The organism is Actinoplanes utahensis (genome assembly GCF_016862455.1).
In the GTDB taxonomy this organism is placed as follows: Bacteria; Actinomycetota; Actinomycetes; order Mycobacteriales; family Micromonosporaceae; genus Actinoplanes; species Actinoplanes utahensis.
Map to the genome: position 1 here is coordinate 114509 of NZ_BOMZ01000051.1, position 57671 is coordinate 172179.

Consider the following 57671-nt stretch of genomic DNA (forward strand, 5'->3'; position numbering starts at 1 on the left):
CCCGCAGGATGTGCGCGCGCTCCTCGGCCTTGCGCAGCCGGTACGCGGTCCGCAGCTGGATGACCTCGATCTGGTGCTCGACGTAGTAGCGGATGAACTGCGCCAGGTTGAGCGTGCGCGGCACCCCGTCGACGAGCGCCAGCATGTTGGCGCCGAACGTCTCCTGCAGCTGGGTGTGCTTGTAGAGGTTGTTCAGCACCACCTTGGCGACCGCGTCGCGCTTGAGCACGAGGATCAGGCGCATGCCGGTACGTCCGGAGGACTCGTCACGGATGTCCGCGATGCCGGTGAGCTTGCCCTCCTTGACCAGCTCGGCGATCCGCTCGGCGAGGTTGTCCGGGTTCACCTGGTACGGCAGCTCGGTCACCACGAGGCACGGCCGGCCCCGGGTGTCCTCCTCGACCTCGACGACCGCGCGCATCCGGATCGATCCACGGCCGGTGCGGTACGCGTCGTTGATCGCCGACTGCCCGACGATCAGGCCCTTGGTCGGGAAGTCCGGGCCCTTCACGAGCTCGAGCATCGCCTCGAGCGCGGTCGCCTCGTCCGACTCGGGATGGTCGAGCTGCCACTGGACGGCGGCGGCGATCTCCCGCAGGTTGTGCGGCGGGATCTTGGTGGCCATGCCGACCGCGATGCCCTCGGAGCCGTTGACCAGCAGGTTCGGGAACCGCGCCGGCAGGATCGTCGGCTCTTTGGTCCGCCCGTCGTAGTTGTCCTGCATGTCGACGGTGTCCTCGTCGATGTCCCGCAGCATCTCCATCGCCAGCGGGGACAGTTTCGACTCGGTGTACCGCATGGCGGCCGGCGGGTCGTTACCCGGCGAACCGAAGTTGCCGTTGCCGTCGATCAGCGGGTACCGCAGGGACCAGATCTGGCCCATCCGGACGAGCGCGTCGTAGATCGACGAGTCGCCGTGCGGGTGGTAGTTGCCCATCACGTCGCCGACGACGCGGGCGCACTTGACGTAACCGCGGTCCGGCCGGAAGCCGGCGTCGTACATCGCGTAGAGGATCTTGCGGTGCACCGGCTTGAGGCCGTCGCGGACGTCGGGCAGCGCTCGGCCGACGATGACGCTCATCGCATAGTCGAGGTACGAGCGCTGCATCTCGACCTCGAGACCGACCGGCTCGACGCGTTGGGTCACACCGCCACCGGCGTCCGCGATGGTCTCGTCGCCGTCCGGGGGTTCGGGAGTGTCAGTCACTTTTAACCCTTACTCAAGGTGATGCCAGGCATATGCTGCCAGAACGGGCATAACGCTGTGGATAACGTTGTGGAAAGTGGATGCACGCTGTGGATACTCAGATATCCAGGAAGCGCACGTCCTTGGCGTTGCGCTGGATGAACGACCGCCGCGCCTCCACGTCCTCACCCATCAGCACGCTGAACAGCTCGTCCGCCACGGCGGCGTCGTCGAGCGTCACCTGGCGCAGGGTGCGGGTGTCCGGGTTCATCGTGGTGTCCCACAGTTCATGGAAGTTCATCTCGCCGAGACCCTTGAACCGCTGGATGTCATCCGGCTTCGCGTTCGGCTTCTTCTGCTGGCGCAGGGCGATCAGGCCGTCGCGCTCCCGGTCGGAGTAGGCGTACTGCGCGTCGTCGCCGCGCTTGTTCCACTTGAGCTTGTAGAGCGGCGGGGACGCCAGATAGACGTGGCCCTGCTCGACGAGCGGCCGCATGAAGCGGAACAGCAGGGTGAGCAGCAGCGTCTGGATGTGCTGGCCGTCGACGTCGGCGTCAGCCATGAGGATGATCTTGTGGTACCGCAGCTTCGAGATGTCGAATTCGTCGTGGATACCGGTGCCCATGGCCGTGATCAGCGCCTGGACCTCGTTGTTCTTCAGCACCCGGTCGATCCGGGCCTTCTCCACGTTAAGGATCTTGCCGCGGATCGGGAGGATCGCCTGGATCCGGCTCTCCCGGCCGGACTTGGCCGAACCACCGGCCGAGTCACCCTCGACGATGAACAGCTCGGTCTCGCGCGGGTCGGTCGACTGGCAGTCGGCCAGCTTGCCGGGCATCGAGCCGGACTCCAGCAGCGACTTGCGGCGGGCCAGCTTGCGGGCCTGCTGGGCGGCGATCCGGGCGCGAGCCGCCTGGTCGGCCTTCGTGATGATCAGCTTGGCGTCCGCCGGGTTCCGGTCGAACCAGTCGGCGAGCTGCTCGTTGCAGACCTTCTGCACGAAGCCTTTCATGTCGGTGTTGCCGAGCTTGGTCTTGGTCTGGCCCTCGAACTGCGGGTTGGCCAGGGTCACCGAGATGATCGCGGCGAGACCCTCACGGATGTCCTCGCCGGAGAGTTTCTGGTCACCCTTGAGGAACTTCTTCTCCACGCCGTAGCGGTTGACGATGCTGGTCAGCGCGGCGCGGAAACCCTCCTCGTGGGTGCCGCCCTCGTGGGTGTTGATGCGGTTGGCGAAGGTGTAGACCGACTCGCCGTACGACTCGTTCCACTGCATCGCGATCTCGACGGCCATGCCCTCCTCGGGGGCCTCGGCCTCGAACTGGATCACGGTCTTGTGGATGGCGCTCTTGGTCGCGTTCAGGTGCCGCACGAAGTCGGCGATGCCGTCCTCGTACATGAACGTGACCTTGCGCGGCTCACCGTTCTCATCGACCTGGTCCGGCCGCTGGTCGGTGTAGTTGATGGTCAGCGCCCGGTTGAGGAACGCCATCTCCTGCAACCGGCGGTAGATCGTCTGGTAGTCGAAGTCGACCGTCTCGAAGATCTCCGGGTCCGGCCAGAACTGCACGGTCGAGCCGGCCTGGTCGGTCGGCTCGCCCTTCACCAGCTCACCGGGAACGGAGTAGTCGTACTTCTGACGCCAGAAGAAGCCGTCCTTCTGGATCTCGACGGCCATCCTCGTCGAGAGCGCGTTCACCACGGAGACGCCGACGCCGTGCAGACCACCGGAGACCTTGTAGGCTTGGCCGTCGAACTTGCCACCGGCGTGCAGCACGGTCAGCGCCACCTCGACGCCGGGCTTCTTCAGCTGGGGGTGCAGGTCGACCGGGAAGCCACGGCCGTTGTCGGTGACCGAGACACCTCCGTCGGGCAGCAACACGACGTCGATGGTGTCGCAGTAGCCGGCCAGCGCCTCGTCGACGGCGTTGTCCACGACCTCCCAGACCAGGTGGTGCAGACCGCGCTCACCGGTGGAACCGATGTACATACCGGGACGCTTGCGGACCGCTTCAAGGCCTTCGAGCACGGTGATGGAGCCGGCACCGTACTCCTGCTGATTCTCTGACACCCTCGGCCACTTTCTCGCGCCGGACCGTGAGGCCCCGCAACGGGGTTGGCGGGCCCTCGGCAGCGGCCAGGAGCACACGGGGAGCCAGAGATGACACCGCGGGAAAGAAGCGGACCACCGGTGGAACCGTGCACGCCGGTCGCCGCGGACGGCCCGCGGATCGTGATCGGCTGGAAAAACCGCATAGCGTGACGATGGTGCTGGCAAGCCGCCCAGAACACCTGGCCAACTGTCCAGAACGCACCGGCAACCACAGTTTTCCCGGTCGCTGTCGATTCTACTCCGCCGGAGCGAATCGGCGAGGGTCCGGCACCCCTTCAGGGTGCCTGAGAGTGCCGTAGCGCGATTTGAGGCGCTACCCAGGTAATCCCCTACACGGCACCGCCACTGTGCGCAATGGCAAACGCTGCGGCAGTTTCCGCCCTCGGGCGCGCCTGCATCGCGCTGTCCACACTCACTGCGACACTGCTCGACAGCGTCCCGGGCCTGTGTCGTAACCTCGCCCGCGCGGGCCGCGGATGGCCGGACGGTCGCAGGGCAGGTCGAGGAGGGGTGGCCCCGGATGGCGCACGACAAGGGCCTGGACAACGTCGCGGTGCACTGGCCGCGGACGAATCAGTACTACGACCCGGTGGCTCCCGCCGAGTTCGTCGACTTCGGAGCGATCGCCGACCGGCCCGAGATCGCCGCGCCCACCGGTGCGCTGGCGCTGCACATAGCCAAGACCGGAACGGTACGCGCGACCGCGTACACCGAGCTCGTCGATCTCCTGCTGGGCCTCGAGGGTGTGCTGTACGCCACCGACGCCGCGGCCGAGGACGAGGACCCGGTGATCGACCCGGACGGCTGCGCATGGATCGCCGGCGGCCTGGAGCGTTTCGTCGAGGGTCACGACAAGTTCGGTGACCTGGTCACCTTCGACACCGTCACCGAGGTGCTGCGGACCGCGATCTCGGCCGGCCGGCTCGCCGATCAGCAGTTGCGCTGGCTGGACCACCGACTCGCGGCTCTGCGCGACGACAATGGGAACTCGCCGCACTGGAGCTTCGCGCGGACCGAGCTGGCCGTCCTGGCCGGTTTCTACCGGCGCTGCGCCGAGCGCGGTTTCGCGATCTTCGCCGACTACTGAGACCGGCCGCCGAAAGCAGCCCGGCTGCTTTCGGCGGCCCGGCCTACGGAAGCCGGTTGCGGGCCGGATGGCGGACCAGCCGGGTCAGCCCACCGGTCACGGCGAGCACGACAAGACCGGAGAAACCCCAGAAGATCCGGGTACGGTCCTCGACCTCGCGCCGCATCGCCGCCGGCAGCTCGCTCGGCGCACAGGCCGGTGTCCCGTCGTCCACCACATATCCACAGGACGTGTCCGGAGTCACGGCCGGAACCAGCGGCGCGACGGCGAACGCCAGCAGGACGAGGGCACTGCGGAAGAACGCGATCATGCAGGTTCAGACGCACGACCCGACGGATCGGTTTCAGCCGTACGTGTCCCGGGGCCCACGCCCTTCGACCCGGCGCGGCCCCCGGCTCCAGGACGGCGCCGCCGGCCCGTGGATGTTGAGCCGGGTCACCACGTTGTGGCCGACCTCACCGGCGATCTTGCGCAGCAGGGTCGCCGCCAGCAGCCGCAACTGGGTCGCCCAGGCGGTCGACTCCGCCTCGACGGTCAGCACCCCGCCCTCCAGCCGCATCGGCCGGCTGTGCGCGGCGATGTCCGGCCCGACGACCTTCTCCCAGGTGCCGAAAACGGTCGCCTCGGCTTTCGGTTTCTCCCAGCCGCGTGCTTTCACGAGGCGTTCCAGCATCGCCCCGAACAGCTGTGGATCGCGCGGGTCCGGTCCCGGCCCGGAATAGCCCCGCAGCCGTTTGCCCCGGCCCTGGCCCGTTCCGGGGCGGCGGGGGGCACGGGCGGCCTCCCGGCGCCGGGAGAGCGCGGCGTCCAGCACCGCGCGGGCGAGCTCGGGCCCGGCCAGATCACCGCCGTCGTCCACCGGCTGTGGGTCCGGGCGTTTCTCCTCGGGGGCACGACCGACTCGCTCAGTGGCTCCAGAAGACCCGCGAAGCTCCCGAGCCTCATCCACCCCCGCCCAAAGGTCCCCGAGAGCCTCCGTGAGCCGCTGAGGCGGGTTCTCCGCCCCACGCGGCCGGTCGCCACCCGGCCGATCGCGATCAGAGTCAGGAAACACGGGTCACCGATCCCGTCATCACGTCGTAGCGCGCGCCGCGCAGACTCGCCGGCACGTCCTCCGGCACCGCACATGTCACCAGCAACTGTCCCGCGTCGGAGACCAGCGCGGCCAGCCGGTCCCGCCGCTCGGCGTCGAGCGAGGCGAAGACGTCGTCGAGGACCAGGATCGGCTCGATGCCGTCGGAGCGCAGCAGGTCATAGGCGGCCAGTCGCAGGGCGACCGAGAAGGACCAGGTCTCGCCCTGGCTCGCGTACCCCTTGACCGGCAGGTCGCCGAGGACCAGCGCCAGGTCGTCGCGGTGCGGGCCGACCAGGGTGGTGCCGCGTTCGATCTCCACCGGCCGCCGTTCGGCCAGCCGGTCCAGGATCGCCGTCTCCAGCGCGGGCCGGTCCATCTGGAGCGCGTCGCCGAGGCGGGAGGCGTACGAGATCGCGGCCGCACCGCGCCCGGCGGCGACCGCGTCGTAGGCCTTGGTCAAGTGCGGCGCCAGCGCGGCGGCCAACTCGAGACGGCCGGCCAGCAGCTCCGCGCCGTGATGGGCCAGGTGCTGGTCCCAGACGGCGAGGGTGGACAGGTCCTGCCCGCGGTTGCCGCCGACCTTGCGGTTCAGATACGCCGAGCGGAGCAGGGCGTTGCGCTGCTTCACCACCCGGTCGTAGTCGGCGCGCACCCCGGCGTACCGCGGCTGCCGGGCGACCAGCAGATCGTCGAGGTAACGGCGGCGTTCGGAGGGATCGCCGCGGACCAGTTCCAGATCCTCGGGGGCGAACAGCACCATCCGCAGCGCGCCGAGCACCTCGCGGGGCCGGCGCACCGGCGACCGGTTGAGCCGGGCCCGGTTGGCCCGGCCCGGCACGATCTCCAGCTCGACCAGCAGCTCCCGTCCTTCGTGGACGAGCGCGCACCGGATCACCGCGGAGGTCGCCCCGGACCGCACCAGCGGAGCGTCGGTGGCCACCCGGTGACTGTCCAGAGTGGCCACGTACCCGAGCGCCTCGATCAGGTTGGTCTTGCCCATGCCGTTGTGGCCGACGAGCACGGACACGCCGGGTTCGAGATCGACCGCCACCCGCTCATACGAACGGAAATCGGTGAGCTCGACCCGGCGTACGTGCATGGATCAGCGCTTGACGGCGTGTCCGCCGAACTGCTGGCGCAGCGCGGCAACAGCCTTCATCGCGGGCGAGTCGTCCTGCCGGGACTCGAACCGGGTGAAGATCGAGGCGGCCAGGACATGGGCGGGAACGGCGAGACGGACCGCCTCGTCGACGGTCCAGCGGCCCTCACCGGTGTCCTCGACGTAGCCCTTCAGGTTGGCCAGCGTCGGATCCTCGTCGAGAGCACGGTCGAGCAGATCGAGCAGCCACGACTTGACGACGCTGCCCTCCCGCCAGCTCTTGATGACCGCCGGCACGTTGTCGACCAGCTCGGACGCCAGGAGGATCTCGTAACCCTCGCCGTACGCCTGCATCATCCCGTACTCGATGCCGTTGTGGATCATCTTGGCGTAGTGGCCGGCGCCGTGCGTGCCGGCATGCGCGAACCCGAACTCACCGGCCGGCTTGAGCGCCTCGAAGATCGGCTTGCAGTGCTCCACCTGAGCCGCGTCGCCACCGACCATCAGCGCGTACCCGTTGGTCTTGCCCCACACGCCGCCGGAGACGCCGACGTCCAGGTAGTGGATGCCCTTGGCGCCGAGACGAGCGGCCCGCGGGGCGTCATCGGTGAACTTCGAGTTTCCGCCGTCGATGACGATGTCACCCGGCGAGAGCAGCTCGGCGAGCTGGTCGACGGTGTCCTCGGTGATCTTGCCGGCAGGCACCATGGTCCAGATGACCCGCGGCGCGGCGAGCTTGTCGACCAGTTCGGCCAGGCTGGCAGCGTCGCTGATGTCTGGGTTGTGGTCGAAACCGACGACTTCGTGCCCCGCGGCACGAATGCGGTCCCGCATGTTGCCACCCATTCGGCCGAGACCGATCAGGCCGAGTTGCATGGTGATCTCCCTAGATGAGCGATTGCTTCAAGCTCAGTATCAGCGAGTCACCCGGATCGGCATGATCAGATAGCGGTAACCCGGGATGATTTCGCCACTTTCGCCAGCGGGGGAGATCACAGCGGGCTTGAACGCGTCGACGAACGCGAAGACCGCCGTCGGAGCGCCGAGGTTCTGCAGACCGTCGATCAGGTACTGCGGGTTGAAGCCGATCGTCAGCGCCTCACCGGTGAACTCCGCCTCCATGGCCTCGCTCGCCCGCGCCTCCTCGGTGCCGCCGGCCTCGACCACGAGACCGTCCTCGCTGAAACTCAGCAGCACCGGGGTCTGCCGCTCGGCGACCAGCGCGACACGGCGGACCACCTCGACCAGGGCGGCCACGCCGACGCGCGCCTCGGCGTTGTGGGCGGCCGGGAAGAGCGAACGCACCGGCGGGTAGTTGGCCCCGTCGAGCAGGCGGCTGGTGGTGCGGCGGGCGCCACCGGCGAAACCGATCATGCCCTCGCCGGCGCTGCCCTGAGCCAGCGCCAGGGTGACCGCGCCACCGACCGGGCCGAGCGCCTTGGCGGTGTCGTTCAGCGTCTTCGCCGGCACCAGCGCGTTCAGGCTGATCTCCGGGTCGTCCGGGGTCCACTCGATCTCACGCATGGCCAGCCGGTAGCGGTCGGTCGCCAGCAGCGCCATGGTCGAACCGTTCAGCTCCAGTCGCACACCGGTCATCATCGGCAGCGTCTCGTCCCGGCCCGCGGCGATCGCGACCTGGGAAACCGCTGAGGCGAACGTAGCGGCGTCGACGGTGCCCGCGCTGGATGGCATGTCCGGCAGGGCCGGATAGTCCTCCACCGGCATCGTGGGGAGGGTGAAACGGGCACTGCCGCAGACCAGCTCGAGGTGCGCGCCGACGGCGGCGATGTCCACCGGCTTGCCGGGCAGCGCCTTGGTGATCTCGGCGAGCAGACGGCCGGAGACGAGCGCCGACCCGTCCGCGTCGGCCTGCACGTCGACGGTCACCTGGCTGGAGACCTCGTAGTCGAAGCCGGACACCCGCAGGCGACCGCTCTCCACCCGGAGCAGGACACCGGCGAGCACCGGCACCGAAGGCCGGCTGGGCAGGCTCTTGGCTGTCCACGCCACGGCGTCGGCGAGCGCGTCTCGCTCCACCCGGAACTTCATGCTGTCCTCCGCGATGCGTCCTCATACAGGGGCATGGACCCCACTGAACTCTATGGCTCCGGCGGTGTTGGTGCGTGCCCGACCCCGTTCCGGCTTCTTACACCGAGAAGACGAGGGACTCCAACCCTTGCTTCTCGGTGCTGATCAACCTCAGGCGAGGCGAGCCGGAAGCGAGCATCCACACCTTCCACAACGCTGATGATTGGTTTTTGTTCTCTTAGAAGAGATAACTAGTCGTCTTCGTAGGGGCTGTGCATACTGTGGAGAACTGCCGTTTCCGCTGGTCAGCGGGTTATCCACCGGTGGTTCACATGTGGGTAACCGGGGTATAAACCCGGGTCTGTGTCCACAGCCGTCGGGCTCGGAGCGAGTTATCCACTGTTGTCCACAGGCTATCCACCGGTTGTCCACCGGTTTTATCCCCTGCGCTGTGGATTACGCAGGAACGCTACCGGCTCGTCGTCCACAGAACCTTCAACAGGCTATCCACAGGCTCCCCCAGCCTGTGAGATCTTTTGTGACTCTCTGTGTCTGTCCACATCGATGTCCACAGGGTTGGTCCACATCTGTGGGTTTCAGTGTCAGCTGTTATCCACCGACTGGGGACAGAGCCTGTGGACGCCTGTGGATTAGTGTGGACAACGTTGGCACGAAACGTACCCGTTCCGGCGTTGACAAGTCGCATGCGAACAACCTCAGAAATAGGCGTAGATGAGCTTCGATTTCTGTGGATTCGGAAGATGATCTGGGCATAACTTGTGGACAACCCCGTGTGTAACCGGTGGACAACCAGAAAATCGCGGGGAAATAGCAGCTCAGAGGCGAGTAACCCGATCGTGGACCGCCTGTGTATAACCCGGGAAAGCGGCCGATGGCGTCGACGGCCGTCCCTGCGTGCCCACTCCTGTGGATTGCCGGCGATCCGGGGTCGGAGGCAGTCGAGCCGCTTCCTGTGGATTACCGACCCCATCGGGTACGGGCGTCCCGCGCTGAGCCGTTCCGCTGCTGCTCAGGCCCGCTCATCAGGCGAGTCGACAGCATGTCGGCACAGCAAAACCGGGCCCGGCAGTCAGCGGGCCCGGACGGGGAGATGTTCCGGGGGTGTGTTCGGGCGGCGGTGGCCCGTACCCCTCAGGTGTTCTGTTTGATCCTGTTGGTGAGCTCGGCGATCTGGTTGTAGAGCGACCGCCGCTCCGCCATGTGCTGCCGGATCTTGCGGTCGGCGTGCATGACGGTGGTGTGATCCCGGCCGCCGAACGCCTGGCCGATGCGCGGCAGCGAGAGATCGGTGAGCTCGCGGCAGAGGTACATGGCGACCTGGCGGGCGTTGACCAGCACCCGGCTGCGGGAGTGACCGCGCAGATCCTCCAGGGAGACGCCGAAGTAGTCGGCCGTCGACACCATGATCTGGTCCGCGGTGATCTCCGGGCCGGCGCCGTCCGGCATGAAGTCGCGCAGCACCTCCTCGGCCAGCGAGAGCTGGACCGGGGAGCGGGTGAGGCTGGCGAACGCGGTCACCCGAATGAGGGCGCCCTCGAGCTCACGGATCGAGTTGGAGACCCGGGAGGCGATGAACTCCAGGACGTCGTCGGGCGCGTACATGCGCTCCTGGGCGGCCTTCTTCTGCAGGATCGCGATACGCGTCTCCAGGTCCGGCGGCTGGATGTCGGCGAGCAGACCCCACTCGAACCGGGTGCGCATCCGGTCTTCCAGGGTGGCCAGCTGGCGCGGTGACCGGTCCGAGCTGATCACGATCTGCTTGTTGGCGTTGTGGAGCGTGTTGAAGGTGTGGAAGAACTCCTCCTGCGTCCGCTCGCGGTTCTCCAGGAACTGGATGTCGTCGATCAGGAGGATGTCGACGTCGCGGTACCGGCGCTGGAACGCCTGCGTCTTGTCGTCCCGCAGGCTGTTGATGAAATCGTTGGTGAACTCCTCGGTCGACACGTAGCGCACCGAGCGCGCGTGCCCCAGGGTGGTGGCGTAGTGCCCGATGGCGTGCAGGAGGTGGGTCTTGCCCAGCCCGGAGCTGCCGTAGATGAAGAGCGGGTTGTACGCCTTGGCCGGGGACTCCGCGACCGCGACGGCCGCCGCGTGCGCGAACCGGTTGGACGAGCCGATGACGAACGTCTCGAACATGTACTTCGGGTTGAGCCGGTTGCCGTCGTTGCCGCCCGGCCGCGGGGACGCGCCTGGACCGCGCAGATCGACCGGCGGCCGGCCCGGGCCGTTGTCGCCGACACGCTGCGGCACGTCGTCGCGGCGGTCGGGGCCCGACATCGGGCCGGTGTCCGGATGACGCCGGTTCTCCCGCATCTGGGCGGCGTCCGCGGCCATCCGGTGCGCGACGTTGTCATTGGGCTGCTCGTTCTCGACCGGCCGCACAGCCGGCGACCGGTTCACCGGCGGCGTCTGCGGCATCGGGTCGGCGAAGAGCGCCTCCTGGCCGTCCCGCGCGGTCGGCACACCTCGGGAGAACGGCGTCTGCGGCGCCGAATGCTGGGCGGACCCGGTCGGGTACGGCTCCGGCACGTGGTCGGCAGGACCGAAACCCGGTTGCTGGTACGGCGGATCGGGCATCCGTTGCTGCCCCGGGTACCCCGGCAGTTCCTGCTGGTAGGGAGCCGGGTCGGCGTAGTGCCGCGGCTGCGGTTCGGCCATCGGCGGCGCCTGCTCGGCGGGAGTGCCGTAGACGGTGCCCGGCATCCCGGAACCGTCCTCCGGAGGGCGGACCGTGACCGCCACCTGAATGGGCCGGTTCAGCCGCTTGGTCAGCGCCTCGGTGATCGCCGGGCGCAGCCGCGACTCGATGATGTCCCGAGTGTAGGTGTCCGGAACCGATAGGAGTGCAGTGTCCTCGACTATCGCCCGCAACCGGGTGAACTGGAGATAGGCGCGCTGCTGCCGTGACGCGATCTCGTCGGACAGCTCGTCCAACGTCTCGCGCCACAACGTGCCCAGGTCGACCTGATCGGCCACCGCCGCGCCACCCCCATCGCCACCGACCCCCGGTGGGCATTGTCCGGCCTTCCACCTGTGCCTTTCGGCGCCCGTGCGGGCAACCGTCCGGCTCCCCAGCCCAGCACAGTTAACGTGCTGAACACGCACGGCGTCCACCGGCTATCCACAGGTTATCCACAACCTGGGGCAGTGCCGGTGGCCGCTCCCGGCCGGATGGTCGGCAGGTTTACCGGAGCCTGTGATGGCGCGGGTGGGCAAACAGGCTCACCGTGGCGAACGATCCACCTGCTTGTCCGGTTTTGGCCGCCGCTCCGCGGTGCGCGAACGGCCAGTGAGACCAGCAACCGCGCACGCTAACAGCGGCGGCAGGTGGACTACAACCGCTGTCCGGGCCATCCCCTACCCGCAGGTAAGAAAAGATTCACGTCGTGCACGGAAAGACCTGGTAGGGGCTTGCCACCCGCTCATGTCGGCGTGCCGACCCAGGATATGGTTGACCGTCCCTGAGCGCCTGCGTAGGGTTGGGCGGTTGCTCCGCCGCGCTCTGCTAAAGTGGCGTCTTGCAGCGGATGCCCTGATGACGTAGTACGAAGACGGAGTTCTCACGTGAGCAAGCGCACCTACCAGCCGAACAACCGCCGGCGTGCCAAGACCCACGGCTTCCGGCTGCGCATGCGCACCCGTGCCGGTCGCGCCATCCTGTCTGCCCGCCGGTCCAAGGGCCGCGACAAGCTGTCGGCCTGAGCCGACTGCTAGTCGGGTCGGAATGCCCAGGTAGTCGTGCTAGCCGCGGCGCAACGACTGCGGCGTAGCGCGGACTTCGCCGCAGCGATTCGCGGTGGCCGTCGAGCCGGCCGCGGAACCCTGGTCGTTCACCTGCTTATCGACGAGCCGGCGTTCGCCTCCACGGCGCGCGCCGGCTTCGTCGTATCCAAAGCGGTGGGCAACGCGGTGGTCCGGAACAAGGTTCGCCGTCGTCTGCGGCACCTGGTCCGGCCACTGCTCAGCGAGCTTCCCGCGGGGACATCGCTGGTGATCCGGGCGCTGCCGGCATCGGCCGACGCCGCGTACACCACTCTCGCCACCGATCTCGAAGGTGCGATCGTGGCCGCCCGTAGACCCCGGCGGCCACGATGAGCCCGGCCGCCCGGCTCCTGACGGCTGTGGTCGTCGCGTACCGTCGATACTTGAGTCCGGTGCTGCCGGCCCGTTGTCGGTTCTATCCCTCGTGCAGCGCGTACGCCCAGGAGGCCCTGGCGCGCCACGGTGCCATCCGGGGTACGGGCCTGGCGATCTGGCGGCTCCTCAAATGCCATCCCTTCCACCCTGGCGGGTATGACCCGGTGCCTGACCCGATCCGTCACCGTCCTGCCGATGTGACTGGAGCTTAGATTGAGTCTCGACCCGATCTACTACGCCATTTCGTGGATCCTTCTGCGCTGGCATTCACTGTGGGACGCGATCGGCATACCTGACGGCCGTGTCCTCGGCACCAACTGGGCCTGGATCCTCTCGATCTTCTTCCTGGTCGTGACGCTGCGGGTCATTCTCTTCCCGGTCTTCGTCAAGCAGATCAAGAGCCAGCGTGCGATGCAGGCGCTGCAGCCCAAGGTGAAGGCGCTGCAGGAGAAGCACAAGGGTGACCGGGAGACGCTCCAGAAAGAGATGATGGAGCTGTACCGGACGGAGAAGGCCAACCCGCTCATGGGCTGCCTTCCGATGTTCCTGCAGATCCCGGTCTTCTTCGGCCTCTTCCACGTGCTCCAGCACCTCAAGCCCGCCCTGCCCGACGACATGAAGCAGCTGTACGGCTGGCCGCTCGAGCAGTTCAACAGTGCCGCCCAGGCGCACCTGTTCAACGTGCCGATCAGCGCCAAGTTCGGTTCGACCGCCGCCGAGCTGTCGGTCCTCGGCGCCAACGGCACCACGGTCAAGATCCTGGCCGCCGTCCTGGTCCTCGTCATGATGGCCACGACGTTCCTCACCCAGCGCCAGATGATCCTCAAGACCGGCTGGGCCGAGGACCCGCAGCAGCTCATGATCCAGCGGCTGATGCTCTACGGCATCCCGTTCACCCTGCTGTTCTCCGGCGCGCTCTTCCCCATCGGTGTGGTCATCTACTGGGTCACGAACAACCTCTTCACCCTGGCTCAGCAGCAGTGGGTGCTCCGTAAGTTCCCGCCGCCGCAGATGGCCAACAAGGGCGGCGCCGCGGCCCGCCCGGCGGCCGGCGCCAAGACCGCCGGCGCGAAGAGCCCGGTTCAGCCGGCCCGCACCGGTGGCCTCTTCCGCCGCAAGCCCGTCGAGGAGCCGGCCATCCCGGTCGTCGACACCAAGGCGCTCGCGCCCAAGCCCGGCGCCAAACCGGTGAATCCGAAGAAGGGCGCCCGACCGGCGAACAAACCCAAGGGATGATCGCGGCCCGGGCCCATTTCAGGTCCGGGCGCACCCCTTGGCTTCACAGACCTCCCCGTGCCGACGGCTACGCATCCGGTACGGGAAACATCGGACCGACTTCGGTCCGGCCCGAGTGACAACGGAGATGAGACCGTGACCGACACCAGCACTCCCCCTTCCGCCGACTCATCGGCTCCCGCTGACTCGGCGGCTTCCGCTGATGCCACGGCTTCCGCTGACGCGTCGGCTGCCGCCGCGTCGGCCGGCGCTGAGGAGGGCAAGAAGTCGGAGAGCGTCGCCTCGGACGGCGACCTGTTCCGGCAGAGCGAGATCGCCGCGGACTACGTCGAGGGTCTGCTGGACATCCTCGACTACGACGGCGACATCGACGAGCTGGTCTCCGCCGGCCGGCCGATGGTCGAGGTCGTCGGCGGGCGTCTCCAGCCTCTCGTCGGCCAGCGTGGCGCCACCCTCGAGGCTCTGCAGGAACTGACCCGTCTGGCGATCTTCCGGGCCACCGGTTCACCGAGCCGGCTGCTGCTCGACATCGGCGGCTACCGGGCCACCCGCCGCAAGGAGCTCGCCGCGGTCGCCCGTAACGCGGTCGAGAAGGTCAAGGAGCACGGCGACCCGGTCCGCCTGGAGCCGATGTCGGCTTTCGAGCGCAAGTGCGTGCACGACGTGGTCAACGCGATCCCCGGCGTGCAGAGCGAGTCCGAAGGTGTCGAGCCGAACCGGCGCATCATGGTGCGGGTGGCGGACTGATCGTGAGCACTTCCCGCCACGGCGCGGGTGACACCGGCCCGGGCTTCGTATCGCCCGGGCCGTCGTCTTTCCCAGCGCCCTCGTCCCCCGCCGCTGCTTCCCCCGCGGCCCTTGTCGCCGCCCCACCGGCTTCGGCTGCCGAGGTGTTCGGTGAGCGTCTCGGCCTGGCCGGCCGGTATGCCGAGCTGCTCGCCACCGAAGGCGTGATACGTGGGCTGATCGGGCCGCGGGAGACGCCCCGGCTATGGGACCGCCATCTCGTCAACTGTGGTGTCATGGCGCCGCTGATCCAGCCCGGCGCCTCGGTGATCGACATCGGCTCCGGTGCCGGACTGCCGGGGCTCGTTCTCGCGGTGGCCCGGCCGGACCTCGTCATCACGCTGGTCGAGCCGCTCGCCCGGCGGACCTCCTTCCTCGAGGAAGCGGTCGACGCACTGGGGCTGGACAACGTCACAGTGCTGCGGGGCCGGGCCGAAGAGGTCGACCTGCCCGGCGCGGACGTGGTGACGGCCCGGGCGGTCGCCGCGCTGGACAAGCTCGCCGGTTGGTGCCTGCCGTTGGCGGCGGTCGGTGGGCGGTTGCTGGCGATGAAGGGCTCGTCGGCGGCCGACGAGATCGCCGAGCATCGAGCGGCGATCGAGAGCCTCGGTGGCGCCGAGGCGGTCATCCGAATGTGTGGGAGCGGCCTGATCGAGCCGCCCACCACGGTGGTGGAGATCGTCAAGGAGCGGCATGTCGTTCCCGGGCGCCAGCGGGCGGGCGGGGCAAGCCGTACCTCCGCGCCCAGCCGAGGCGGATCCCGCGGTTCCGACGGCGCCGACCGGAGGAAGAAGACTCGGCGGCGTTAGACCGTTTGAACGGCCTGACGCCGCGGTCAGGCCGTTTTCGGATCTTCACCGGGGTCGGATCCGGGATCGGTACGTGCGAGGGCGTAGTGAGCCGCTCAGCGGTTCTGTGGTCGGCTGGTGATGGTGCTCCGGTCGTACCCCGCAAGGGTTTGATCGGGAATTTGACGTGCACGGACGAGGGGATCGTCGCCGTCTGTGCCCGGCGTCATGGTGATTGCCGCGTTGTTGGAAGACGATGAAGCGACGCTGTGCTCGCCGGATCGGACATACGACCATGGCGACACATGCCCGACACCCGTAGGCTGGCCGGATGTCGATAGTGTGGACCGGATCTCCTTTGCCGGAGCGCACGTTCTGCCAGCCAACCCCTTCCTAACCAACAGGGATGAAGCGGTGCATGAGTACGGTGTTTCACGTGAAACCGAGTCGCCTCTCGACAGGCCGTCGGGAGTGAGCGTGGGCGGGCTGCACGCTGGCGAACAGAACGTTCCGCAGCCCCGTGCGGGTGGTTATGAACACCCGCCGGCGTACGGATATGGCACTCCACTGCCACAAATAGGTACACAGGCGACTGCTCCGGCCCCTGCCCCAGGTGTCCCGGCGCAGCCCGTCGAGCATGTTTCACGTGAAACGCCGGTCGCGGATGAGGACGATCCGCCCCTTGCCATGGAAGCGTTGCGAGCTGTGCAGATCCTCAACCCGAGCGGCGAGATCATCATGCCGCGCCCAGACCACCCGCGGGTGATTTGCGTCGCCAACCAGAAGGGCGGCGTCGGGAAGACGACCACGACGGTCAACCTGGCCGTGGCGCTCGCGCTTCACGGCAACCGTGTGCTGGTGGTTGACCTTGACCCGCAGGGCAATGCGTCTACCGGCCTGAACGTCCCCCACCACGCGGGCGTGCCCGACGTCTACGACTGCCTGATCGACAACGTGCCGCTGGCCGAGGTCGCGCAACAGGTCGAGGGCATCCCGAACCTGTACTGCGTGCCGGCCACGATCGACCTGGCCGGCGCCGAGATCGAGCTGGTCTCGGTGGTCGCGCGTGAGTCACGCCTCGCGCGGGCCATCGCCGGTCACCCGGAGAAGTTCGACTACGTCTTCATCGACTGCCCGCCGTCGCTGGGCCTGCTGACGGTCAACGCGCTCTGCGCGGCGCAGGAGGTCCTGATCCCCATCCAGTGCGAGTACTACGCGCTGGAAGGTCTCAATCAGCTGATCAACAACATCAACCTGGTGCGTCAGCACCTGAATCCGACCCTCGATGTCTCTACGATCTTGCTGACGATGTACGACCGGCGTACGCGTCTAGCGGATGCGGTGGAGCAGGATGTGCGGAATCACTTCGGTGCCAAGGTGCTGAACGCGGTGATCCCCCGGAATGTACGAGTTTCCGAGGCACCGAGTTATGGCCAGTCGGTGATGACCTACGATCCGGGTTCACGAGGAGCCACCAGCTATTTCGAGGCGGCTCTGGAGCTTGCGATGCGTGGCGTCAACACGGGAGGCACGGCATGAAGAACCGGCGGGGTGGCCTGGGGCGTGGCCTGGGCGCGCTGATCCCCACGGCGCCTGCCGGGGACACGGGGACCTCCGTCGACGTGCTCTCCGAGCCGGTTGTCGAGGCGCCCTCCTCGCCGGCGGACCTGGCCCCGGCGTCTTCACCCGCGCCTTCCGATGTTCCTCCGCCTGCCCCGGCTCCGTCTCCTGCCGCACCGGAACTCGACCTCGCTCCCGTGCCGGGGGCGCGGTTCGCTGAGCTGCCGGTGTCGGCCATCGAGCCGAACGCCAAGCAGCCGCGGCACGTCTTCGACGAAGAGGCGCTGGAAGAGCTCAAGACCTCCATCCAGGAGGTCGGCTTCCTTCAGCCGATCGTGGTCCGTGACCTCGGCGACGGCCGGTACGAGCTGGTCATGGGTGAACGGCGCTGGCGGGCCGCGCAGGCCGTCGGCAAGGAGAGCATTCCGGCGATCGTGCGGGACACGCCGGACGATGCGATGCTGCGGGACGCGCTGCTCGAGAACATCCACCGGGCCAACCTCAACCCCCTGGAAGAAGCCGCGGCCTACCAGCAGTTGCTGGAAGAGTTCGGCGCCACGCACGAGGAACTGGCGCGGCGGATCGGTCGCAGCCGACCGCAGATCTCCAACACCATCCGGCTGATGAACCTGCCCGCTGCGGTGCAGCGGCGAGTGGCGGCCGGGATTCTGTCGGCCGGGCATGCGCGGGCGCTGCTCGGGCTGGACAACAACGCGGCCCAGGAGGCGCTCGCCGAGCGGATCGTGAAGGAAGGGCTCTCGGTACGAGCCACCGAGGAGATCGTGCATCTGGCGGCCTCGGACGACACCGTGGTGAAGAAGACCGCTCCGGCTCGGCGGGCGAAGGTTCACGCGCCCGCGTTGAACGATCTGGCGGAGCGGTTGTCGGATCGGTTCGACACTCGGGTGAAGGTGGACATCGGCCGGAACAAGGGCAAGATCACCATTGAGTTCGCTACGGTTGATGACCTTGAGCGGATAGTGAGCATGATCGGGGTCGAGGAAGAGGGCGCCGCTCGCGAGGGCGATCAGCCCGAGGAGTGATCTCCGCTTCCCCAGTTGTCGAAGGCGCGTGAAAATTCACGCGCCTTCTTTGTTTCGGCCACCGCTCTCGGCTTTCGCGGCCCTGAAGCGGGTTCTGTCAGAACGATTCTCCTGGGATTTCGAGGCGAGGTGTTCCGGGGAGTTCAGCCGTTCCAGAAGGCCCGTCGAGACGTTCTAGGCTTCCCGCAGCCCTATCCCCGTAGGTCGTCCCCATGCCCGAGCTTCCATCGATCCGCTGGGTCAGCGCGACCGCGTCCGAGTAGTCTCGCGCCGAATGGAAACCGTCCCCGACGATGTCCTCGCGGGGTTGGTTTCGCCGCTGCGTGTCCGTCCGAGCGCCGACGTACATCTGCCGAGGCGAGCTGCGCCGGTCGTTCCGGCTGGCGCGCATCCTGGTCCACTCGCCTGGGTCATGACCGCTCCTCGCCTTGTTTCCCCGACGGCCTTCCTGTCGGCACGGGCCTGGTCGTCCGGATGGGCTCGCTCGGTTGCTCGCCCAGCAATCGCCACGGTGGTCCCGACACGTCATCCTGTGTCCGCCTTCCCGTGTCAGCCGTCACGGTGCTGCGATGTTTCACGTGAAACCTCGGGCTTCCGGAGCGGCTTGCCGGTGGCGGTGCGGTGGAGGGCGGGGACGATGCTGAGGTCGCGCGGACGCTCGGCGTCGGAAAGCCGCGGGCGCAGCCAGTCCCGCAACTGATCAGCCGTCAGGGCCCGGCCGGGATGGATCTCCACGGTGGCCCGGAGCCGCTGGCCGAACTCCGGGTCGGCGACCGATTCCAGCAGCACGTCGGAGACGTCGGGATGTTCCGTGATGACGGCGGCCACGGGCCCGGGATAGACGTTCTCGCCGCCCGAGACGATCATGTCGTCGAGTCGCCCGTCGACGAACAGCCGGCCGGCCGAATCGAGGTGGCCGAGGTCTCCGGTCGCGAGCCAGCGGCCGTCCGGGTGCCAGCCCTGTATCTGAACCTCGCCGGTCTCCCCGGGCAACAACGGTGTGCCCGCGGAATCGACGATCCGGATCCGCACCCCGCGAGGAGCCCGTCCGACCGTGCCGGGGCTGCCTTCAGATCAGCCGGTGTGGCCATCGCCGCCCAGCCTGCCTCCGTGGTGGCGTACATGTTGAACGTCCGATCCCCGAATCGCTCGCGTAGCCGTGCGGACAGGTCTGCCGTCAGAGGTGCGGCACCGCTGACGATGCCACGCAACGAGCCGAGGGCCGCCGGCCATCGTGAGGCAGGCAGCTCACAGATCCGGCGTAGTTGGATCGGTAGCGCGAACAACAGGCCGGCCCGGTTGTCGGCCACCGCGTGGAGAATCCGTTCCGGATCGCCGCCGGGTACCAGCACCACGGGCGCGCCCAGAATCAGGCCGGCGGACAGATAGGTCAGGCCGTACCCGTGATGCGGTGGGGTCGCCACCACGATCGGCTCCCCACGGCGCACCGGTGTGAGCCGCAGATGCGTAGTCACCGGTCCGACAAGCATGCCCACCGACAGCGGCCGAGACACAGCGCGCGGTATCCCGGTGGTGCCCGACGTCAGCACGAACGTCCGTCCCGGCTTCGGTCTTCCACCGCCAGTCGCCACCCTGCCGGTCCGCTCTCGCGCCGCCGTGTTGGGCGGCCGGCCGACTGCCCTGTCGGCAGCGTCCTGGACTGCTTCGTCGTCAACGGCGGTGAGGAGATGCGGCCAGGCTATCGAGGGCAGGCCGACCTCGGGACCGCCCGGTTCGTGAACGAGACTGGAGATCCGTTCCTGGCGTAGCAGTTCCACGAGACGTCCGTGTGGCAGATCGGGTGGCAGCAGAATCACGTCGGCGCCCAGCCGAGCCAGCCCGACCGCTGCCGCTACCAGACCGCGATGCCCGCCACAGGCCAGCCCCACCCGATCGCCGGGCCGCACCCCGAGCAACGTCACTGCTCTCCTCGCACCGATTCCGGCGACGAAGTCCAACTGCGGATAGGTCATCGGCCCGTCCGCATCCACGAGCGCGATGCCGGTGGGCGGACCACCCGCCAACGCCGTGGCGAGACTACGGCCGTGCCGACGGCTGGCCTTCAGAAGTCGCACCAGCCGGCTCGGCCGCAGCAGTCCGGTCGCCGCCAGAACACGTAGCGGCTCGACCGCGTCGATCATCCGGACGCCCATCGCCAACGCCCGTTCGACGGTGCGGGGCAGAGCCGCCGAAACGACCACACCGATGCGGGCCCACCACGGCCACCAGGATCGGCGATGCGCCAGCACCCGGCAGACGACGTCGGCGGCCTCCGCTGCGGACATCATCGGGACATGCTGATAGTGCGCGGTGGGTGCGCTCATCCGGGTGCGGACCAAACTGAGGTACGCCGTACTGACGGTCACCCGATCCCGCCGCAACTCCACGGCGGCCCCACGAAGCCACGTGTCGAACGCCGCCTTGGAGGAGTGATAGGCCGACCAGTTCGGCGAGTGCATCGCGAGCCCGGCAGTCGACACGTTGACGACCTGCCCGCCGCCGGCTGCACGCATGACCGGCAGAAGCGCCAGCAGCAGCGCACCGGACCCAGGTGATTCACACTGAGCGTGCGTTCGATGTCATGGAAGCGGTCGGCAGTGTCGGCCACCGGCCGCCGGATGGAACGCCCGGCATTGCAGACCACGACATCGATCCGGCGATACCGGCCGACCAGATCCACGGCCAAGGCCGCCGCCTCCTGAGACGAGGAAAGATCAGCTGGGTGTACGAACGCTTCCCCGCCCGCGGCGACAATCTCCGCCCGGACTTCCTCGAGCCGGCCCACGGTCCGGGCCACCAGCAGTACGGTGGCCCCGGCACCTGCCAGCCGGCGAGCCGTCGCGGCGCCGATACCTTCCGACGCTCCGGTGACGAGAACGATCCGCCCATTCACAGCCGCCCGAAGCCGCTGCTCGTTCGGTCGCCGACGGGCAATGCCCGCTGCGATCCGTACCCCATGCTTGATCCAGCCCATCGCGCCATTGTGTGACATGGCGTTCTCCGGATCCAGGTTGCTTCTCCTGGCCCTATCCGTCCTATCCGTCCTATCCGCCTTGTTCGCCTTGTTCGCCCTATAAGGATGCGGACTGTGCAATGACGGCGCTTGCCTCGCAGGGCTTGGAACGAAACACGTCTGAGGCGCGCGATCGGCGCCCGATCCGGCCCCGGCACCTGATGGTCTGGCCGTCTCCCGCACGGAAACCGGCCAACGTGCCCCCCGGTTCGAGGACTTCGTGATGCACGAGGTGGCGATCCAAAGACTCGAGCCTCAGCCGCAATATGAAGCGGAAGCAACGAGCATCCAGACTCATGAGACGCGCGACTGTGCGGGACGGGACGTTAAGCAGGCGCGTCGACTCCGGGAGCCGATCCAGCGAGTGGCACGCGGTGTCAGCCGAAGCGAGTCACCCACATGAACAGTCACGCCGGCCCGCAGCCCGCCGTCTGCCGCCCGTCCCGTCTGCCGCCCCCGTCTGCCGCCGTCGTCTGCTGCTCGCCATCCGTCGTCTGATGCCCGGCTGCCCGCAGCCCGCTGCCCGCCGTGCCTAGAGAAGTTTTCAGCGGCGTAGGTACGGGTTCCCGACCAGCCCTTGCAGTCCCTCTCGCTTGCAGCGTCTTCGAGCCCCGCCTCCGTTGCTTAGCTCAGGCCGCGATTCTGTGCCGCTAACGGTTCTTGGCACCGGCTGTCCCCAGCGCCTGCCGAGGCCTGTTCGTGTCGGCCGTGCCTTCGTGCCACCATCGGATCCTTTGTGTCGCCGTGCCTCCATGCCCGCTAGGCGTTTCTCGAGTCGCCCGCGCCAGGCTGAGTGCCCGCGTTCGTTCAGCTTGCCAAGATCCTTGCTGGTGACCTTTGAAGATCCGGAGCCGAATCCTGTTGCCCCGGAGCATGCTCAGGCGTGTCTTCCGGAAGGTTCTGTCTGACCACCGGGCGGTTGTCTCCGAGTTGGATCGATATAGGCGTGAAGGCCCCGACTGCGTTGCATTGCCGGGTCCGGGCCGTGTTTCACGTGAAACAGAGATCTAGCCGTTTCACGTGAAACGGCCCGTCGCGCGCCGCAAATCGGATAAGGACACGACGGTGACCCTCCGCGGCTCCGGGATCTTCGTCCCCTCTTACTGGCAGTCGCTCGGTGACTTGGGGCGCGAATGTGCGAATGCTCAACCGGTCGTCTTCTTCCCCCTCATTCGAGCGGCGGCCCTTGATCGGTACGTGTCCGTCGGCCAGCTAGAGCGCGTACCTCCAGTTGGCGGCCGTAACAGTGCATCTGACTGTGGGGCCCTACACGGCGGGAAGACATTCGTGCCTTGGGCTACCCGGCCAGAAGTCGATTCAATCCCTGAGCGGGTGGCCATCCGACGGGAGGTTGCTTCGTGCCATGGCCCCATGCGCCAGGAGGGATTTGTGCCGTGGAGCCAACCAGCGGTTGTCGGAACGAAGGTCGAGTCGTTCGTCGTGCCATGGGATAAGACCATGGCGAACCGCGAAGGTGTGAGGATTTCCAGCCTCCGTTGTCTTCTACGACGAAGCGAACGAGCCTTCTGCGAGCCGCAGCATTCGGTGTCCACTCGGTTTCACGTGAAACCGGTGTTTCCGGTTGAGGCCGGCAAGCAGCTCGTTGATGTTGCCCGCTCTCGAGGCTGCGTTGAAGAGGCGAGGACGTGCAGCCGTTGTGGCGGGCGAGATTTGCCAGTGACCAGAACGGCCGATCACAGCAAGTTCTAGGAAACGATGGTGGCAGCCGAGGGGTGAGACCAGCGCCGCTAGAACGCAGGCGCCTGCTGATTCCCGAATTCACGGCGCCCATGCCGACCAGGTCGTGCCGGCTCAGCGGTTCGCGCCGGTGGACCGCACCCCGGTCACGACCAGTGCTGACACAGATGATGACGATGGCGTTGCGGTTTACCTGTCGTCTCTCTCTACCTCCCATTTCGTACGGTCGTCGCCGCTCTCCGTCGGACTGCGGCCGTCCCGCCTGCTCCGCGCGAGGTGGGTGCGGTGGGTTGCGGCCGACACGCGGGCTGCGGGCTGATGCGGTGGTTCCGCTCACCCCCTCTACGGGCTCGCCGTTCGTCCACACCCGCTCCAACCGCTCGCGTGGCGATCTACGGCTCGAATTGGACCGCAGGTGTCCAGGCACGCTCCGGAAGCACATGCGTGGAGACTTGCGGCTCGGCTCAGACCACAGATCTCCACGCGAGTTGGTGTGGAGATCCGTGGTCGGTTGAAGCACCAGAAGAGGTGCTTACCCCCGGGAACGGCTGCTGAAGGCGGTCGCCGACAGCGGGCGGCAGGTCGGGCTGCTGATCGAGACCAACCACCCGTCGCGGTACGGGGCCGAGGTGGAACGCCGGCTCGTCGGGATGCTGCAGTCGCTCGTTCCCTACAAGGCCCGCAGGTCGCTTCACGCATCGCGAGACCGGCTATCAGATGACCGTAGACTCGCCCGTGCCCGTGCCCGTGCCCGTGCCGTCGCGCGCCTCGCGCCCCGCGCCCCGCGCCCCGCGCCGTCCGCGCGCCCCGCGCCCCGCGCCGTCCGCGCGCCCCGCGCCCCGCGCCGTCCGCGCGCCTCGCGCCGCCCTTACCGCTGTTCGTTGTCGGATACGCCTTGTGCATTGCTCACCACGGCTGAAGGCCATCGCCGCATGGACGCCGGCGCCGACCCATGCCGAGGTGTGCTTCCCGTCGCCGGAGCCCTAAGTTCATCGCGCCGCGGCCCTCGGGGTGCCGGTTCCCGCACGGAGACCGGATATGACTCTGCGGCGGGGTGCTCTACCTGCCTGACGAGGCGACGGGTGGAATTGCGGGGAGTGTTGCCGAGCTCTGTGAGCGGCTGCTCCGGGAGGCGACCGGCTCCGTCGAGCGGACCTGGTGTGTCAGTGGATCTGAACCAACGTGGGGAGGCACACCGCGTTGTGCTTGCGTCGTGGGCGGCGACCTTTGTCTCCGGAAACTGCCGATCTGGCGATGCCGCAAGGAACAGGCCGGTTTTGAGCCTGCAATAGCTTCGACATCAAGCAGGGCGCTGCACCTCGCAGCGGCACCACGGCTGTCGGCATCCGCCCGCCGCGGTGGCATCTTGAGCGAAGCCCGGGTTGGTTTGTGCCGCTGGCTTCCAATGGGTGGGTCCCGAGCGCGGGTCTGTACGGCGATGAGAACGAGTCGCCGGGACTGGCTGGGTGTCAGGCGGGCAGAAGACGCAAAGTTTTCAGCACGGCTTGAGAACAACTCGGTGATGGGTCTGTTCCAGGCAGATCGGGTCGCCCGGCTATCGGCACCGATGTAGAGCACACAACACAGGTTGAGGAGGCCGCATAGTGACCCGTCCTCCAACGGTAGGTCGTGGGGCCGCACGGTGACCCCTCCGAGACGAGGGACGACGGGCGCCTCGTATGCGAGAAGCGTTCGTGCGAGCGCATTTCGAGGGTGCCGACGAGCTAATGATCTACGACGTAGAACCGGGCGGGGTGGCGTCGGAGAGACAGATGGCGGAGATGCAGACATGCGCGGACTCCACTATCCACAACCTGTGTGTGACGCCTGTTGATGGTGGGACGTGGCAGGTTTCACGTGAAACGATGCCGATGTTGTGGACGTCGTCCACCGCTCTATCCACAGGGTGCGCAAGCGTTCTACGTCGAGTTTCACGTGAAACCAGCGAGCCTGTGGATAACTCCTGTGGATAACTTGGGGATGGGTGTGTGGATGACGGGACCTTCACGATCGTCGACGTGACAGTGCGCGGTGAGGCGGTCGAGGCAAGTCGCTCAGTCGTGCGAAATTGACCCGGGACAGGTCGTTGCGGGCTGGGCTAAGGTCACGTCGTGTCGGAGAACACCACCCCCCTGCCCGACTTCACTCGTTGGCCTTCGTTCCCGTTCGAAGGCGATATGCGGGTCAAGAAACTAGCGCCGCCTGTGGACGTCGAGCCGCCTCGGAGCGGTGAGGACGGGTCGGATTGTGTGGCCTGTGGGACTCCTGACGACGCCTACATCTGGGTGAGCGAACGCTGGCGGGTGCGGGCGATGGATCGGCCGACCGGTCTTCCCATGGTTCTGATCCTGGAGTGCCGGTCGCACCTGGACCTCGGGGACCTTCCGAACCTGCTGGCGGCGGAGCTCGGCGTGATGACAGTCCGGCTGGAAAGGGCGATCCGGTCGCTGGACGGCGTGGCGCGGGTTCATGTGAATCGTTGGGGTGACGGTTCTGCCCATCTGCACATGTGGTTCCTGGCCCGGCCCTATGGTCGGCTGCAGCTTCGGGGGACGTTCCTGTCGCTCTGGGACGACATTCTTCCGGTCGTTCCCGAGGCGAAGTGGCGGGAGAACGTGGCTCTCGTCGCGGCTTGGCTCGCCGATTTCGGTGGTCAGGCCAACGCCGAACCGGCTCATATCGAGTGGGAATCCCCCTCCACCTTCAGCGTCCCGGTGCCGTCCGGCACGGATGCCGACCCGGAAAGCGGTCGACGTCCGGCGACGCTCGGTGACGTCGAGGCGGCCGAGACACCGTACGGCCCAGCGGTTCCCTGAGCGCGTACCTACCCCTAGGTTTCGCATTCCTGACGTGCCGGACGCGCGTCGTCGCGCGTACTTCAACGGGATTCTCGACCGCGACATTCAATCCTGCGCCAGGGACGGCAGAAGCGGCGAGGTAGGCGGCGTAGAGCAGCACCACAGGCGCGCCGGAAGCTGTGGTGCGCAGCATGGTCAGAATCCACACCAATCGGCGCCGTGGGCGCCCGCGAGCGGGCATTGCGGCCGGCATTGCGATCATCCGGCGACCCTCGGGATGACGTTCGGCGCGGAAGACGGGGATACGGGCGGCGAACGGCGGCTGATGAGAATCGCCGTAAAGGGACGGCCGAAGTCCAACGCACGGGGGGATGGATGACCCGACCTCATCGGGACATGGGGATGGACAGCCAAAGCCCAGCAGGACGTGGGAAAGGACGGCTGAAGGCCGGCGGGACATAGGGAGGGACCGTTGAAGGCCGACGGAACTCGGGCCGTTGCTACGTCCGCAGACCGGGTAGCAGCCGGGGCCGGCTTCCGGGTGAGGGAAACCGGCCCGCAGCCACATGGACGGCCGGAGCGGTCAGTGGGAGTTGCGGGCGATGGCCCGCTCGACCAGGGCGCTCATCACCGCGCCCAGGTCCACGCCGGCGGCCTGAATCGCGAGTGGCAGCAGGGACGTCTCCGTCATCCCCGGGGCCACGTTGCACCCCAGCACCTGCGGTTCCCCGTCCTCCGCCACGATCACGTCGATCCGGGACAGGTCACGCAGGCCCAGGGCCTTGTACGCCGCCAGCGCCGTCTCCGAGACCCGCGCCGCCACCTCCGGCGTGAGCCGCGCCGGCACGTGCCACGTCGTCAGGCCGGCGGTGTAGCGGGCCGCATAGTCGTACACCCCGTCGCGCGGGACGATCTCGACGATCGGAAGGGCTTCCGGACCGGCCCCCGAATCGATGATCGACACCGCCACGTTGGTCCCGGTCACGTATTGCTCGACGAGAGCTGTGGAGTCGTACGCGAAACAACCCACCATGGCCGCCGGCAGGTCCGCAGCGTCCCGCACCACCGCGGCTCCCAACCCGGACCCGCCCTGTGCGGGTTTCACCATGAGCGGCAGCCCGAGCCGGGAGACGATCCGGTCGAGCACCGCGACCGCCCCGAGTTCGGAGAACCGGTCGTGCGGCAGTGCCACCCAGTCCGGTGTCGGAATCCCGGCCTCGTGCAGCATCGATTTCGCGGACGGTTTGTCCCAGGCGAGCCGGGCGGTCCGGGCATCGGCGCCGATGTAGGGCACTCCGCACAGGTCGAGGACGCCGCGTAGTGACCCGTCCTCCCCGGTGGCGCCGTGCAGGGCGATCACCACCGCGTCGGGCGGGTCGGCTTGAAGGGCGGGCAGCAGGGACACGTCGGCGTCGTGCAGTTCGGCGGTCAGACCGGTGGACCGGAGGGCGTCCAGCACCCGGCGGCCGGATCGGTGGGACACGTCCCGTTCGTAGGACAGCCCGCCGGCCAGCACCAGAACTCGCACTTCGTCACGCGTACCCATGTCTGTGATCATGCCAAGTCGGGACCGGGAGCGTCCGCGGCGGCCGGGCCACGACGACGCTGATGGCCCGGCTGCAGGCCGGCGCCGCCGAAGACGGCACGCATGGCGAGTTCCTGTTCCATGACTCCGGAGAGGCGGCGTACGCCTTCGCGCAGCCGGTCGGGTGCGGAGAAGCTGAAGTTGAGCCGCATGTTGCCGCGTCCCGTGCCGTCGGCGTAGAAGCCGGTGCCGGGCACGTAGGCGACGCGCGCGGCGATGGCGCGGGGCATCATCGCCTTGGAGTCGAGGCCGTCCGGCAGGGTGGTCCACACGAACAGGCCGCCGGACGGACGGGTCCAGGTGGTGCCGGCCGGCATCAGGTCGTGCAGCGCGCCGAGCAGGGCGTCCCGGCGCTCGCGGTAGATCTCCCGGTAGACCTTGATCTGCTCACGCCACGGCATGGTCGTCAGGTACTGCGTGACGGCGCCCTGGGCGAACGCGCTCGGGCAGAGCACGTTGGCCTCGCTCATCATGACCAGTTTCTCGCGCACGGCGTGCGGCGCGAGGATCCAGCCGACCCGCAGGCCGGGCGCGAAGGTCTTGGAGAAGGTCGAGCAGTAGAAGACGCCTTCCTTGCGGCGGGCCCGCAGCGGCAGGGGGGCGTCGCCTTCGAAGGACAGCATCCCGTACGGGTCGTCCTCGACGACCAGCAGCCCGGCCCGCTCACAGATGTCGAGGACCTGCTCGCGCCGCTCCTCCGACAGGGTGACGCCGGCGGGGTTCTGGAAGGTCGGGATGGTGTAGAGGAACTTGGCCTGGCGACCCTCCCGGGCGGTGGCCGCGATGGCCTCCTCGAGTGCTGCCGGGATCAGACCGTCGTCGTCCATCGCCACGTGCCGGACCTGTGCCTGGGCGGCCTGGAAGACGCCGAGTGCGCCGACGTAGGTCGGCCCCTCGGCGAGCACCACGTCGCCCGGGTCCAGGAACAGCCTGGCGAGCAGGTCGAGAGCCTGCTGGCCGCCGACGGTGACCACCACGTCGTCGGGGGAGGCGTTGTTGATGCCGGAGAGGGTCATCACTTCACAGATGCGTTCGCGCAGTTCGATGGTGCCCTGACCGATGCCGTACTGCAGGCTGGTGGCGCCCTGGCGCGCGGCGAGGTCGCCGAGCATCTCACCGACGGCGTCGAGCGGGAGCGCGGCGATGTACGGCGAACCGCCGGCGAGGGAGACGACCTCGGGACGGCTGGCGACGGCGAAGAGAGCGCGGATCTCCGATGTGGTCATCCCGCGCACCCTTCGCGCGTACCGATCGGTGTAATCGTCCTGGGTTGTACCGGTCATCCGGATCACCTTCCTCGAAGCGGTTGCAACGATGGTAGTCCCGCCCGACCTGCTCCCGTTCATGGTGATTGGGACGTAGGATTCGGCGGGGGCGCGGCGGCGTCCGGTCCTTTCCCGTGAGCGAGCTGCAAGGGGTCCGCCATGTCCCGACGCCTGGTCAACCTGACCCTCGACACTCTCGAGGACCTTCCCCGGCCGTGCCGGCAGTGCGTTTACTGGGAGCTTGATCCGGTCTCCGCGGAGCGGGCCTGTGCGACAGGTGATCCCGGTCTCGAAAAAGAGGCGTGGGTGTCGCAGACCCTGCTGGAGTGGGGTTCGTGCGGCAAGCTCGCCTACGTCGACGGGATGCCGGCCGGCTTCGTGATGTACGCGCCGCCCGCCTACGTGCCGCGTTCGATGGCGTTCCCGACGTCGCCGGTGAGCGCTGACGCCGCGTTGCTGACCATGGCCAAGGTGGTGCCCGCTTTCGCCGGCGGCGGCCTGGGCCGGATGTTGGTGCAGGGGGTGGCCCGGGACCTCACCAAGCGCGGTGTGAAGGCGGTGGAGGCCTTCGGCGACGCCAAGCCGGACGACACCGACGAGACCTCGGGCTGTGTCGCGCCGGTCGACTTCTTCCTCTCGGTGGGCTTCAAGACGGTCCGCCCGCACCCCCGTTATCCGCGGTTGCGGCTGGAGTTGCGGACGGCCCTGTCCTGGAAGTCCGACGTCGAGTACGCGTTGGAGAAACTGCTCGGCTCGATGAGCCCGGAGACCCTGTTGCGCCCGGTCCGCCCGGTCACCGCCACCAGGTCAGCGGAGAACTAGGCTCTTCTAACCCTTTTCGGCCAGCGCCATACGCAACTGGCGCACGTCGATCGAGCCGGTCGGCACGTCGCGTTCGACGGGGAAGTACATCCGCTGCACCGCCGCCAGGATCGCCTCGACGATCTGCTCACGGAACATCGGGTCGATCAGCCGCTCCCGGTCCACCGGCGACGTCAGGTAACCGAGGTCCACGCGGACCGTCGGCATCCGGGTGAGGCGCAGCAGGTCCCAGGTCTTCGCGTGGGTCCGGCAGTCGTGCATCCCGGTGCGCACCACGATCTCCCGCTGCACCAGGTTGGCCAGCCGCTCGCCGACCGTGGAGCTCAGCCCGTTCCCCGTGCCGTAGTGGTAGGTCGCCACGCCCTCGGCGGAACCGGACGAGTGCCCGTCCAGGTGCAACGAGATCAGCAGGTCGGCGCCGAGGCTGTTGGCCAGGGCGGCCCGCTCGGACCCGCTCATCGGGGCGGCCGGCGACGGGCCACGGGTGAGATGCACCCGCATCCCGGCGGCGGAGAGCCGGCCCTCCAGGCGGGACGCCAGGTCGAAGACGAGATCCGCTTCGTTCCACCGCAGCGGGCCGTCGGGCACCACCACACCGGTGTCGTCACCGCCGCCGTGGCCGGGGTCGATGACGATGGTCTTGCCGACCAGGTTGGGGCCGGACTGGCGGAACGCCTCGGCCTCACGCAGCCACTGCGGGCGGCCGCCGACGACCTTGCGGCCCAGGCGGCGCAGCGCCTTCATGGTCTGCGGGCCGCAGGAGCCGTCCGGGACGAGCCCGACCTCGCGCTGGAACTGGGCGACCGCGCGGGCGGTGCGGGCGCCGTAGATGCTGTCGGTGCGACCGGTGTCGAACCCCATCTCCAGGAGCCGCTCCTGCAGCGTCCGGACGTCCTCCCCGACCAGGGCGTCGGGCACCGAATGGAAGAGCGTCCGCGAACCCAGCCGCCAGCGGGCCGCGTCCAGCGCGCCCCACGTCTCATCGCCGACCATGCCGTCGATGCCGAGCCCGCGGCTCTGCTGGAAGGCGCGGACCGCGTCCTCCAGAGCATCGTCGAAGACATCGGGATCGGTCTCGGCGAGCAGCTCCAGGCCGACCAGGATCGACCTGATCTCGGAAACGGCCACGCCGGTGTCTCCGCGTCGGATGGACCGCACTCACTACTCCCTAGGGGCGAGAAAGGACGACCTTCAGGAGAGTACGCCCCGCGGCCCAGAACGGGCGCGGGGCGTACACCAGCGACAGGTCAGAGCGCCGATTCGATGAACTTGACCAGGAAGCTCTTCGGCTTGGCGCCGACCACCGAGTTGAAGGGCTCGCCGTTCTTGAAGAGAGTCAAGGTAGGAGCCGACATCACCTGGTAGTTGAGAACGGTCTGCGGGTTCTCGTCGATGTTGAGCTTGACGATCTGAACCTGCTCGCCCAGCTCAGAGCTGGCGATCTCGGCCAGCAGCGGGTCGACCTTCTTGCAGGGCACGCACCACTCGGCCCAGAAATCCACCAGTACCGGCTTGTCGGACTGCAGCACGTCATTGGCGAAGGTGGCGTCGGTGACCACCTTGGTTGCTCCCACAAGGACCTCCCGGGTCTTACAGCTCTACGAATGAAGCGATGAAGCGCTCGGCGTCCAGCGCCGCGGCACAGCCGGTGCCGGAAGCCGTGATGGCCTGCCGGTACGTGTGGTCGACCAGGTCACCGGCGGCGAACACGCCGGGGACGTTGGTGCGGGTGCTGGGCGACTGCACCTTCACATAGCCCTCGTCGTCCAGCTCGATCTGGCCCTTGAACAGCTCGCTGCGCGGGTCGTGGCCGATCGCCACGAAGACGCCGGTCACGTCGAGGACCTTGCTCTCGCCGGTCTGCACGTTCTTGAGGCGGGCGCCGACGACCTTGCCGTCAGAGCCGAGGATCTCCTCGACGACGGTGTTCCACTCGACCTTGATCTTCTCGTTGTCGAGGGCCCGCTTCTGCATGACCTTGCTGGCCCGGAAGCTGTCGCGGCGGTGCACGATCGTCACGGTCTCGGCGAACCGGGTGAGGAAGGTCGCCTCCTCCATCGCCGAGTCGCCGCCGCCGACGACCACGATGTGCTGGCCGCGGAAGAAGAACCCGTCACAGGTGGCACACGACGAGACGCCGTGGCCGAGCAGCTCCTGCTCGCCGGGCACGCCGATCGGGCGCCACGCGGAACCGGTCGCCAGGATCACGGCGCGGGCGAAGAACTGCTGGTCACCCACCCAGACGGTCTTGAGGCCCTCGGTGCCGGCCTCGGTCGGCTTGTCGGTCAGCTCGACCCGGGTGACGTCGTCGGTCAGGAACTCGGCGCCGAATTTCTCCGCCTGGGCCCGCATGTTGTCCATCAGCTCGGGACCCATGATGCCGTCCCGGTGGCCCGGGAAGTTCTCCACCTCGGTGGTGGTCATCAAGGCGCCGCCGGACTGCACACCCTCGATGACCAGCGGTTTCAGGTTGGCGCGGGCCGCGTACAACGCCGCGGTGTAGCCCGACGGTCCGGAACCGATGATGATCAGATTGCGGACCTCGTCCACTGCCGACTCCTCAGTCTGTTTTTGTCGCACCAATAGGTCGGCGACACTGCACGCTAGAACGTCATGCTAGGCATGCGCCATTCCCACGCACGCGCTGGTGTTGGACCTCACGCGGCGGTGCGGTCAGCGTACCGGGAGTTTCCGGACGGTGTCCGGGTCCGACGCGGGCGTGCCGCACTCCGGTCCGGCCGCCCACACCCAACCGCCGTTGGTGGCGCTGAACCGCACGACCAGCGCCGGGCGCCCCTCGAACCGGGCGTAATCCACGAACTCCACGGTGATCGGACCGCCGGCGTTCTCCTGGGCGATCGCGTCCAGGCAGACGGCCAGCGCCGTCGGGTCGGCCAGCCGGCCCAGCGGATCGGCTTTCGCCGCCGAGCTCGCGTTGGACTCCACGCCCTCGTCGCCACTGAACGCGGTCGACCTCTGCTCGGTCAGCGTCGTGTCGGAGTAATCGGTGCCGCTGTGCAGGATCTCGCCGATCGGCGGGGCCGCGGCCAACGGTGCGGCGGCGGTGTCCGCCTGGCCGGCGGCCGGCCGGTTGTCCGCCGAGTCGGTCAGCAGCCCGTTGAGCCCGAAACCGGCGACCGCCAGCGATGCGGCTGCCACGGTGAGCGGCGCGGCCCACCGCCGCGCACGCCGGGCCCTTCCCAGATCAACGACCTTCGCCGGTACGGGGGAAGCGCTGCTCTCGTCAGCCGCCTCCCCCGGCACGTCCCCGGTCGTGCCGCCGGCGCCCGCCGCGGGACTGCGGAACAGCCCGTCCAGCCGGGCCGCCAGGTCGGCGGGCATCGGCTCGGGCTCCAGGTCTCGCAGGGCCGCGGACGCGGCCGCCATCGCCGGCGCGAACGCCTCGAACGCCGCCCGCCACGACGGATCCCCGGCCACCAGGGCAGCCACCCGCTCCTCGTCGGGGGTGCCGTCCAGAGCGCCACCGACGAAGTCGGCGAGCAGGTCGATGTCGACCCCCTCGAACTCGGCGCCCGTCACCGCGGCTCCCTCCGCTCAGAACCGGTCGGCAGTGGTCCTGCCGCCTCCGACCGGGATGGGACGGTCTTGCCGTCGCCGCGGTTCCCCCGCAGATATCCCAGGGTCGTCGCCATCCGGGCCCGGCCGCGGGCGCACCGGCTCTTCACCGTGCCCTCCGCCACGCCGAGCATCACGGCGGCCTCGGCCACCCCGTAGCCCTGCACGTCCACCAGCACGATCGCGGCCCGCTGATCGACCGGCAGGGCGGCCAGCGCGTCCCGCACCACGAGCACCGTGTCCGGGTCGGGGGCCGGGGCGGCCGGTTCCGGGCCGGTGCGGCGGTCGTCGTCGCGTGTGCCGTCCGGCAGCGGCACCGTGGGGTGGGCCTGACGGCGGCGCAGACGGTCCAGGCAGGCGTTCACCACGATCCGGTGCAGCCAGGTCGTGACCGCCGCCTCGCCGCGGAACCGGGCCGCGTTGCGGTGCGCGTTGAGCAGCGCGTCCTGAACGGCGTCGGCGGCCTCCTCGCGATCGCCGACGGTCCGCAGGGCGACCGCCCACAGCCGGTCGCGGTGCCGGCGGACCAGCTCGGCGAACGCGTCGGGGTCGCCCTCGACATGGGCGCGGATCAACTCGGCGTCGCTCGGCGCAGCGCCGGGTGGTCCGTCCCGCGAAGTCACGTCAGCAATCTAGTGCACTGGGACCGGCCGGAACGGATCAGTATCCGTACAGCTCGATCTCGTTCACGTCGGCCTGGAAGCCGGGGGTGTCCGTGTTGCGCGGCAGCTCGGTGATGAAGACCAGCACGTACTGGTATTTCTGGTCGGGAACGAAGGACAGGAGCTGGGTCGACCCGGCGTTCTTGTTCGGGGCGGAGTCCTGGTCGCCGACCTTCTGGAACTGCTGGAGCAGCTTCTTGTCACCCTCGGCGCTGTCACCCGGGTCGCTGGTGCCGGTGCGCAGCTCCATCCCCACGCCCCCCAGGGACGTCGTGACGCGCACATCGGAGAGGGCACGTGGCTGGCCCAGGTTGATCAGGATGCCCATGCCGTCCTTGAGCTTCCCGAATCTCGGTGAGCCCTTGTAGTAGGACAGCTCCCAGGCGGTATCCATCTTGCCGTCGACGGTGAGCGCGGCGTCGTCCTTGTCGAAGTCGCGGGTGCCACCCGGCGCGTCGACGATGCGGACCATGTCGGCGGTGAGCTTGATCTTCTTCGGCTCGGCGGCCGGAGCGGGCGGATTGTCCGCCGAGCCGTCCTGACCGGTGTCGCCGGCGGCGGTGTTGCCGGTTTGGGAGCCCGGGTCGTCGGTGTTGCCGGTGTTGTTGATCGCGCGGATGCCGAAGATCAGGCCGACGATCGCGATGACGATCAGCGCGCCGACGCCGAGCAGGATCTTCGGAGCGCTCTTGGCCTGCTCGCCGGACTGGGCGGCGCTGCTCTGCACGAAACGCAGCGGGCCGACGTCCTCGAACTCCTCGTCGTCCTCGGCGGCGGCGTCGAGCCGGCCGAGCTCGGCGGTCAGCGCGTCCGACGCGGGCGCGGCGACCCGCAGGTCGAGCAGGTCCATGGTCAGGTCGTCGAGGTAGGCCGGGATGCCGGCCCGGACCTGCCGTGGGGCGGTCACGTTGCCGGTGCTGTCCCGGTTGGCGTCGGGCAGCGTGTGCCCGCCGACCTCGCTGTGCGGCCAGTGACCGGTGAGCGCGAAGTAGAGGATGCCGCCGACCGCGCGGACGTCGGACTCGACGCTGTCGGCCGCGTCGGCGCGCGCGTCGGCCAGGACCACCCGGCCGTCGTCGGCGATCAGAACGCTGCCGGGATGCACGTTGCCGTGGATCATGCCGGTGGCGTGCACGGCGGTCAGCGCGTCGGCGACCGAGTGCGCGATGGCGATCGCCCGGGCCGGGTCGAGCGGCCCGTCGGCCACGACCAGCTCACGCAGGGACTCACCGTCGACCCACTCACGAACCACGTAGGCCCGCTGCTGCTCGTCGATCGCGTCGTAGACACCGGCCAGGTTGGGGTGGATCACCCGGCTCGCGGCGACCGCGGCCTGGAGCATCTCGGTCGCCGAGTCGCCGCCGGGGTGCCGGAGCACGACGGCGACCGCGCGCCGCAGGATCACGTCGATGCCGCGCCACACCTGCCGGCCGGCACTGTCATTGTTGACGTGCTCTTCCAGCTGGTAGCGCTCGGCCAGGACCTCACCGGCGGTGGGGGCACCGAAGGTCATGACCGGTCCGGCCTCGTCGGCCGCGGTCTCGTGGCCTTCGCCGACCTGGGTCACCAGTCCTCCCTCGGTGGTGCATAGCTGGTGCCGCATCGCGGGATGCCGGCCCCTCTCGGCGCAGGGGAGAAGTCTCCCGTGCACATGCCGACACCGACCATACCCGCACCGGGCACCTGACCGGCAGGTCGTCCCCCCGGCGCGGCATCGTCCCAGAACTCCGCGAAACGGGCGAACAGGTGCGGGACGGTTCAGGACTTACCTGTTCAGGCGGGTGCCCGGGATCAGCGGCCGATCTTCCGGCGCACCATCCCGACCACCTGGCTGACCTCCTGGACGCGCAGCAGCAGGGCCGTGCCCAGGTAGGCAACCATGATCACGGCGCCGCCGACGGCCAGCTGCAGGATCGCCTCGACCCGGCCGTCCGGCGCGCCGGAACCCGGCAGCAGGCGGACCACCAGGTAGGCGAGGCCGGCGGCCACTCCGGCGGCGACCGCCACCTTGAGCAGCGCGGTGACGACCGAGCCGAGGTTGAGCCGGCCGATCCGGCGGCGCAGCACCGCCAGCGAGATCAACGCGGACACCAGGTAGGAGATGCCGTTGGCGGCGGTCATGCCGGCCGCGATCAGCGACTCGTTCAGGATCGCGGCGAGCACGAAGTAGCCGGTGATCCGGATCGCCACCACCGGCAGGTTGATCAGGGCGGCGGTCTTGTTGCCCTGGAGCGCGTAGAAGGCGTTGGTGCAGAGGAAGCTGATCGACAGCGGCAGCACCGCGAAGGCGGCCACGGTCAGCACCGTGCCCATGGCCAGCGCGTCGGAGTTGGTGATCCGGCCGCCCTGGAAGAGGAAGACCGCGATCGGGCCGCTCAGCACGGCGTAGACCACCACGATCGGCGCGAGGGCCGCGGATACCAGCTTGATGCCGCGGGTCAGGTCCTCGCTCACCTCGTGGAGCCGGCCGTCGGCGGCGGCCGCGCTCATCTTCGGCAGCAGCGCGGTCATCACCGAGACGCCGATGATGCCGTGCGCCATCATCATCAGCAGGAAGACGTTGTTGAACGCCAGAGCGCCCGGGTTGTCCTCGCCCTCCGACCCGTTCAGGGCCCGGACCAGGGCGAACACCGCGATCTGGTTGGCGCCCACATAGCAGAGCATCCAGCCGGCCAGGCTGCCGATCTCACCCAGCCCGAGCGCTCGCGGGTTCCACCGCCAGGCCCAGCGGAAACCGACCTTGCGCAGCGCCGGCAGCAGACCCAGCGCCTGGACCACCATGCCGAGCAGGGTGCCCAAGCCGATCAGGGCGATCTCGCCGGCCGTGATGTTCTCCGGTGTCAGTTCCTTGTCGGTGCCGAAGACCAGCAGGAACACCCCGCACACCGCGATGACCACGACGTTGTTGAGGATCGGCGCCCACATCGGCGCGGCGAAGTGGCCGCGGACGTTGAGCACCGCGGCGATCAGCGCGGACAGGCCGGTGAAGAAGATGATCGGCAGGATCAGGTACGCGAAAGCGGTGACCAGGTCGCGGAAGGCCGGGCTGGTGGTGTCGCTGCTCGTCTGGATCGCGGTGATCAGCGGTGCGGCCAGGACCACCAGGGCGGTGGCCACGCCGAGCATGACGACCGCGAAGGACAGCAGCCGCTGGGTGAACTCCTGCCCGCCGTCCGGGTCGGCCTTGCGCCGCCGGACCAGCAGCGGGATCAGCACGCTGGAGAGGATGCCGCCGAGCAGCAGCTCGTAGATCTGGCCGGGCAGGAACTGGGCGCCGGTGTACGCGTCACCGACCGCCTCGCCGAGGACCATGCCGATCAGCGCGTTACGGACGAAGCCGATCACCCGGCTGACCAGGCTGCCGACCGCCATGATCGCGCTCTGGCCGGCGGTGCTGCCGCCCGGCTCGGCCGGGGACTCCTGCGGCGGGCCGTCGACCGAGATGACGGTCACACCGTCCTGCCGCGGTGGTTGACCGTCGGGTGCCGCGTGCGTGCTGCGGTACAGGCCGCCGTTCACCAAAGCCTCCAGAGCCCTGCCGATGTTGCAGCCACCATAAAGGCAAAACTCACACGTGGTGACGTAGGAGGGTGCCGGGCTCGGCGCCGGCCAGCGTCTCCACCATCCAGCATGCCTCCAGTGGGACCAGCGGCTCACTGAGCGCATCCAGCACCGTCGGGTGGTCGCAGCCGGCCTCGGTCAGCGCGCCGAGCAGAGCCGGCACTCCCGCCAGGTCACCGGAGTCGGCGATGCGCCGGGCCAGCGGGCGCGTCGCGGCGTACCACTCCTGCTCGGGGAGGAGGGTGAGGACGGTGTTCGTACGGCGTACGAGATCGGAAAGGTCTTCGTGGGGGAACCGCTCGCCCATGCGGACCTGGAGACGAGGGACCGCCGGGGTGCTCAGGATCGCGACCTCGGCCTCGTCCAGGACCTGCGGTGACGGCCCCGGGGACGCCGGCCACCAGCGCTCGTCGGCGAAGATCGGAAGCGGAGCCTGCTCCGGTCCGGCGGGAACGGTGGCGGGCACCTCGCGGCGCAGCGATCGGTATGCCGCCTCCCGCACCGCCGCCACCGCGGCCGGATCGTCGGCGTCCCCGGCCGGGGCGAACGGCGACAGCAGCGCGACCACCAGGCCCGGATGCGGCAGCAGGGGGTCGGCGAGGGCGATCACACGGGCGAAGGACTCCAGCTCCGACCAGTGGAGGGCGGCCGGGTACGGGCCACCGGCCTCCGCGTAGCCCAGGTGCTCCGGCTCGCTGGAGGCGGGCCGCCGGAGCCCGAACGTCCGGTCGCCGGAGGGCAGGTCGATCCGCAGGACCAGCGCATATCCGCCGACCACCGGGAACGAGACGCGCACCTCGGCGGGAAGGTCACCGGTGCGGATCGGCCTGCCGGTCCAGAAATCGGGGTCCTCGGTCAGGCGGCGTAGCGCCTCGGAAACGGGCATCCCGTAATCCTGCCCGCCGATGGCGCGGAGTGTCACTTCCCCGTCCCACCGCCCTACCCACCACCCGAATGCGGACCTTCGGCCAGATAGGCTGGTCATCCCATGTCTGTGTTGAACGACGCCCAGCAGAGAGCGGTAGCCGAGTTGCTCCGCGTGTCCCCCGTCGCCGATGAGCTCGGCCGCCGGTTCACCGCCGCCGGTCATGAGCTGCACCTGGTCGGCGGATCGGTCCGTGACGCGCTGCTCGGCAGTCTCGGCGACGACCTCGACTTCTGCACCGACGCCCACCCCGAGCAGACCCTCGCGGTGGTGAACGGCTGGGCGGACGCGATCTGGGAGACCGGCCGCGAGTTCGGCACGATCGGCATCCAGAAGAACGGGCTGCGGATCGAGATCACCACGTATCGGGCGGAGTCCTACGACGGGGTCACCCGCAACCCGGTGGTCTCCTACGGCACGTCGCTGATCGACGACCTGTCCCGGCGTGACTTCACCATCAACGCGATGGCGGTGTCGGTGCCCGGGCACGAGTTCACCGACCCGTTCGGCGGCCTCACCGACCTGGCCGCCCGGGTGATCCGGACGCCGGCCGCGCCGTCGATCTCGTTCGGCGACGATCCACTGCGGATGCTGCGCGCGGCCCGGTTCGCGGCGAAGCTGCGCTTCACTGTGGACGAGCCGGTCGTCGCGGCGATGCGGGACATGGCGCCGGACCTCGACCGGATCACGGCGGAGCGGATCCGGGACGAGTTCACCAAGCTGATGAGCGCCGCCGACCCGCTGACCGGTCTGCGCCTGCTGGTCGACACCGGTCTGGCCGACCGGTTCCTGCCGGAGATCTCCGGCCTCAAGCTGGAGATCGACGAGCACGCCCAGCACAAGGACGTCTACGAGCACACGCTGATCGTGGTCCGCAACGCGATGCGTCTCGAGGGTGACGAGGGCCCGGACTTCGTGCTGCGGATGGCCGCGCTGATGCATGACATCGGCAAGCCCGCCACCAAGGCGGTCGGCCGCGACGGGCGGGTCAGCTTCCACCACCACGAGGTGGTCGGGGCGCGGCTCACCAAGCAGCGGATGAAGGCCATGAAGTACCCCAAGGACGTGACCTCCGAGGTGGTCGGGCTGGTCGCCCTGCACCTTCGTTTCTACGGGTACGGCCGGGGTGAGTGGACCGATTCCGCGGTGCGGCGTTATGTCACCGACGCCGGCCCGCTGCTGTCCCGGCTGCACAAGCTGACCCGTTCCGACGTCACCACGCGCAACCGGCGCAAGGCCTCCCAGTTGGCCGCCGATTACGACGCGCTGGAGGAGCGGATCGCCCGGATCGCGGCCGAGGAGGACCTGGCCAAGGTCCGGCCCGACCTGGACGGCAACGCGATCATGGAGCTGCTCGGGGTGCCGCCTGGCCCGATCGTCGGCCAGGCCTGGCGTCACCTCAAGGAGCTGCGGCTCGACCGTGGCCCGCTCGATCGTGACGAGGCCGAGGCGGAGCTTCTCAAGTGGGCCCGCGAGCAAGGTCACATCTCTTAATCTGCATTCGTGATAGTGACGTGGATCACTCATAACCGGGACGCGCGTCGAAACGGTAGCGTTCTATGCTGAGCCCCGACTCACCGGTCCGCATCGAGCCGGTCTGAATCTTCGGGGATTCCTCATGTTCTTGATCAACCGTCGGGCTCTTGCTGTCATCGGCGCCGCAGCCGCGGCCATCGGCACCACCGGCTTCCTCGCGACCCCGGCCCAGGCGGCCAGCGTCGGCGTGGCGCGGGTCGTCGGGACCAACGCCGTCTACTTCCAGGCCGCTGCCGGTCAGGCCAACACCCTGTCCATCAGCGTCTCCGGCCGGACCACGATCCTGGACGACGTGGTCGCGATCCAGGCGGGCGCCGGCTGCAAGGCCGTCTCCGGGGACCGGACCAAGGTCACCTGCACCACGTCGGCCGGGACCGCGGGCTACAACGTTCAGCTCGGCGACAAGAACGACAGCCTCTACAACCGCACCTCGCTGTACCTGATGGCGAACGGCGCCGACGGCGACGACAAGCTGTACGGCGGCAGCGGCCGGGACGTGGTCTACGGCGGCAACGGCATCGACGTGCTGAGCACCGGCAACGGTAACGACGCGCTGTCCGGCGGCGGTTCCAACGACACCCTCTACGGTGGCGCGGGCGACGACCTCATCTACGGGGGCCTCGGAGCCGACCGGGTCTACGGCGGCGCCGGCGACGACACGGTCCAGGCGGAGGCCGGCGACGACTTCGTCTGGGGCGAGGCCGGCTGGGACGAGATCTACGGTGGCGAGGGCATCGACTCGATCGCCGGCGGCACCGAGGTCGACTTCGTTGAAGGCGGCAACGGCAACGACAAGATCTGGGGCGGTTCCGGCGAGTTCTACGACGTGGACCTCGGCTGGTTCGGCGACGTCCTCGACGGCAACGGTGGTAACGACACCGTGTCCGGTGAGGACGGCATCGACCTCGTCCTGGGTGGCGCCGGCAACGACATGCTCGGTGGCCAGAACGGCAACGACGAGATCCAGGGCGGCGACGGCGCCGACCAGATGTGGGGCCAGGCGGGCGACGACGACCTCTGGGGCGAGGGCGGCGACGACCGGCTCTCCGGCAACGAGGGCGACGACTACCTGATCGGCGAGGACTTCGCCGGCGGTGAGCCCGTCGGCAACCCGGCCGCCCTGGACGTGGCCGACGGTGGCGCGCACCTCTACGAGGACGTCTGCTTCGTGATGACCGCGGCGAACGCCACCAGCACCTGCGAGATCGTGATCACCCCGACCTCCGGCGCCCTCTCGGCCGAGCCCGGCAAGGGCAAGGCCGCTGCTCCGGCCGACCAGGACGCCCGCGTCGCGGCCGTCAAGGAACTGCTGACCAGCCGTAACTGATCGAATTCGGAAAACGGCCCGGCCGTCCGGCTTCCCGCCGGACGGCCGGGCCGTTTCGCATTCCGGTCGGGCGCGGGAGGATGGGCGGCATGTTCGTGGTGCAGACACCGATCGGCCCACTGGGGGTGCGGGTGGTGGGCGACGTCGTGGTCGGCGTGCGATTCGGTGCGGAGAACGGCCCGTCCGCCGACCATCCGGCGGCGGTGGAGCTCGGTGCCTACTTCGCCGGTGAGCTCACCGACTTCGCCGTGCCGTTCGAGCTGCGTGGCGGGTCCGCGTTCGAGCGGGCGGTCTGGGGCGAGATCGCCCGGATCCCGTACGGGGAGATGGTCACCTACGGGGCGATCGCGACCGCGCTGGGCGACCCGGGAGCGGCCCGTGCCGTGGGGACGGCGTGCAACCGCAACCCGATCCCGGTGATCGTGCCGTGTCACCGGGTCGTCGGCGCGGGCGGCAAGATGGTCGGCTTCGGCGGCGGCCTGGAGCGCAAGCGCATCCTGCTGGAGCTGGAGGCCCGGGTCGCGTTGCAGCGGGCCTGGGGCTGACCGGCCCGGGTCAGTCGCCGGCGGGCAGGCAACCGCCGTCGGCGGTCGTGCTGCCGTACTCGATGTGCGCGCCGTACTCACGGCTCAGATAGCCGACGATGCAGGCCTGGCCGGTCCAGTTGCCGATGATCACGCCGTCGTGTGGCATCCGGTCGCGGCTGCCGGGAGCGCGGACGTACGACTCGGGCAGACCGGCCGCGGTGAGGGCCTTCTCGACGGCCCTCTTGTCGTACACCTTCCTCTCATGCAGTGGCCGCAACGCGTCCTCCGCCCGGATCGCACATCGGATCGCGCCCGGAAGAGCGGTCTCGGGCAGCGGCCGGCGGTTCAGATAGGCGTCGTTCGCCTCCATCTGGCGGCGCAGCATCTCCTCGCGGTACGCCTCGTCGAGGTACTCGTTCGACGGGCGGGGCAGCGCGCCCTCACTGCGCGGGGTGGCGACGTCGGCGGGGGTGGCCGAGCGGCCCGGCGCGGTCGTCGCCTTCGTGCACGGCAGTGTGTCGGTCGCGGGCGGCAGGGAGACCGCGATCATCGGGGAAGCCGCGTTCCCGCCGTCGGGGCGGGCGCCCGGCTCGGCGCAGGCGGACAGCAGCGACAGCGCCACGAGGATCGGTACGTATCGCCCGGCATGCATGAACGAGCACTGTAGCGGACACGAATCAGGCCGGGCCGCGGGTGCGGTCCGGCCTGATTCGGATGTTGCAGCGGGGTCAGCGCTCGACGTCACCGCGGATGAACGCCTCGACGGCCTCGTGGGCGTCGTGGTCGCTGTACTGCACCGGCGGGGACTTCATGAAGTACGACGACGCGGACAGGATCGGGCCACCGACGCCGCGGTCCTTGGCGATCTTCGCCGCGCGGACCGCGTCGATGATCACGCCGGCCGAGTTCGGGGAGTCCCACACCTCGAGCTTGAGCTCGGCGTTCAGCGGGGTGTCGCCGAAGGACCGGCCCTCGAGACGGATGTACGCCCACTTGCGGTCGTCGAGCCACGGCACGTGGTCCGACGGGCCGATGTGCACGTCGCTCTTGATCATCTCGTGCGGGATCTGGCTGGTGACCGACTGCGTCTTCGAGATCTTCTTCGAGACCAGGCGGTTGCGCTCCAGCATGTTCATGAAGTCCATGTTGCCGCCGAAGTTGAGCTGGTAGGTACGCAGCAGCTCGACACCACGGTCCTCGAACAGCTTCGCCAGCGCACGGTGCACGATGGTGGCGCCGACCTGGCTCTTGATGTCGTCACCGACGATCGGCAGACCGGCGTCGGTGAACTTCTGCGCCCACTCCGGGTCCGAGGCGATGAAGACGGGCAGCGCGTTCACGAAGGCGCAGCCGGCGTCGATCGCGGCCTGGGCGTAGAACTTGTCGGCCTCCTCGGAGCCCACCGGAAGGTACGACACGACGACGTCGACCTCGGCGTCCCGCAGAGCCTGCGCGACGTCGACGACCTCGGCGCCCGACTCCTCGATGATCTCCCGGTAGTACGTGCCCAGACCGTCGAAGGTCGGGCCGCGCTGCACGGTGACGCCGGTCGGCGGCACGTCGGTCAGCTTGATGGTGTTGTTCTCGCTGGCGACGATCGCCTCGCTGAGGTCCATGCCGACCTTCTTGGCGTCCACATCGAACGCCGCGACGAACTTCACGTCCGAGACGTGATAGTCGCCGAAGGTCACGTGCATGAGACCCGGAACGCGGTCGTTGGGGTCGGCGTTCTTGTAGTACTCCACGCCCTGCACGAGGGACGAGGCGCAGTTACCCACACCGACGATGGCGACGCGGACGGAGCCCATCGCGTTTGCCTCCTTGTTGTTCATCACGGCCGGTCCTGGAGGGGACGCGGTGTTTCGGGGGAAGCCGCTCCCGGCGCCGGCGGTCCACCGGCGGGTGCGGGGTTCGGTGCGCCGGCGAGACCGGCGCGATTTCGGAAAGCAGGGGTCCGGCCGGAGCGCTCGTTGGTGATCAGCTCCTCCAGCCAGCGGACCTCGCGCTCGCACGCGTCCAGCCCGTGTCGCTGCAGCTCCAGCGTGTACGCGTCGAGACGGTCGGCGGCCCGGGCCAGGATCTCGCGCAGTCCCTCGCGGCGCTCCTCGATGCGGCGCCGCCGGCCCTCCAGGATGCGGAGGCGGGTGGCGCGATCGGTGCGCGAGAAGAAAGTGAAGTGCACCCCGAAGCCGGCGTCGTCGTACGTCTCCGGGCCGGCCTGGGTCAGCAGGTCGGCGAAGTGCTCCTTGCCCTCTGCGGTGATCTTGTAGACAACGCGCCCCCGCTTGCTGGTCATCGGGGGAATGATGTCGTTGTTGGTCTCTGCCTCACTGATCCAGCCGGCCAGCTTCAGCCGCTTCAGAGTGGGGTAAAGGGTGCCGTAACTGATCGCGGCGCGGAGTGTGCCGAGTTTGGTGGCGAGTTCCTTACGGAGCTCGTACCCGTGCATCGGGGCCTCCTGAAGGAGGCCGAGGATCGCCAATTCCAGCATGGCCCTCCCTCGAACTGTGTCCCGATGTATCGGCTCGATACATCGCAACCGTAGATCGGGACCTCCGGCTCTGCAACTCCGGGGTCCCTGTGCAGTCATTGCGCCACGCTGTGTGATGGCTGTCGCCGGGGGCGCGGGGACCGCGTACTCTCTTCGCCATGCGCACGCAGCGGCAGATCGTCGACTACTCGCTACAGAGGCGAGCGGTCCTGCGTGATGTCCGGAACGGCCGGATCGGCACGCTGGAAGTCTGCGACGCGTCTCCTTACTTGAAGAACGCAGCGACGTACCACGGCGAGCCCACCGACGAACGGTGCCCCGTCTGCCGGCGTGACAATCTGACGCTGGTGCACTTCATCTATGGAGACGAGCTGAAGCAGTCCGCCGGCCAGGCCCGGAAACTGGCTGAACTGCCCATGCTCGCGATGACGCTGCGTGAGTTCCAGGTCTTCGTCGTCGAGGTGTGCCGCTCCTGCGCCTGGAACCACCTCATCGAGAGGTTCGTTCTCGGCCGTGACGGCCTCGCCGCCGACGAGATGTTGCACACCGACGTTATGGTCTCGTCCGGTGGTGCGATCTCCCACCGGACAGGTAAGGCGTCACACAACGGGGAGGCCCGGCGATGAACCGGACCGATCTCGCTAACGTGTACGAGTTTGTGGCCGGAATCCGGTCATCGCAGACACAACTTGACAGGGCTGCCGGGACCGCAGCCCCCAACGCCCGATCGAGGCGCGATGTCAGGGTGGCCTTTTCCGGGCCGCCGGGCCGCGCCCCTGCGACGGTAGGTGTGAGGGAATGAACGCGAACGGCGATCCGCAGTCCGCAAGAGCCCGGGTACAGGTACCCGGGCCTTCCGCTGCTTCCACCCCCGGCGGCGCGCCAGTCGACGGCGCCAAGCCAGGACCCGACGCATACCGACGGCCGGCCGGCTCCGCCTCGGTCTCCGGCACGCCGGGCCGGGCGGCCGTGGGCAGCGCCTCCGCGCGCGCCTCGGTCGGTTCCGCGTCCGTGGGCTCGGCGTCCGTGGGCTCCGCTGCCGTGGGTTCGGCAACGCCCGGCCGGGCCGCGGTGGGCTCGGCGACGCCGGGCCGTGCCTCGGTGGGCGCAGCTCCCGTCGGCGGCCGTGCCTCGGTCGGATCCGCATCGGTGGGATCCGCATCGGTCGGCGGGCGCGCGTCCGTCTCCCCGGGCGGTCCCGGCGGGCCGGGCGGCCCCGGTGGTCCCGGCGGATCCGGTGGGTCCGGTGGTTCCGGTGGCGGCGGCAAGAAGGGCCGCAGCAAGGCGGACAAGAAGCACCGGCGCGCGAACATCCTGACCGCGGCCGCTGCCGTGCTGGTCATCATGCTCGGCGTCGGGATCGTCGGCGGCACCTACTTCTTCGACGACGTCAAGCTGCCGCCGCCGAAGCTCGAGAACCAGGTCAACGTGATCCTCACCGCGACCGGCCAGGAGCTGGAGAAGACCGGGTCGGCGCGGATCAGCGTGCCGCACGACCAGATCAACGAGGCGATGAAGAACGCCGTCATCGCGGCCGAGGACAAGAACTTCCGGAGCCACAACGGCATCGACATGAAGGGCATCGCCCGCGCCGCGTGGAACAACTTCACCGGTGGCGAGCTGCAGGGCGCCTCGACGATCACCCAGCAGTACGCCCGGCACGTGGCTGACGAGAAGGACATCAGCTACAGCCGCAAGCTCCGCGAGGCCGTGATCGCGCGGAAGCTGGAGTCGGAGTACAGCAAGGACCAGATCCTCGGCATGTACCTGAACTTCATCGACCTCGGCCGAGGGCGGTACGGCGTCGAGTCGGCGGCGCAGGGCTACTACGGCGCCGGCTTCACTGTCGACAAGACCGTCAAGGGCAAGAAGCAGATCAACGCCTACCAGGCCGCTGTGCTCGCCTCGATCATCAAGCAGCCGTACAAGACGAGCACCCATCCCGGCTACGACCCGGGCAACAAAGAGGCCCTGGCCGAAGCCAAGCAGCGCTGGGAGTACACCCTCAAGAACATGCTCGAGATGGGTGCGATCACCCAGGAGCAGTGGGACAAGCGCCAGTACCCGATGCCGCTCGACCCCAAGAAGAGCAAGACCGTCAGTACCGACGGCAAGCCGGTCGGCATGGTCATGCGGCACGTGACCTACGAGCTCAACAAGCTCGGCATCACCGAGGACAAACTCGCCAAGGGCGGGTTCACGATCACCACCACGATCGACCCGAGGGTGCAGAAGGCGGCGGAGAAGGCCGGCATGCGGTCGAGCAAGACCTCGCCGATGAACGGGCGGCCGGCCACCTACCAGGCAGCGGTGATCGGCATCGACCCCAAGACGGGCGGAGTGCTCGGGTACTACGGCGGTGACGATCCGACCGGCACCGACTACGGCGGCTACATGTCGGGTGATGGCAGTGGCGTGCAGGCGAAGGGCGGTCAGTCGCCGGGCTCGACGTTCAAGATCTACACCTTGGCGGCGGCGCTGAAGGCGGACTACTCCTTCGAGACCATCTGGGATGGCACGAAGGAGAAGCCGGGCGGCGGCAAGATCAACAACGCCGGCGCGGAGACCAGCAAGCTCTGTGAGGGCAAGGTCACCCACTGTGACCTGCGTTTTGCGACCATCAAGTCGTACAACTTCCCCTTCTACTGGATCGCCAATGAGCTCGGTCAGGACAAGGTCATCGATGCGGCTCGGGCCGCCGGCGTCGAGACCATGTGGAACGACGACTACAAGAAGATCCCGCTCGACTCGACCAAGCCCGACGAGTGGAACAAGAACTTCGACAACGAGGTCGCCTTCGGCCAGTACCGGGTCGTGCCGCTGGAGCACGCCCAGGGCGTGGCCACCATCGTGAACCAGGGCGTCCGCAACGACGCCCACTTCGTCAAGCAGGTCCAGCAGCGCGACCCGAAGACCGGCGAGAACAAGGTGATCTGGTCGGAGAAGAAGGCCGGCAAGCGGGTCTTCGATCCGGACCAGATGGCCAACCTGCTCGACGTTCTCCAGGAGATTCCCAAGGCGGTGGACAACCCCATCAAGGGGCGTCCGGCGGTCGGGAAGAGTGGCACCTGGGAAATGCCGAACGGAAACGACAACGGTGACACCTGGTTCGTCGGCGGTATCCCGCAGCTCGCCGCGACCGTCTGGGTCGGCGGCTCCGGCAACCGTGTCGCGCTCAAGGAACCCGGCGACAAGGACATGTACGGGTCCGGCACTCCCGCGGAGATCTGGGAAGAGTTCATCGAGACCGCTTCTGAAGCGATGAACTGGGAAGTGGCGAAGTTCCCGGAGGGTGTCAAGACGGGACGGGACGACAAGGGCAACGGTGTGAAGCCGGTCGTCGTCGAGCAGCCGCAGGGCGGATTCGACGAGGTGTACTGCTCCATCGCGCCGCCGGGCGACCCCAACTGCGTCGGCTTCCAGAACAACAACCAGAACCAGAACCAGGGCAACAACCCGAACCAGAACCCGAACCAGAACCCGAACCAGAACCAGGGCAACAACGGCACCAACAACGGGGATGACGACGACGGCGGTCGTTAGCCTCCCGGCCTGAGAACGGCGTCCACCTCGACGAGGTGGACGCCGTTTCCTGTCGGGACCTGTGGGTCTGATGAAGATCGGTGTGCCGGACGTGGCCCGGCACCTCGGGCGGCCACCGATGCGGCATGATGCCAAGACATGAGCGCCCAACCGCCCGCCGACCGGCCCGACGTCTCGAGAGCCACCTCGGACGGTTTCGTGCGGGGACTCTCCCAAGCCATCGGCGGGCCGCTCGGCGCACACGCCGTCCCGCCGGAGTCGCGGCCCGGCCGGTTCTGGACCGCGCCGCGGATCGTGATGGCTCTCGCCTGCCTGATCCTCGCGTTCTCCTGGGTGCAGAAGTCACCCTGCATGGACGGCAACTGGCAGAACAACGTCCAGTACACCCGGTACTGCTACACCGACGTGCTGGCGCTCTACTACGCCGAAGGCCTCAACGAAGGCAAGGTGCCCTACAAGGACCACCAGGTCGAGTACCCGGTGGTCACCGGGTACTTCATGGGGGTGCTGGGGCTGCCGGTGCACGCGTACGGGGAGAAGAACCCGGACATCAACCAGGGCAGCTGGTTCTACAACGCCAACGCCCTGGTGCTGTCCCTCCTGGCGGTCATCAGCGTCGCGATCGTCCTCGCCCTGCGCCGCCGGCGGCCATGGGACGCGGCGATCCTCGCGCTCTCCCCGATCGTGCTTCTCACCGCCACGATCAACTGGGACTTCCTGGCGATCGGGCTCTTCGCCATCGGGCTGCTGCTCTGGGTGCGGCGGCATCCCCTGTGGGCGGGCGTCCTCTTCGGACTCGGTGCGGCGGCCAAACTGTGGCCGCTCTTCATCCTCGGCCCGATCCTCATCCTCGCGTTGCGGACCGGCCGGCTACGCCCCTTCTTCGGGGCCTTCGCCACCACCGCGGTCACCTGGCTCCTGGCCAACCTGCCGGTCATGGTGCTGTGGCACGAGAGCTGGCTGCGGTTCTTCCGGCTCAACTCGGAACGGCCGATCGACTGGGGCACGTTCTGGTACATCGGACGTTACTTCGACGGCAAGTGGAACAGCGGAGCGGCGGGCGACCAGGGGCCGTTCCAGTGGCTCAGCGACCACGTGCCCACGCTCAACTACCTGTCGTACGCACTCTTCGGCCTCTCCTGCCTGGCGATCATGCTGCTCGGTCTGCTGGCCCCGCGCCGTCCCCGGCTCAGCCAGCTCGCCTTCCTGGTCGTCGCCGCCTTCCTGATCTTCAGCAAGGTCTGGTCCCAGCAGTACGTCCTCTGGCTGATCCCCCTGATCGCCCTGGCCCGCCCGAAGTGGGGCGCGGTCCTGGCATGGACGGTCGCTGAGATCGGGTACCTGGCGGCCTTCTACGCCGAGCTGATGGGCGCGGGCGGCAAGTCGGTCATCCCCGAGGGCACCTTCGTGCTCGCCTCCAGCCTGCGCCTGATCACCGTGGCCGTGCTCTGCGGGCTGGTGGTGCGGGAGATCTGGCGTCCGGAACTGGACGACGTACGCGTGACCTACGGCGGGATCGACCCGGATGCCGGGCCGCTCGACGGTCCGGAGCATCCCTGGATCACCGGGCTCCGCCGGTTCTTCGGCATGGGACCGTCCCAGGAGGCGCCGCCACCGCCGGTGATCCCCAAGGACGAACCCAGCCCCGTCCCCAGCTGACCTCTTCCGAGCTCTTCGACCTCTCTCGATCCGGGTGGCCGCCGCGGCCACCCGGATCGTCGTTTCCGGGCCGTCTCGGTCTCCGGTCAGCCGACTCAGCTCAGGTAGAAGACGACGGCGTCGGGGAGGTCCTCGCGCCGGATGTTGATGCTGTCCACCGGCAGGTCACCGGCCGTCTCCCAGGGCGTGCCGGCCACATGGTCGCGCAGCAGCAGCACCTTGGTGACACCGATCGAGATCAGGTAGTCCGCGCTCGCCGCGTCCGGGAAGTTCGCCACCCGTGCACGGAGCTCGGCCTGACGCTGCGCGGCGACGTTGCCGCCGCCGTTCGCGATGTACTGGAACCTCGAAGTGGACCAGAGCTGCACGGTCTGATCGGTGAACTCGGCGGTAGGCAGAACCAGCATCGGGCCCGGCACGGTGCGCAGGGCCGCCGGCTGGGTCGTGACGATCGGGTGCGCGGTCGAGTTCCAGCCTTCCAGGGTGACCAGGATCAGCGGGGTCAGAGTCGCCAGCCGCAGCCAGGGGCCGGGCCACGGTGGGATCCGCAGGGCCGCCAGATCCTCGGCACGGCGGACGAAGTCGTCGACCGCACCCGCGGCCAGGATCACCAGGAACAGCGTCACCCACAGCATCAGGCGGCCGGGGATCCGCTGGTCGAACGAGGCCGGGAAATGCCCGAAGAGTGGCAGGTACGTCCAGCGGCCGCCGAAGAAATTCGTACCCAGCGTGAGGATCACCGCGGCGGCCAGGGCGGCCAGCAGCATCAAGCGGTGCCGGAGTCTCCAGATCGACAGGAACAGACCGGCCAGAGCCAGCGCGTACAGGACGAAACCGGGGAGCAGCGACATCTCGGCGGCCCAGCCCAGAGAAGCGCGCGGGGTGGCGTGTGCGGCGCCCCAGATGCGGGACTCGGCCGGTCCGATCAGCAGGCTGCGCAGCGGTGGGGAGAAGAAACGGATCTCCTCGGTCCGGGACCCGGGGCCCCCGGCCCGGATGTAGGGCACCGAGATCAGCAGGCCGACCGCCGCGAAGATCTGCGCGCCGATGATGTTGGTGACGGCCACCCACCAGGCGATGCCGGGTTTCTTCTTCGGGATCGGCTTGGCGGGCCGGGTCGGCAGCGACCACCTGCGGCGGATGGGCGGTTTCCGGCTCTCCAGCACGTCCGTGCTCGCGACCGCCGGCTGAACCGCGGTGTCCGGCAGCGTCTTACCCGCCGCGACCATCCGGCCCTTGTCCGCCAGGCTCTTCTCGTCTGCCTGACCCTTTTCGGCCGGCTCATCGGCCTTGGCCTTCTCGTCGGCCTTGGCCGGCTGTTCGGCCTTGGCCGGCTGTTCGGCCTTGGCCGGTTGCTCGGTTTTGCCGGGCTCTGCAGCCTTGACCGATCGCTCCACCTCGGAGGTCCGATGTGCCGGGCCGGGTGCCATTGGTTCGGCGGGCTGACCGGCTTTGCTCGGTTCGCCGGGTGTGGGCCGCTGATACATGGACAGGGCGGCGGCCGGTGTGGCTGGTGGTTTCACGGCCGGTCCGCCGGGTGGATCGGTAGCCGGTTTCGGGGCCGGCTCGACACCCGGTTTCCCCGACGTCTCGACTGCTGCCTTGGTCACCGTTTTGGTGGTCGGATCGACGGCAGGGCCGGTGGCCGGCTTGATCGCGGACTTCGCCCGGGACTTCACGGTGTGCCGGACGATCCGGTACAGCGCGGTGACGAGCAGGACGATCAGGAGCAGGCCCAGGACGTACGCGAAGGGAATGCCCAGGGAGTAACCCAGCGAGAGCTGCCAGACCGCGACCAGCCAGCCTGCCGCGACCCAGCCGGTGTTCCGCCGCTCGGGACGGTAACCGTGCCGCAGCGAATAGCCGTGCCCGCGCGCGAGCATCGCCAGCGCCAGTGGGATGCCGCCCGCCGAGACGATGTCGAGGTGACCCTCCTGCGCGAGCCGCCACGGTGCGTAGGCGAACGCGACGGCCGCCACCGCCGCTCCGGTACGGCGGGCACCGAGCTGGCGGACCAGCGCGTATGCGCCGAGCACCAGCAGGACATGGGCCAGGACGAACAGCACGTTGTACCGCAGGATCGCGGCGTGGGGACCGTTCCCGATCATCCCGGCGATGGCGTAACCGAGCAGGTTGTCGCCGAACGCGAAATTGAACTTCTCCGGGAAGTAGGCGTTCGACTGCCACAGCCGGGCCGGATCGGTGATCAGGATGTGGCCGGACCAGGCCATCTGCCATGCCTGCCGGGCCGGATCGCCGAGGTCCTGCGGCAGGCTGTGCATCGGATAGCGCAGGGTCGGCCAGGTCATCGCGACGGCGAGCAGACAGGCGGCGTAGATGGCCAGCGCGTACTCATGGATGAGCGACCAGCCCACCGCCCGGACGCCGCGCCGGATGAGCCCGGGGCGCTGCTCCGGGATCGCGGTGAAGGCGGTCCAGGGGTCTGGCGGTGCACCTGGCGGCCGCTCCGTGGGCAGTGCCTTCCGGGGTCGCGGCACCACTTCGGACTTGCCGGCGTCCGACCCGGTCGGCTCGTCCTTCACCGGCGTCTTCTCTGCCGTGCCCACACCGCTCGCCGCGGGCCTGTCCGTGCCGGCCGGGTCCGCCGTAGTGCCGTCCTTCTTCACCTCCGCCTTGGCCGGCTCCGCGGTGCCGGCGGGCTTGCTCCCAGGCTGGACCGGCTTGATGCCGCCGTCGGTAACACCCTCAGCCTTGGCCGGTTCGGCGATGTCGCCCGGCTTTGCCTCCGTTGCGGCCGGAGCGGCCGCCTTCGCGGGACCGGCCGGCTTCGCCTCCGCTGCGGCAGGCTTGGCGGGATCGTCGGGCTTCGCCTCGGCTTCGGTCGGCTTGGCGGGAGCGTCGAGCTTCGCCTTGGTTGGCTTGGTCGGACCGTCCGGCTTCGCCTCGGCTTCGGCCGAAGTTGCGGGATTGTTCACCGGCGGCGTGGCCGACGCCGCAGTGTCCTCTGTGGCTTTTGCGGACTTCCTGCCGAAAAGACCGAAACGACGCCGCCCCTTCCGGGCGTCCGCCGGCGGTTGCGTGGGCGAAGCCGGCTCTTTCGAGCCGTCCGCGGGCGCGGTCTGGTGCGGCTGCTCGGTCATGACCCTCCCCGGAGGCGGTGCGTCAGTTGCCCGCCCGCTCCCGCAGTAGGGCGATGTCGGCGGTCTGCCCCTCGACCCCACCGGGCGTCTCCACAATGGCCGGAGCGCCGGAGGCCCGGATCGCGGCCACCACCAACTCGGGGTCGATCTTTCCATTCCCCAAGTTGTCGTGCCGGTCCTGGCCCGAGTCGAATCCACCCTTCGAATCGTTGGCGTGGATCAGGTCGATCCGTCCGGTGATCGCCTTGACCCGGTCGACGATGCCGACCAGGTCCTCACCGCCGGCGAACGCATGGCAGGTGTCCAGGCAGAATCCGGCCCCGAGCGGGCCGACCGCCTCCCACAGACGAGCCAGGTCGTCGAAACGACGGGCGCACGCGTTGTCGCCACCGGCGGTGTTCTCGATCAGCACCGGAAGTGGCAGGCCGCCGTCGCTCTCCGCGTACTCGAAGGCCTTTTTCCAGTTGGCGAAACCGTCGGCGAGGTCAGCGCCCTTGCCGACATGGCCACCGTGCACGATCAGGCCCTTGGCGCCCAGCTCGGCGGCGGCCCGGGCATGTGCCATGAGCAGCTTGCGGCTCGGGATGCGGATGCGGTTGTTGGGGGACGCCACATTGACGATGTAGGGAGCGTGCACGTAGACGTCCACCTCGGAGGCCCGGATCCGGTCGGCGTCCTCGCGCGGTTTGGGCGAATTGTATTTCTGTGGGTCGGTCAGGAAGAACTGCACCGCCTCGGCGCCGCGGGCGGCGGCCTCGGCCAGCGGGTCGGCAGGATCGACGTGGGCTCCGATGCGCATGGGACGAGCCTACGACGCCGGTGTGACGCTTTCCCCCGCGTCACCGGCCTCAGCCGCCCGTCGTTACCTCCGGCGAGGCTCATTCACGACGGTGGACCCGTCCGCGCAGAGAGCGGGCGGACGAGGGCTTGACGGGCGCCGGTCTGTGAACCGGCGGTGACTTGGGGGATGGTGCATGTCGCGGCAGTTCCGATACCGGATGGCGGCGCTGGGTCTGAGTGGGCTGATCTTCGGCCTTCCGCTGCTCGCGAACGGGACGGCGAGCGCCGAGCAGGTCGAGGCGAACGATCGGCAGGTCAGTTTCGGCGGTACGGGCGTACTCGGCCTGTCCTGCGGTTCCAAGCCGAGCATCGAGTCGATGACGGTGCCGGCCAGCAGTGTCGTCCGGGTGGTCAACCAGACCGGGCACGACGCGCAGCTGCGGCTCGCCGGCGCGCCGCGGGGCACCATTCCGGCCGACGGCGCGGCCGAGGTGGTGTTCCGGCGTGGGACCACGGCGGTGATGTTGGCGCCGGACTGTGCGCAGGGTGCGGAGGGTGCCCTTCCGGTGCTGGTCACGGCGGCGCCGTCGGCCTCTTCCGAACAGCCGGACACGACGCCCGTACCGCTGGGGGGTGCGGCTTCCACGTTGATGTCGAAACCGGCGGGCCCGGGCTCGCCGTCGCGCGTCTCCGCCGGTTCGGCCCTGCCGGACTCGATCGCGCCGGCGGAACGCCCCGCCCGTACCCCCTCGAAGGACTCTCGGCGCGGAGCGCGGCGCCCGGCCGAATCGCGGCCTGCCGTCGCCTCGCGGACCGTGACCACCGCGGCGCAGGCGTTGCCGAACGGCGCCGTGCCGGGGGGACGCCTGAAGAACAAGATCGTGCGGGGTACGGCGGGAATCGGCGCCCCCGCGTTCGCCGGCATGCCTCCGGGCGACCAGAAGACGATCCTGCCCGGCACGTCAGCGGCGTCACCCGTCGCACCGCGGGCCGGAGGTACGTCCCCGGCCGGCAGCCGCACGGCTTCTCCGTACCCCGCGGTGCCGCCGGCCGACCTTCCGTTGCCGGACGTGGCCACGTCGGAGCCGACCGCGCTGGGGGCCGCGGAGCCGGTCGCGGCGGTCGGCCGGATCGAGGAGGGGCACCCGCTGGGCCTGCTGGGGCTCACCGCGGTGGTGTGTGTGCTGGGCGTGGCAACCGCCGCGATTCGGGCAATCGTGTCACAACGTGCATCCCGCGCAAATATGACGTAAGGTGGTTCGTGAAGGCTCCGCGGGGCGGACGCGTCCAACCTCATCGGTGTGGTCGTTCCTCCCCAGGTCCCACCCAACGAATCGGGCCGGACGCCCCGCGGCTTCAAAAAACGACGACCCCGTCCACGGACGGGGTCGTCGTTTTTGGGCACAGCGCCCGACCTGGGTATGCTGGCCCGGTTCGCAGTGTGTTCGCCGTGGGTGATCGCTCTCCTGAGCATCGCTGTCCCACGGCTTTCTTCTGCGTGCGACACAAGACCTCCTGCCACGGAGAGACCGTGGCCGCATAGCCCACAGGAGGTGAGAACGTCTTGCGTCATTACGAACTCATGGTGATCCTCGACCCTTCGCTCGAGGAGCGCACCGTTGCTCCGTCGCTCGACCAGTACCTGAATGTGATCAGGACCGCGGGTGGCTCGGTGGAGAAGCTCGACGTCTGGGGCCGTCGCCGGCTCTCGTTCGAGATCAACAAGAAGGCCGAAGGCATCTACGCGGTCGTTGACCTGCAGGCGACGCCCGAGGCCGTGGCCGAGCTGGACCGTCAGCTCCGGCTGAACGAGTCCATCCTCCGCACCAAGGTCATCCGTCCCGAGACCCGCTGAGCCGTTTTTTGTCAGAGGGTCCTGAGACCCTTTGCGTCAAACGAGCTTGAGCGGCGAGGAGAAGTTTCATGGCTGGAGAAACCGTAATCACGATCGTTGGCAACCTCGTCAACGATCCTGAGATCAGGTTCACCCAATCGGGTGCCGCTGTCGCCACGTTCCGCGTCGCTTCGACGCCGCGGAGCTTCGACCGGCAGACGAACGAGTGGAAGGACGGCGAGCCACTCTTCCTCACCTGCAACATCTGGCGTGAGGCCGCCGAGAACGTCAACGAGTCGCTGCAGCGTGGCACTCGGGTGATCGTGCAGGGCCGGCTTCGGCAGAGGTCTTACGAGACCAAAGAGGGAGAGAAGCGCACCGTCTACGAGCTCGAGGTCGACGAGATCGGCCCGTCGCTGCGCTACGCCACGGCGAAGGTGCAGCGGGCGACCCGTTCTGGCGGTGGTGGTGGCGGCTTCGGCAACTCCGGGGGCGGCTTCGGCTCCGGTGGCGGCGGCAACCGGCAGCAGTCCTCCGGTGGCGGCAACAACAACAGTGGCGGCGGCGGTGGTCGGAGCAACAACGACTTCGACGACCCCTGGTCCACTGCTGCTCCGGCCTCCAGCAACCGGAACTTCTCCGACGACGAGCCTCCCTTCTGAGCCTCCGGGCTCGCAGCGATCACAAACAGGAGTTTGAGCAATGGCTAAGGCTGCGGCACTTCGCAAGCCGAAGAAGAAGGTGAACCCGCTCGACAAGGACGGGATCACCTACATCGACTACAAGGACACCGCTCTCCTGCGGAAGTTCATCTCCGACCGCGGCAAGATCCGTGCCCGCCGCGTCACCGGTGTGACCTCCCAGCAGCAGCGGCAGATCGCCCGCGCGGTCAAGAACGCCCGTGAGATGGCGCTCCTGCCGTACACGGCCACGGCGCGCTGAGAGGGGGACCCGAGATGAAGATCATCCTTACGCAGGAGGTTTCCGGCCTCGGCACCCCCGGCGACATCGTCGAGGTGAAGAACGGTTACGGCCGTAACTACCTGCTCCCGCAGGGGTTCGCGATCCAGTGGACCAAGGGCGCGGAGAAGCAGGTCGTGGTCATCAAGCGGGCCCGCGAGGCTCGTGAGATCCGTGACCTGGGCCAGGCCAACGAGGTCAAGGGCCAGCTGGCCGGCCTCAAGGTCACGCTGAAGGCGCGCTCCGGCAACGGTGGCCGCCTGTTCGGCTCGATCACCCCGGCCGAGATCGTCGACGCGGTCAAGGCCGCCGGTGGTCCGGCTCTGGACCGTCGTCGTCTCGAGCTCCCCGGTCACATCAAGACCACGGGCTCGTACAACGTTCAGGTCAAGCTGCACCCTGAGGTGACCGCCACCTTCCCGGTGAACGTGGTTGCCGCCAAGTAACACCAGCACTGCACGGCAACGGCGCGTTGGGCACAGCCCGGCGCGCCGTTCCCGTTTTCCCGGACGCCCGCTGTGCTCGTGTGCCGGCCCTTCTCGTCCCGGGCAGGGAGCCTCAGCTCAGGCTGTTGCCGGTGATGGCCGAGCTCAGGACCGTGGCCAGGCCGCCGCCGACCACAGCCGCGGCCAAGCCCACGCTCGCCGATTTCCAGGCCGTCGTGGCCGAACGCAGCACGAAGGCGACGAGCATGCTCAACGCGAGCGAGATCGCGAACTCGGGCGCCGCGTCGGCAAGCGTGTCCAGGGCGTGCGTGCGCTGGCCGCTGTTGAGCACGAACATGCCGGCGACGAAGAGCACGACCGGTACGCCGTACCAGACGACGGTGTAACCGACCGCCGCTAGCGGGCTGCTGGTCTGCTCCTCCTCCTCGTCGTCGCCCGGGTCGAGCAGGTCGCTGGGGCGGTTGGCGGCGAAGAGATCACCGGACACCGGCCGTCGCTCGTAGGAACCGGTGCCCTGGAAGGCGCCGGTGGACCGGCGCGGCGGCCAGGAAGTGTCCTCCCCCGCCTCGGACTCCGGGCGGGGCGCGGCGGCCGTCTTCGTGGAGATGACCGAAGTCGCGCTCAGGGCCAGATTCGACGACCCGTTGACCGCGGCTGAGCCGCTGGGCCGAAAGGGAGGAAAGTCCGACGTGTCGTAACGGCGGGACTCGCCCTCGGCGAGATCACTCTGGCGGGACAGCTCACGGCGCCAGTCGGTCTCACCGTCCTGCCCGGCACCACCTCGATAGTCGGCCCCGCGCCGGCCGGCGCGTTCGGTGGCGAGCCAGTCCGCCAGGGGCGGACGATCGCCGAACCCGCCGCCGGCGGGCGGTGGCGGGTCGTCCCGGTCGCCGTAGCCACGGCGGCCGGACTGGTCGGCAAGCGGGTCGGGCCAGCGCGCCGACAGGTCCTCGGATCCGCCGCGAGCCGGAACCTGCTGCTCGGACCAGGCCGGACCGGACGTCGGTGCGGCGCCACCCGCCGGCAACGCGCGGGCGGAACCGTAACCGGAGCCGGACGGCTGGGTGGGGACACGAGCGCTACCGGCGCCGTAGGTGGAACCCTGGGGCGGGCGCTGCTGCCGTTCCTGTTCGAGCCAGGACGGCTCGCCGCCGGGGGCCGGGGGCACCTGCCGCTGACGCTGCTGGTCGAGCCATGACGGGTCGGCACCGGGATCGCCGTAGGTGGACCGCTGCGGCGCCTGCTGCTGCCGCTCCTGATCCAGCCATCCGGGCCCACTGACCGGCCGCTGAGCGCCCTGCCGGCCGCGTTCCTGGTCCAGCCATGACGGATCCGTGCTGGGCCGCTGAGGACCCGTCCGGCGCTCCTGGTCGAGCCAGGCGGCCGGCTCGGAGGCCGGGCGT

48 protein-coding genes and 1 pseudogene (2 of these 49 running past the window's edge) are annotated in these 57671 nt (G+C 68.7%); 22 read left to right on the forward strand and 27 right to left on the reverse strand.

Annotated elements, in window-relative coordinates:
* A protein-coding gene (gene gyrA, locus Aut01nite_RS19810; protein ID WP_043525815.1) for a DNA gyrase subunit A crosses the window boundary here: on the reverse strand, window positions 1-1207 show its 5' end (the start). It extends 1307 nt beyond the left edge of the window; only the first 1207 of its 2514 coding nucleotides appear in the window; its start codon is at window positions 1205-1207; its stop codon lies beyond the left edge, outside the window.
* Window positions 1208-1304: 97 nt separating this feature from the next.
* A complete protein-coding gene (gyrB, locus tag Aut01nite_RS19815; protein WP_043525817.1) occupies window positions 1305-3257 on the reverse strand; it encodes a DNA topoisomerase (ATP-hydrolyzing) subunit B in 1953 nt (650 codons plus the stop codon).
* Between the two features lie 562 nt (window positions 3258-3819).
* Between gyrB and Aut01nite_RS19820 the strand changes: the two genes are divergently transcribed.
* Window positions 3820-4386, forward strand: coding sequence for a hypothetical protein (locus Aut01nite_RS19820; RefSeq protein WP_043525818.1), 567 nt, complete (start codon window positions 3820-3822; stop codon window positions 4384-4386).
* 43 nt (window positions 4387-4429) lie between these two features.
* On the opposite strand, the gene Aut01nite_RS19825 is transcribed toward Aut01nite_RS19820, so the two are convergent.
* From Aut01nite_RS19825 to dnaA, 6 genes are all read right to left on the reverse strand, one after another.
* Window positions 4430-4696 carry a hypothetical protein gene (locus tag Aut01nite_RS19825; protein WP_043525820.1) on the reverse strand — a complete coding sequence of 89 codons (267 nt, stop codon included), beginning with the start codon at window positions 4694-4696 and terminating at the stop codon, window positions 4430-4432.
* A gap of 33 nt (window positions 4697-4729) precedes the next feature.
* A complete protein-coding gene (locus Aut01nite_RS19830) occupies window positions 4730-5245 on the reverse strand; it encodes a DciA family protein (protein ID WP_052163831.1) in 516 nt (171 codons plus the stop codon).
* 184 nt (window positions 5246-5429) lie between these two features.
* Window positions 5430-6560, reverse strand: a complete 1131-nt coding sequence (gene recF / locus Aut01nite_RS19835) for a DNA replication/repair protein RecF (protein ID WP_043525822.1) — start codon at window positions 6558-6560, stop codon at window positions 5430-5432.
* 3 nt (window positions 6561-6563) lie between these two features.
* Window positions 6564-7436, reverse strand: coding sequence for a phosphogluconate dehydrogenase (NAD(+)-dependent, decarboxylating) (gene gnd, locus Aut01nite_RS19840; RefSeq protein ID WP_043525823.1), 873 nt, complete (start codon window positions 7434-7436; stop codon window positions 6564-6566).
* A gap of 39 nt (window positions 7437-7475) precedes the next feature.
* Entirely contained in the window at window positions 7476-8609 is a 1134-nt protein-coding gene (gene dnaN / locus Aut01nite_RS19845) for a DNA polymerase III subunit beta (RefSeq protein WP_043525825.1), read from the reverse strand.
* A 1131-nt stretch (window positions 8610-9740) separates the two neighbouring features.
* Window positions 9741-11585 (reverse strand): chromosomal replication initiator protein DnaA, encoded by a 1845-nt coding sequence (dnaA, locus tag Aut01nite_RS19850; RefSeq protein ID WP_043525826.1) that lies wholly within the window; start codon window positions 11583-11585, stop codon window positions 9741-9743.
* A gap of 588 nt (window positions 11586-12173) precedes the next feature.
* Between dnaA and rpmH the strand changes: the two genes are divergently transcribed.
* From rpmH to Aut01nite_RS19890, 8 genes are all read left to right on the forward strand, one after another.
* Window positions 12174-12311 carry a 50S ribosomal protein L34 gene (gene rpmH, locus Aut01nite_RS19855; protein ID WP_043525828.1) on the forward strand — a complete coding sequence of 46 codons (138 nt, stop codon included), beginning with the start codon at window positions 12174-12176 and terminating at the stop codon, window positions 12309-12311.
* 36 nt (window positions 12312-12347) lie between these two features.
* Window positions 12348-12704 carry a ribonuclease P protein component gene (rnpA, locus tag Aut01nite_RS19860; protein ID WP_043525830.1) on the forward strand — a complete coding sequence of 119 codons (357 nt, stop codon included), beginning with the start codon at window positions 12348-12350 and terminating at the stop codon, window positions 12702-12704.
* Window positions 12701-12958, forward strand: coding sequence for a membrane protein insertion efficiency factor YidD (gene yidD, locus Aut01nite_RS19865; protein ID WP_083999092.1), 258 nt, complete (start codon window positions 12701-12703; stop codon window positions 12956-12958). The genes rnpA and yidD overlap by 4 nt, the downstream gene beginning before the upstream one ends.
* A gap of 1 nt (window position 12959) precedes the next feature.
* The gene (gene yidC / locus Aut01nite_RS19870) at window positions 12960-13982 is read left to right on the forward strand and encodes a membrane protein insertase YidC (RefSeq protein WP_043525831.1); all 1023 of its coding nucleotides are present in this window, start codon (window positions 12960-12962) and stop codon (window positions 13980-13982) included.
* Window positions 13983-14117: 135 nt separating this feature from the next.
* Window positions 14118-14729 (forward strand): Jag family protein, encoded by a 612-nt coding sequence (locus tag Aut01nite_RS19875; protein WP_204037595.1) that lies wholly within the window; start codon window positions 14118-14120, stop codon window positions 14727-14729.
* A gap of 143 nt (window positions 14730-14872) precedes the next feature.
* Window positions 14873-15577 (forward strand): 16S rRNA (guanine(527)-N(7))-methyltransferase RsmG, encoded by a 705-nt coding sequence (gene rsmG / locus Aut01nite_RS19880; RefSeq protein WP_043529683.1) that lies wholly within the window; start codon window positions 14873-14875, stop codon window positions 15575-15577.
* 195 nt (window positions 15578-15772) lie between these two features.
* Window positions 15773-17095 (forward strand): ParA family protein, encoded by a 1323-nt coding sequence (locus Aut01nite_RS44345; RefSeq protein ID WP_275409707.1) that lies wholly within the window; start codon window positions 15773-15775, stop codon window positions 17093-17095.
* Entirely contained in the window at window positions 17092-18159 is a 1068-nt protein-coding gene (locus Aut01nite_RS19890) for a ParB/RepB/Spo0J family partition protein (RefSeq protein WP_043529678.1), read from the forward strand. The genes Aut01nite_RS44345 and Aut01nite_RS19890 overlap by 4 nt, the downstream gene beginning before the upstream one ends.
* 549 nt (window positions 18160-18708) lie before the next feature.
* On the opposite strand, the gene Aut01nite_RS19895 is transcribed toward Aut01nite_RS19890, so the two are convergent.
* From Aut01nite_RS19895 to Aut01nite_RS44860, 3 genes and pseudogenes are all read right to left on the reverse strand, one after another.
* Entirely contained in the window at window positions 18709-19026 is a 318-nt protein-coding gene (locus Aut01nite_RS19895) for an AMP-binding enzyme (protein WP_083999644.1), read from the reverse strand.
* The gene (locus Aut01nite_RS19900) at window positions 19023-20300 is read right to left on the reverse strand and encodes an AMP-binding protein (RefSeq protein WP_161790713.1); all 1278 of its coding nucleotides are present in this window, start codon (window positions 20298-20300) and stop codon (window positions 19023-19025) included. Before Aut01nite_RS19900 ends, Aut01nite_RS19895 begins: the two co-directional genes overlap by 4 nt.
* Before the next feature lie 228 nt (window positions 20301-20528).
* Window positions 20529-21151: pseudogene (locus Aut01nite_RS44860) on the reverse strand (SDR family NAD(P)-dependent oxidoreductase); the annotation flags it as partial.
* A 3830-nt stretch (window positions 21152-24981) separates the two neighbouring features.
* On the opposite strand from Aut01nite_RS44860, the gene Aut01nite_RS19910 reads away from it, so the two are divergent.
* Entirely contained in the window at window positions 24982-25686 is a 705-nt protein-coding gene (locus Aut01nite_RS19910) for a hypothetical protein (protein WP_373871515.1), read from the forward strand.
* Between the two features lie 565 nt (window positions 25687-26251).
* Here Aut01nite_RS19910 and Aut01nite_RS19915 read toward each other — a convergent pair.
* The gene (locus Aut01nite_RS19915; RefSeq protein WP_373871516.1) at window positions 26252-27214 is read right to left on the reverse strand and encodes a D-alanine--D-alanine ligase family protein; all 963 of its coding nucleotides are present in this window, start codon (window positions 27212-27214) and stop codon (window positions 26252-26254) included.
* An 8-nt stretch (window positions 27215-27222) separates the two neighbouring features.
* A complete protein-coding gene (locus Aut01nite_RS19920) occupies window positions 27223-28536 on the reverse strand; it encodes an aminotransferase-like domain-containing protein (RefSeq protein ID WP_043529672.1) in 1314 nt (437 codons plus the stop codon).
* 141 nt (window positions 28537-28677) lie between these two features.
* On the opposite strand from Aut01nite_RS19920, the gene Aut01nite_RS19925 reads away from it, so the two are divergent.
* On the forward strand, window positions 28678-29340 hold the full coding sequence (locus Aut01nite_RS19925) for a GNAT family N-acetyltransferase (RefSeq protein ID WP_043529671.1): 663 nt from the start codon (window positions 28678-28680) through the stop codon (window positions 29338-29340).
* A 6-nt stretch (window positions 29341-29346) separates the two neighbouring features.
* On the opposite strand, the gene Aut01nite_RS19930 is transcribed toward Aut01nite_RS19925, so the two are convergent.
* The 8 genes from Aut01nite_RS19930 to Aut01nite_RS19965 form a co-directional block, all read right to left on the reverse strand.
* A complete protein-coding gene (locus Aut01nite_RS19930; RefSeq protein ID WP_043529669.1) occupies window positions 29347-30498 on the reverse strand; it encodes an N-acetylmuramoyl-L-alanine amidase in 1152 nt (383 codons plus the stop codon).
* An 89-nt stretch (window positions 30499-30587) separates the two neighbouring features.
* Complete coding sequence (gene trxA, locus Aut01nite_RS19935; RefSeq protein ID WP_043529667.1) at window positions 30588-30914, reverse strand: thioredoxin; 327 nt, start codon at window positions 30912-30914, stop codon at window positions 30588-30590.
* Between the two features lie 16 nt (window positions 30915-30930).
* Window positions 30931-31890: a thioredoxin-disulfide reductase gene (gene trxB / locus Aut01nite_RS19940; RefSeq protein ID WP_043529665.1), complete on the reverse strand. Its 960-nt coding sequence runs from the start codon at window positions 31888-31890 to the stop codon at window positions 30931-30933.
* 123 nt (window positions 31891-32013) lie between these two features.
* Window positions 32014-32880, reverse strand: coding sequence for an RsmA family anti-sigma factor (locus tag Aut01nite_RS19945; RefSeq protein WP_043529664.1), 867 nt, complete (start codon window positions 32878-32880; stop codon window positions 32014-32016).
* The gene (gene sigM / locus Aut01nite_RS19950; RefSeq protein WP_236643005.1) at window positions 32877-33539 is read right to left on the reverse strand and encodes an RNA polymerase sigma factor SigM; all 663 of its coding nucleotides are present in this window, start codon (window positions 33537-33539) and stop codon (window positions 32877-32879) included. Before sigM ends, Aut01nite_RS19945 begins: the two co-directional genes overlap by 4 nt.
* A 37-nt stretch (window positions 33540-33576) precedes the next feature.
* The gene (locus Aut01nite_RS19955; RefSeq protein ID WP_173476722.1) at window positions 33577-35181 is read right to left on the reverse strand and encodes a protein kinase family protein; all 1605 of its coding nucleotides are present in this window, start codon (window positions 35179-35181) and stop codon (window positions 33577-33579) included.
* Between the two features lie 188 nt (window positions 35182-35369).
* Complete coding sequence (murJ, locus tag Aut01nite_RS19960) at window positions 35370-37097, reverse strand: murein biosynthesis integral membrane protein MurJ (protein ID WP_043529657.1); 1728 nt, start codon at window positions 37095-37097, stop codon at window positions 35370-35372.
* A 49-nt stretch (window positions 37098-37146) separates the two neighbouring features.
* Window positions 37147-38025, reverse strand: coding sequence for a hypothetical protein (locus tag Aut01nite_RS19965; RefSeq protein ID WP_043529655.1), 879 nt, complete (start codon window positions 38023-38025; stop codon window positions 37147-37149).
* A 102-nt stretch (window positions 38026-38127) separates the two neighbouring features.
* Between Aut01nite_RS19965 and Aut01nite_RS19970 the strand changes: the two genes are divergently transcribed.
* From Aut01nite_RS19970 to Aut01nite_RS19980, 3 genes are all read left to right on the forward strand, one after another.
* Complete coding sequence (locus Aut01nite_RS19970) at window positions 38128-39558, forward strand: CCA tRNA nucleotidyltransferase (RefSeq protein ID WP_043529653.1); 1431 nt, start codon at window positions 38128-38130, stop codon at window positions 39556-39558.
* 124 nt (window positions 39559-39682) lie between these two features.
* Entirely contained in the window at window positions 39683-40927 is a 1245-nt protein-coding gene (locus Aut01nite_RS19975; RefSeq protein WP_052164262.1) for a calcium-binding protein, read from the forward strand.
* Window positions 40928-41016: 89 nt separating this feature from the next.
* The gene (locus tag Aut01nite_RS19980; protein ID WP_043529651.1) at window positions 41017-41472 is read left to right on the forward strand and encodes a methylated-DNA--[protein]-cysteine S-methyltransferase; all 456 of its coding nucleotides are present in this window, start codon (window positions 41017-41019) and stop codon (window positions 41470-41472) included.
* A gap of 10 nt (window positions 41473-41482) precedes the next feature.
* Here the strand turns inward: Aut01nite_RS19980 and Aut01nite_RS19985 are convergent, their stop codons facing one another.
* The 3 genes from Aut01nite_RS19985 to Aut01nite_RS19995 form a co-directional block, all read right to left on the reverse strand.
* Window positions 41483-42106 (reverse strand): hypothetical protein, encoded by a 624-nt coding sequence (locus tag Aut01nite_RS19985; RefSeq protein WP_152628956.1) that lies wholly within the window; start codon window positions 42104-42106, stop codon window positions 41483-41485.
* 76 nt (window positions 42107-42182) lie between these two features.
* Window positions 42183-43262, reverse strand: coding sequence for an inositol-3-phosphate synthase (locus Aut01nite_RS19990; RefSeq protein ID WP_043529691.1), 1080 nt, complete (start codon window positions 43260-43262; stop codon window positions 42183-42185).
* A 23-nt stretch (window positions 43263-43285) separates the two neighbouring features.
* Window positions 43286-43945, reverse strand: a complete 660-nt coding sequence (locus tag Aut01nite_RS19995; RefSeq protein WP_043529647.1) for a PadR family transcriptional regulator — start codon at window positions 43943-43945, stop codon at window positions 43286-43288.
* Between the two features lie 158 nt (window positions 43946-44103).
* Between Aut01nite_RS19995 and Aut01nite_RS20000 the strand changes: the two genes are divergently transcribed.
* The 3 genes from Aut01nite_RS20000 (at window position 44104) to Aut01nite_RS20010 (ending at window position 49147) form a co-directional block, all read left to right on the forward strand.
* Window positions 44104-44571, forward strand: a complete 468-nt coding sequence (locus Aut01nite_RS20000) for a DUF5318 domain-containing protein (RefSeq protein WP_043529644.1) — start codon at window positions 44104-44106, stop codon at window positions 44569-44571.
* Between the two features lie 523 nt (window positions 44572-45094).
* Window positions 45095-47488 (forward strand): transglycosylase domain-containing protein, encoded by a 2394-nt coding sequence (locus Aut01nite_RS20005; RefSeq protein ID WP_052164261.1) that lies wholly within the window; start codon window positions 45095-45097, stop codon window positions 47486-47488.
* Between the two features lie 138 nt (window positions 47489-47626).
* Window positions 47627-49147, forward strand: a complete 1521-nt coding sequence (locus Aut01nite_RS20010; RefSeq protein ID WP_043529642.1) for a glycosyltransferase family 87 protein — start codon at window positions 47627-47629, stop codon at window positions 49145-49147.
* A 95-nt stretch (window positions 49148-49242) separates the two neighbouring features.
* Here Aut01nite_RS20010 and Aut01nite_RS43630 read toward each other — a convergent pair whose 3' ends face one another.
* Window positions 49243-52083 carry a hypothetical protein gene (locus Aut01nite_RS43630; RefSeq protein WP_236643004.1) on the reverse strand — a complete coding sequence of 947 codons (2841 nt, stop codon included), beginning with the start codon at window positions 52081-52083 and terminating at the stop codon, window positions 49243-49245.
* 187 nt (window positions 52084-52270) lie between these two features.
* Entirely contained in the window at window positions 52271-53047 is a 777-nt protein-coding gene (locus tag Aut01nite_RS20020; protein WP_043529640.1) for a deoxyribonuclease IV, read from the reverse strand.
* A gap of 175 nt (window positions 53048-53222) precedes the next feature.
* On the opposite strand from Aut01nite_RS20020, the gene Aut01nite_RS20025 reads away from it, so the two are divergent.
* The 5 genes from Aut01nite_RS20025 to rplI all read left to right on the forward strand — a co-directional run bounded on the left by Aut01nite_RS20025 (window position 53223) and on the right by rplI (window position 56268).
* On the forward strand, window positions 53223-54281 hold the full coding sequence (locus tag Aut01nite_RS20025; RefSeq protein ID WP_043529638.1) for a hypothetical protein: 1059 nt from the start codon (window positions 53223-53225) through the stop codon (window positions 54279-54281).
* A gap of 311 nt (window positions 54282-54592) precedes the next feature.
* A complete protein-coding gene (gene rpsF, locus Aut01nite_RS20030; protein WP_014448192.1) occupies window positions 54593-54883 on the forward strand; it encodes a 30S ribosomal protein S6 in 291 nt (96 codons plus the stop codon).
* Window positions 54884-54951: 68 nt separating this feature from the next.
* Window positions 54952-55524: a single-stranded DNA-binding protein gene (locus Aut01nite_RS20035; RefSeq protein WP_043529636.1), complete on the forward strand. Its 573-nt coding sequence runs from the start codon at window positions 54952-54954 to the stop codon at window positions 55522-55524.
* Window positions 55525-55564: 40 nt separating this feature from the next.
* On the forward strand, window positions 55565-55804 hold the full coding sequence (gene rpsR / locus Aut01nite_RS20040) for a 30S ribosomal protein S18 (protein ID WP_007073789.1): 240 nt from the start codon (window positions 55565-55567) through the stop codon (window positions 55802-55804).
* 14 nt (window positions 55805-55818) lie between these two features.
* A complete protein-coding gene (gene rplI, locus Aut01nite_RS20045) occupies window positions 55819-56268 on the forward strand; it encodes a 50S ribosomal protein L9 (RefSeq protein ID WP_043529634.1) in 450 nt (149 codons plus the stop codon).
* Between the two features lie 112 nt (window positions 56269-56380).
* On the opposite strand, the gene Aut01nite_RS20050 is transcribed toward rplI, so the two are convergent.
* Window positions 56381-57671, reverse strand: the 3' end of a protein-coding gene (locus Aut01nite_RS20050) for a hypothetical protein (RefSeq protein ID WP_152628955.1). 3017 nt of this gene lie beyond the right edge of the window; only the last 1291 of its 4308 coding nucleotides appear in the window; its start codon lies off the right edge, out of view; it ends in the stop codon at window positions 56381-56383.

Excerpts from the sequence above, each read along its gene's own strand:
- Aut01nite_RS19820 (WP_043525818.1), top strand. The coding sequence starts at position 3,820 with ATGGCGCACGACAAGGGCCTGGACAACGTCGCGGTGCACTGGCCGCGG.
- Aut01nite_RS19825 (WP_043525820.1), bottom strand. The coding sequence starts at position 4,696 with ATGATCGCGTTCTTCCGCAGTGCCCTCGTCCTGCTGGCGTTCGCCGTC.
- recF (WP_043525822.1), bottom strand. The coding sequence starts at position 6,560 with ATGCACGTACGCCGGGTCGAGCTCACCGATTTCCGTTCGTATGAGCGG.
- gnd (WP_043525823.1), bottom strand. The coding sequence starts at position 7,436 with ATGCAACTCGGCCTGATCGGTCTCGGCCGAATGGGTGGCAACATGCGG.
- dnaN (WP_043525825.1), bottom strand. The coding sequence starts at position 8,609 with ATGAAGTTCCGGGTGGAGCGAGACGCGCTCGCCGACGCCGTGGCGTGG.
- yidD (WP_083999092.1), top strand. The coding sequence starts at position 12,701 with ATGAGCCCGGCCGCCCGGCTCCTGACGGCTGTGGTCGTCGCGTACCGT.
- Aut01nite_RS19890 (WP_043529678.1), top strand. The coding sequence starts at position 17,092 with ATGAAGAACCGGCGGGGTGGCCTGGGGCGTGGCCTGGGCGCGCTGATC.
- Aut01nite_RS19895 (WP_083999644.1), bottom strand. The coding sequence starts at position 19,026 with ATGATCGTCTCGGGCGGCGAGAACGTCTATCCCGGGCCCGTGGCCGCC.
- Aut01nite_RS19900 (WP_161790713.1), bottom strand. The coding sequence starts at position 20,300 with ATGATCGACGCGGTCGAGCCGCTACGTGTTCTGGCGGCGACCGGACTG.
- Aut01nite_RS19915 (WP_373871516.1), bottom strand. The coding sequence starts at position 27,214 with ATGGGTACGCGTGACGAAGTGCGAGTTCTGGTGCTGGCCGGCGGGCTG.
- Aut01nite_RS19920 (WP_043529672.1), bottom strand. The coding sequence starts at position 28,536 with ATGACCGGTACAACCCAGGACGATTACACCGATCGGTACGCGCGAAGG.
- Aut01nite_RS19925 (WP_043529671.1), top strand. The coding sequence starts at position 28,678 with ATGTCCCGACGCCTGGTCAACCTGACCCTCGACACTCTCGAGGACCTT.
- Aut01nite_RS19955 (WP_173476722.1), bottom strand. The coding sequence starts at position 35,181 with ATGCGGCACCAGCTATGCACCACCGAGGGAGGACTGGTGACCCAGGTC.
- Aut01nite_RS19965 (WP_043529655.1), bottom strand. The coding sequence starts at position 38,025 with ATGCCCGTTTCCGAGGCGCTACGCCGCCTGACCGAGGACCCCGATTTC.
- Aut01nite_RS19970 (WP_043529653.1), top strand. The coding sequence starts at position 38,128 with ATGTCTGTGTTGAACGACGCCCAGCAGAGAGCGGTAGCCGAGTTGCTC.
- Aut01nite_RS19975 (WP_052164262.1), top strand. The coding sequence starts at position 39,683 with ATGTTCTTGATCAACCGTCGGGCTCTTGCTGTCATCGGCGCCGCAGCC.
- Aut01nite_RS19980 (WP_043529651.1), top strand. The coding sequence starts at position 41,017 with ATGTTCGTGGTGCAGACACCGATCGGCCCACTGGGGGTGCGGGTGGTG.
- Aut01nite_RS19985 (WP_152628956.1), bottom strand. The coding sequence starts at position 42,106 with ATGCATGCCGGGCGATACGTACCGATCCTCGTGGCGCTGTCGCTGCTG.
- Aut01nite_RS19990 (WP_043529691.1), bottom strand. The coding sequence starts at position 43,262 with ATGGGCTCCGTCCGCGTCGCCATCGTCGGTGTGGGTAACTGCGCCTCG.
- Aut01nite_RS19995 (WP_043529647.1), bottom strand. The coding sequence starts at position 43,945 with ATGCTGGAATTGGCGATCCTCGGCCTCCTTCAGGAGGCCCCGATGCAC.
- Aut01nite_RS20000 (WP_043529644.1), top strand. The coding sequence starts at position 44,104 with ATGCGCACGCAGCGGCAGATCGTCGACTACTCGCTACAGAGGCGAGCG.
- Aut01nite_RS20010 (WP_043529642.1), top strand. The coding sequence starts at position 47,627 with ATGAGCGCCCAACCGCCCGCCGACCGGCCCGACGTCTCGAGAGCCACC.
- Aut01nite_RS20020 (WP_043529640.1), bottom strand. The coding sequence starts at position 53,047 with ATGCGCATCGGAGCCCACGTCGATCCTGCCGACCCGCTGGCCGAGGCC.
- Aut01nite_RS20025 (WP_043529638.1), top strand. The coding sequence starts at position 53,223 with ATGTCGCGGCAGTTCCGATACCGGATGGCGGCGCTGGGTCTGAGTGGG.
- Aut01nite_RS20035 (WP_043529636.1), top strand. The coding sequence starts at position 54,952 with ATGGCTGGAGAAACCGTAATCACGATCGTTGGCAACCTCGTCAACGAT.
- rpsR (WP_007073789.1), top strand. The coding sequence starts at position 55,565 with ATGGCTAAGGCTGCGGCACTTCGCAAGCCGAAGAAGAAGGTGAACCCG.
- rplI (WP_043529634.1), top strand. The coding sequence starts at position 55,819 with ATGAAGATCATCCTTACGCAGGAGGTTTCCGGCCTCGGCACCCCCGGC.